This window comes from Streptomyces sp. NPDC060000 (assembly GCF_042737375.1).
Taxonomy (GTDB): Bacteria; Actinomycetota; Actinomycetes; order Streptomycetales; family Streptomycetaceae; genus Streptomyces.
Genome location: NZ_JBHWUU010000084.1, coordinates 1 through 43,236 on the forward strand (window position 1 = coordinate 1; position 43,236 = coordinate 43,236).

The 43,236-nt window shown below is 70.7% G+C and carries 36 protein-coding genes and 1 tRNA gene; 7 read left to right on the forward strand and 30 right to left on the reverse strand.

Annotated elements, in window-relative coordinates:
* The 4 genes from ACFWBB_RS34320 to ACFWBB_RS34335 all read right to left on the reverse strand — a co-directional run.
* Window positions 1–413: AAA family ATPase (locus ACFWBB_RS34320; protein ID WP_385280515.1), on the reverse strand; the 413-nt coding region annotated here is incomplete at its 3' end.
* 61 nt (window positions 414–474) lie between these two features.
* A complete protein-coding gene (locus ACFWBB_RS34325) occupies window positions 475–1,137 on the reverse strand; it encodes a vitamin K epoxide reductase family protein (protein ID WP_385280518.1) in 663 nt (220 codons plus the stop codon).
* Between the two features lie 290 nt (window positions 1,138–1,427).
* A complete protein-coding gene (gene hisS / locus ACFWBB_RS34330; RefSeq protein ID WP_385280521.1) occupies window positions 1,428–2,690 on the reverse strand; it encodes a histidine--tRNA ligase in 1,263 nt (420 codons plus the stop codon).
* A 13-nt stretch (window positions 2,691–2,703) separates the two neighbouring features.
* The gene (locus ACFWBB_RS34335) at window positions 2,704–3,420 is read right to left on the reverse strand and encodes an MBL fold metallo-hydrolase (protein ID WP_385280524.1); all 717 of its coding nucleotides are present in this window, start codon (window positions 3,418–3,420) and stop codon (window positions 2,704–2,706) included.
* Between the two features lie 180 nt (window positions 3,421–3,600).
* Here ACFWBB_RS34335 and ACFWBB_RS34340 point away from each other — a divergent pair, with 180 nt between their 5' ends.
* Both ACFWBB_RS34340 and ACFWBB_RS34345 read left to right on the forward strand, forming a co-directional pair.
* Window positions 3,601–4,422: a peptidylprolyl isomerase gene (locus ACFWBB_RS34340; RefSeq protein ID WP_385280527.1), complete on the forward strand. Its 822-nt coding sequence runs from the start codon at window positions 3,601–3,603 to the stop codon at window positions 4,420–4,422.
* A 157-nt stretch (window positions 4,423–4,579) separates the two neighbouring features.
* Window positions 4,580–5,809, forward strand: a complete 1,230-nt coding sequence (locus tag ACFWBB_RS34345; protein WP_385280530.1) for a DUF349 domain-containing protein — start codon at window positions 4,580–4,582, stop codon at window positions 5,807–5,809.
* A gap of 77 nt (window positions 5,810–5,886) precedes the next feature.
* Here ACFWBB_RS34345 and ACFWBB_RS34350 read toward each other — a convergent pair whose 3' ends face one another.
* The 15 genes from ACFWBB_RS34350 to pgsA all read right to left on the reverse strand — a co-directional run bounded on the left by ACFWBB_RS34350 (window position 5,887) and on the right by pgsA (window position 21,220).
* Window positions 5,887–8,409, reverse strand: a complete 2,523-nt coding sequence (locus ACFWBB_RS34350; protein ID WP_385280533.1) for a RelA/SpoT family protein — start codon at window positions 8,407–8,409, stop codon at window positions 5,887–5,889.
* Window positions 8,410–8,591: 182 nt separating this feature from the next.
* Window positions 8,592–9,140 (reverse strand): adenine phosphoribosyltransferase, encoded by a 549-nt coding sequence (locus ACFWBB_RS34355; RefSeq protein WP_385280535.1) that lies wholly within the window; start codon window positions 9,138–9,140, stop codon window positions 8,592–8,594.
* A complete protein-coding gene (gene secF, locus ACFWBB_RS34360) occupies window positions 9,137–10,246 on the reverse strand; it encodes a protein translocase subunit SecF (RefSeq protein WP_385280538.1) in 1,110 nt (369 codons plus the stop codon). Before secF ends, ACFWBB_RS34355 begins: the two co-directional genes overlap by 4 nt.
* Window positions 10,247–10,249: 3 nt before the next feature.
* A complete protein-coding gene (gene secD / locus ACFWBB_RS34365) occupies window positions 10,250–12,031 on the reverse strand; it encodes a protein translocase subunit SecD (RefSeq protein WP_385280541.1) in 1,782 nt (593 codons plus the stop codon).
* A gap of 134 nt (window positions 12,032–12,165) precedes the next feature.
* Entirely contained in the window at window positions 12,166–12,681 is a 516-nt protein-coding gene (gene yajC / locus ACFWBB_RS34370; RefSeq protein ID WP_385280544.1) for a preprotein translocase subunit YajC, read from the reverse strand.
* A 175-nt stretch (window positions 12,682–12,856) separates the two neighbouring features.
* Window positions 12,857–13,915 carry a Holliday junction branch migration DNA helicase RuvB gene (ruvB, locus tag ACFWBB_RS34375; RefSeq protein WP_385280546.1) on the reverse strand — a complete coding sequence of 353 codons (1,059 nt, stop codon included), beginning with the start codon at window positions 13,913–13,915 and terminating at the stop codon, window positions 12,857–12,859.
* A 9-nt stretch (window positions 13,916–13,924) separates the two neighbouring features.
* Window positions 13,925–14,530, reverse strand: coding sequence for a Holliday junction branch migration protein RuvA (gene ruvA, locus ACFWBB_RS34380; RefSeq protein ID WP_385280549.1), 606 nt, complete (start codon window positions 14,528–14,530; stop codon window positions 13,925–13,927).
* A complete protein-coding gene (gene ruvC, locus ACFWBB_RS34385; RefSeq protein ID WP_385280551.1) occupies window positions 14,527–15,075 on the reverse strand; it encodes a crossover junction endodeoxyribonuclease RuvC in 549 nt (182 codons plus the stop codon). Before ruvC ends, ruvA begins: the two co-directional genes overlap by 4 nt.
* Window positions 15,076–15,277: 202 nt before the next feature.
* Complete coding sequence (locus tag ACFWBB_RS34390) at window positions 15,278–16,030, reverse strand: YebC/PmpR family DNA-binding transcriptional regulator (RefSeq protein ID WP_385280554.1); 753 nt, start codon at window positions 16,028–16,030, stop codon at window positions 15,278–15,280.
* A 74-nt stretch (window positions 16,031–16,104) separates the two neighbouring features.
* Window positions 16,105–16,716, reverse strand: coding sequence for a pyridoxal 5'-phosphate synthase glutaminase subunit PdxT (gene pdxT / locus ACFWBB_RS34395; protein ID WP_385280557.1), 612 nt, complete (start codon window positions 16,714–16,716; stop codon window positions 16,105–16,107).
* A 7-nt stretch (window positions 16,717–16,723) separates the two neighbouring features.
* Entirely contained in the window at window positions 16,724–17,635 is a 912-nt protein-coding gene (gene pdxS, locus ACFWBB_RS34400) for a pyridoxal 5'-phosphate synthase lyase subunit PdxS (protein WP_385280560.1), read from the reverse strand.
* A 176-nt stretch (window positions 17,636–17,811) separates the two neighbouring features.
* Entirely contained in the window at window positions 17,812–18,354 is a 543-nt protein-coding gene (locus ACFWBB_RS34405; protein WP_385280563.1) for a hypothetical protein, read from the reverse strand.
* Between the two features lie 42 nt (window positions 18,355–18,396).
* Window positions 18,397–19,566 carry a glycosyltransferase family 4 protein gene (locus ACFWBB_RS34410; protein WP_385280566.1) on the reverse strand — a complete coding sequence of 390 codons (1,170 nt, stop codon included), beginning with the start codon at window positions 19,564–19,566 and terminating at the stop codon, window positions 18,397–18,399.
* The gene (locus tag ACFWBB_RS34415; RefSeq protein ID WP_385280569.1) at window positions 19,563–20,480 is read right to left on the reverse strand and encodes a phosphatidylinositol mannoside acyltransferase; all 918 of its coding nucleotides are present in this window, start codon (window positions 20,478–20,480) and stop codon (window positions 19,563–19,565) included. Before ACFWBB_RS34415 ends, ACFWBB_RS34410 begins: the two co-directional genes overlap by 4 nt.
* Window positions 20,477–21,220: a phosphatidylinositol phosphate synthase gene (pgsA, locus tag ACFWBB_RS34420; protein ID WP_385280614.1), complete on the reverse strand. Its 744-nt coding sequence runs from the start codon at window positions 21,218–21,220 to the stop codon at window positions 20,477–20,479. Before pgsA ends, ACFWBB_RS34415 begins: the two co-directional genes overlap by 4 nt.
* 219 nt (window positions 21,221–21,439) lie before the next feature.
* Here pgsA and ACFWBB_RS34425 point away from each other — a divergent pair, with 219 nt between their 5' ends.
* Together ACFWBB_RS34425 and ACFWBB_RS34430 are read left to right on the forward strand one after the other, a co-directional pair.
* Window positions 21,440–23,635, forward strand: a complete 2,196-nt coding sequence (locus tag ACFWBB_RS34425) for an elongation factor G-like protein EF-G2 (RefSeq protein ID WP_385280571.1) — start codon at window positions 21,440–21,442, stop codon at window positions 23,633–23,635.
* A gap of 199 nt (window positions 23,636–23,834) precedes the next feature.
* On the forward strand, window positions 23,835–25,496 hold the full coding sequence (locus ACFWBB_RS34430) for a hypothetical protein (protein ID WP_385280574.1): 1,662 nt from the start codon (window positions 23,835–23,837) through the stop codon (window positions 25,494–25,496).
* A gap of 165 nt (window positions 25,497–25,661) precedes the next feature.
* Here the strand turns inward: ACFWBB_RS34430 and ACFWBB_RS34435 are convergent, their stop codons facing one another.
* Window positions 25,662–26,225 (reverse strand): HIT family protein, encoded by a 564-nt coding sequence (locus ACFWBB_RS34435; protein ID WP_385280576.1) that lies wholly within the window; start codon window positions 26,223–26,225, stop codon window positions 25,662–25,664.
* Between the two features lie 67 nt (window positions 26,226–26,292).
* Here ACFWBB_RS34435 and ACFWBB_RS34440 point away from each other — a divergent pair, with 67 nt between their 5' ends.
* Window positions 26,293–27,015: a potassium channel family protein gene (locus tag ACFWBB_RS34440; RefSeq protein WP_385280579.1), complete on the forward strand. Its 723-nt coding sequence runs from the start codon at window positions 26,293–26,295 to the stop codon at window positions 27,013–27,015.
* A 27-nt stretch (window positions 27,016–27,042) separates the two neighbouring features.
* On the opposite strand, the gene thrS is transcribed toward ACFWBB_RS34440, so the two are convergent.
* The 3 genes from thrS to ACFWBB_RS34455 form a co-directional block, all read right to left on the reverse strand.
* Window positions 27,043–29,019, reverse strand: a complete 1,977-nt coding sequence (gene thrS, locus ACFWBB_RS34445; protein ID WP_385280582.1) for a threonine--tRNA ligase — start codon at window positions 29,017–29,019, stop codon at window positions 27,043–27,045.
* 89 nt (window positions 29,020–29,108) lie between these two features.
* Window positions 29,109–30,335 (reverse strand): hypothetical protein, encoded by a 1,227-nt coding sequence (locus ACFWBB_RS34450; RefSeq protein WP_385280584.1) that lies wholly within the window; start codon window positions 30,333–30,335, stop codon window positions 29,109–29,111.
* Window positions 30,332–30,898 (reverse strand): DUF4365 domain-containing protein, encoded by a 567-nt coding sequence (locus tag ACFWBB_RS34455; protein ID WP_385280587.1) that lies wholly within the window; start codon window positions 30,896–30,898, stop codon window positions 30,332–30,334. The genes ACFWBB_RS34450 and ACFWBB_RS34455 overlap by 4 nt, the downstream gene beginning before the upstream one ends.
* Window positions 30,899–31,066: 168 nt before the next feature.
* On the opposite strand from ACFWBB_RS34455, the gene ACFWBB_RS34460 reads away from it, so the two are divergent.
* Window positions 31,067–31,792, forward strand: coding sequence for a 3'-5' exonuclease (locus ACFWBB_RS34460; protein WP_385280590.1), 726 nt, complete (start codon window positions 31,067–31,069; stop codon window positions 31,790–31,792).
* A gap of 57 nt (window positions 31,793–31,849) precedes the next feature.
* Here the strand turns inward: ACFWBB_RS34460 and ACFWBB_RS34465 are convergent.
* A tRNA-Val gene (locus ACFWBB_RS34465) sits at window positions 31,850–31,921 on the reverse strand.
* A gap of 39 nt (window positions 31,922–31,960) precedes the next feature.
* The gene (locus ACFWBB_RS34470) at window positions 31,961–32,407 is read right to left on the reverse strand and encodes an SRPBCC family protein (RefSeq protein WP_385280593.1); all 447 of its coding nucleotides are present in this window, start codon (window positions 32,405–32,407) and stop codon (window positions 31,961–31,963) included.
* Between the two features lie 74 nt (window positions 32,408–32,481).
* Here ACFWBB_RS34470 and ACFWBB_RS34475 point away from each other — a divergent pair, with 74 nt between their 5' ends.
* Window positions 32,482–34,932: an SCO7613 C-terminal domain-containing membrane protein gene (locus ACFWBB_RS34475; protein ID WP_385280596.1), complete on the forward strand. Its 2,451-nt coding sequence runs from the start codon at window positions 32,482–32,484 to the stop codon at window positions 34,930–34,932.
* 7 nt (window positions 34,933–34,939) lie between these two features.
* On the opposite strand, the gene ACFWBB_RS34480 is transcribed toward ACFWBB_RS34475, so the two are convergent.
* The 5 genes from ACFWBB_RS34480 to ACFWBB_RS34500 form a co-directional block, all read right to left on the reverse strand.
* Window positions 34,940–37,675, reverse strand: a complete 2,736-nt coding sequence (locus ACFWBB_RS34480) for a Tat pathway signal sequence domain protein (protein WP_385280599.1) — start codon at window positions 37,673–37,675, stop codon at window positions 34,940–34,942.
* Window positions 37,676–37,852: 177 nt separating this feature from the next.
* Window positions 37,853–38,452 (reverse strand): hypothetical protein, encoded by a 600-nt coding sequence (locus ACFWBB_RS34485; protein ID WP_385280602.1) that lies wholly within the window; start codon window positions 38,450–38,452, stop codon window positions 37,853–37,855.
* A gap of 6 nt (window positions 38,453–38,458) precedes the next feature.
* A complete protein-coding gene (locus ACFWBB_RS34490; protein ID WP_385280604.1) occupies window positions 38,459–39,352 on the reverse strand; it encodes a carbohydrate ABC transporter permease in 894 nt (297 codons plus the stop codon).
* Window positions 39,349–40,350: a carbohydrate ABC transporter permease gene (locus ACFWBB_RS34495; protein WP_385280607.1), complete on the reverse strand. Its 1,002-nt coding sequence runs from the start codon at window positions 40,348–40,350 to the stop codon at window positions 39,349–39,351. The genes ACFWBB_RS34490 and ACFWBB_RS34495 overlap by 4 nt, the downstream gene beginning before the upstream one ends.
* Entirely contained in the window at window positions 40,350–41,639 is a 1,290-nt protein-coding gene (locus tag ACFWBB_RS34500) for an ABC transporter substrate-binding protein (protein WP_385280610.1), read from the reverse strand. The genes ACFWBB_RS34495 and ACFWBB_RS34500 overlap by 1 nt, the downstream gene beginning before the upstream one ends.
* Window positions 41,640–43,236 lie beyond the last annotated feature (1,597 nt).

The following is a 43,236-nucleotide window of genomic DNA, read 5'->3' on the forward strand; positions in this document are numbered from 1 at the left end:
GAGTCCTGCTGGGCCTTGCTGAAGCGGTGGATCTCGTCGAGGAAGAGGACGGTCTCCTTGCCGTAGCCACCGATGGCACGGCGGGCGCCGTCGATGACCGCGCGGACCTCCTTGACGCCCGCGGTGATCGCCGACAGTTCGACGAACCGCTTGTTGGTGGCCTTGGAGACGACGTACGCCAGGGTCGTCTTCCCGGTGCCGGGCGGCCCCCAGAGGATCACCGAGGAGGGCCCGGCCGGACCGGTGGCCCCCTCGCCGACCAGGCGGCGCAGGGGTGAGCCCGGCTTCAGCAGGTGCTGCTGGCCCACCACCTCGTCGAGGATGCGCGGGCGCATCCGGACCGCCAGGGGGCTCCCGGCGGGGTCCTTCTCCTGGCGTTCTTCTGCTGCGGCGGTGAACAGGTCGGGCTCCACACATCGGAGCCTACGTCAGAGGTCCGACACCGCTGTCCGGGGCGGGTCCGGTGTGCCGGGCTCAGGCCCAGAGGTCCGCGCCCCAGCGGGTCAGGACCAGCATGGCGATGATGCCGACATGGGTGACCGGCAGGACCCAGGTGAACTCGCCGAGGAACCGCTTCAGCCAGCCCGGGGCGGGCAGAAGGCCGTTGCGCACGTTGAACGAGGTGACGTACCAGAACATGGTGATCGTCGCGACCCAGGCCAGCGAGCACCACAGGCACAGGGCGTTGATCTTGTACAGCGACTGGTACTGGAGCCAGGTGCAGAAGGCCACACCGAAGAGCGTGCCGGCGTTGAAGGTCAGCCAGTACCAGCGCGGGAGGGCGACACGGGTCAGCAGGGTCACGCCGACGCAGATCACGATGCCGTAGGCGACGAGGCCGAGCATCGGGTTGGGGAAGCCGAAGACGGCGGCCTGCTTGCTCTCCATCACGCTGCCGCAGCTGATGATCGGGCTGATGCTGCAGCTGGGCGTGAAGGTTTTGCCCTCGACCTTGGCCTCGAGGATCTTGAACTTGTCGAGCGTGATGACCCAGGCGGCCAGCAGACCGGCCGCACCGGTGATCAGCAGCAGGATCGCGAACGCACGGCTGCCGCCCACGGTCCGGGGTCCGGTCGCGGCGACGCGCTCGGGCTCGGACTCCGTGGAGACGTCTTTGACTGTCGTCGTCTTGCTCATCACGCCGATCCGTCGCTTGAGAGTTGGACCATCTTCGGGCAGGGGCCATTGTGCCGCACAGGACCGGGTGCGCACCGTTCGGTGGACATAAGGAAGTACGTACGGCCGTCCCCGGTTGTTCGGTTCCGGCCAAGGCCGAGCAGCCCAACGGGCCCGGCGGCACACGCGCGTGGCACCTGGGAGACGCAGTCCTCCACAGGAGGAACGCGCGCCCGCGAGGTTGACGCTCCGGTGCATGACGAAGGCGCCGGGTCACCCGACCCGGCGCCTTCCTCGCCCCGCTGGGCCCGCTAGCCCAGCCTCGACTCCAGTTCCGCCACGATCTCGTTGACGCCGATCGCCGTCTGCTCGCCGGACTCCATGTCCTTCAGCTGGACGACGCCCTCGGCGAGGTCGCGTTCACCGGCGACGACCGTGTAGCGGGCACCGCTGCGGTTGGCGTTCTTCATGGCGCCCTTGAGCCCCTTGGCGCCGTAGGAGAAGTCGGCCGCGACACCGAGCTTGCGCAGTTCGGTGACCTTCGCGAAGAGGACCCGGCGGGCCTCCTCGCCGAGCGGTACGGCGAACACGGAGGTCACGGCGGGCAGTTCCAGCTCCACGCCCTCCGCCTCCAGCGCAAGCACCGTACGGTCGACGCCCAGCGCCCAGCCCACCGACGGCAGAGCGGGACCGCCGATCATCTCGGAGAGACCGTCGTACCGGCCGCCGCCGCCCACCGCGGACTGCGAGCCCAGCCCGTCGTGGACGAACTCGAAGGTCGTACGGGTGTAGTAGTCGAGGCCGCGGACCAGCTTCGGGTCGTCCTCGAAGGCCACTCCCGCCGCCGTGATCAGCTCACGGACCTCCTCGTGGTACGCCTTGCAGGCGTCGCAGAGGTAGTCGCGCAGGAGCGGCGCGTCCCCGAGCTGCTTCTGGACCGACTCGCGCTTGTCGTCCAGGACCCGCAGCGGGTTGATCTCCGCGCGGCGCAGCGTGTCCTCGTCGAGCTCCAGGCTCCGCAGGAAGCTCTGGAGTGCCTCCCGGTACACCGGGCGGCACTCCTTGTCGCCGAGGCTGTTGAGCAGGATGCGGAAGTTCCGCAGCCCCAGCGACCGGTACGCCTGGTCGGCCAGGATGATCAGCTCGGCGTCCAGCGCCGGGTCCTCCGCGCCGATCGCCTCGGCGCCGACCTGCGAGAAGTGCCTGTAACGGCCCTTCTGGGGGCGCTCGTAGCGGTAGTACGAGCCGGAGTACCAGAGCTTGACCGGCAGGTTGCCCGCCTTGTGCAGGTTGGCCTCGAGAGCGGCGCGCAGCACGGACGCCGTCCCCTCGGGGCGCAGCGCGAGCCGGTCGCCGCCCTTGGTCTCGAAGGCGTACATCTCCTTCGTCACGATGTCGGTCGACTCACCGACACCGCGCGCGAAGAGCTCCACGTTCTCGAAGCCGGGCGTCTCGATGTAGCCGTAGCCGGAGTTGCGCAGCGGCGCGGCGATGGCCTCGCGGACGGCGAGGTACCTGGCGCTGTCCGGCGGGATCAGGTCGTACGTGCCCTTGGGGGCCTGGAAGGTGCTCACGGAAGGTCTCTCGTCACATTCCTCGTCGGGGAGCGGGGTGCGAACCCGCTCCCTGGCCGTCGGCCGCCACCTGCCGCAGATACGGGTTGGTGGCGCGCTCCTGGCCGATGGTCGTCTGGGGGCCGTGGCCGGACAGCACCACGGTCGAGTCGTCGAGTGGCAGGCACACGCGGGCCAGCGAGTCGAGCATCTCGGCCATGTCACCGCCGGGCAGGTCGGTGCGTCCGATGGAGCCGGCGAACAGCAGATCCCCGGAGAAGAAGACCGACGGGACGTCGGTCGTCTCGGGCATCCGGAAGGCCACCGACCCCTTGGTATGGCCCGGCGCGTGGGCGACGGAGAACTCCAGACCCGCCAGGTCGAGGCCGACGCCGTCGGCCAGCTCACGGACGTCGTCCGGCTCCCCCACGGTCAGCTCGCCCATCAGCGGCATCCCGATGGACCGGCCGACCGCCTTCTCGGGGTCGCTCATCATGTAGCGGTCCGCGGGGTGGATCCAGGCCGGTACACCGTGCGCTCCGCACACCGGGACGACCGAGGCCACGTGGTCGATGTGGCCGTGGGTGAGGACGACGGCGACGGGCTTGAGCCGATGCTTCCTGACCGCTTCCTCGACTCCCGGGGCCGCCTGGTGGCCCGGGTCGATGATCACGCACTCCTCACCGGCCGCGGGGGCGACGAGATAACAGTTCGTCCCCCAGGCGCCGGCGGGGAACCCGGCAATGAGCACGATCGTCCTTCGTTTGTGTCGATACGCGTGGGCTTCTGGGCGGCTGCGCCAGTGGTCAGAGCCTACCGGCGCTGCCGATTCCTCAGCGAACCCATATACGGTACGGGGCACACGCAGGCGGTCGGCTCACAAGACGCACGCGTCCCAGTCGACGTACGAGACGCACGAGGAGAGAACCCGGTGGTCACCCAGGAACAGCGGAAGCGTCAGCTCGCCCGGGAGAAGTTCTTGCGGCAGCAGCAGCGGCGCACCTCCGCGCGACGCAAGGCGCGCGTGCGCAACTCTGTGATCGCGTCGGTGCTCGGCGTGATCATCATCGGCAGTGTGGCGCTGTACACGACGGGCGTCCTGAAGGACGACGGCAACGACAAGGCGAACGCGAGCTCGGAGACGACTCCGTCCGCGACGCCCAGCGCCGCCAAGGATCCGTGCGAGAAGGCGGCCGCGGGCTCGGTCAAGACGCAGAGCTGGAAGAAGGAGCCGGCGGTCACGATCGACACGTCGGCGAAGTACACGATGACGCTGGCGACGACCTGCGGCGACATCGACATAGCGCTCAAGGCGAAGGCCGCGCCGCACACGGTGAACTCGTTCAGCTTCCTCGCCGGCAAGGGCTACTTCGACCACACCAAGTGCCACCGCCTCACCACCAACGGCATCTACGTGCTCCAGTGCGGCGACCCGACGGGCAGCGGCAGCGGCGGCCCCGGCTACACCATTCCGGACGAGAACCTGAAGGACACCAGCCTCAAGAACAACACCTACCCGGCGGGCACCATCGCGATGGCCAACACCGGTCAGGCGCACACCGGCGGGAGCCAGTTCTTCCTCGTCTACCAGGCCAGTCAGCTGCCGCCCAGCTACACCCCCTTCGGGACGGTGTCGGCCGACGGCATGAAGGTTCTGAAGAAGATCGCCGCCGCGGGTGAGAACACGGGCGCCGGTGACGGCGCCCCGAACGCGACCGTCGTGATCAACAAGGCGACGGTCGCCAAATCCTGACGGCGATCAGACGACCAAGGGCCGGTCAACCGCGCAATCTCGGTCGCGCTGGATGCGGACAGGCGGCCCGCCGGTCGCCTATGTTGGCCGTGACGAAACTGTGGACGATGCCCGGGGGCGCCGAAGCCCCTCGGAGGCATCATGTGGAGGAGGCGCTGTGAGCAGCGACCCGTGGGGCCGCGTCGACGAGACGGGGACCGTGTACGTGCGTACGGCCGACGGCGAGCAGGTGGTCGGTTCCTGGCAGGCAGGCTCCCCCGAGGAGGCGCTGGCCTATTTCGAGCGCAAGTACGAGGGCCTGGTTGTCGAGATCGGCCTCCTCGAGAAGCGAGTGAAGACCACCGATCTGTCGACCAAGGACGCCCAGGTCGCGATCGACCACATCCGCGAACAGGTCGACGCGCACCACGCGGTCGGTGATCTCCAGACGCTTCGGGACCGGCTGGACAAGCTGGTGGCGACGGTCGAGTCGCGGCGCGAGGAGCGCAAGCAGCAGCGGGCCAAGCAGTCCGACGAGGCCCGCAAGGCCAAGGAGGACCTGGTCACCGAGGCGGAGCAGCTGGCGCAGTCCGACCAGTGGCGGGCCGCCGGTGAACGGCTGCGGTCACTGGTGGACATCTGGAAGGGTCTGCCGCGCCTCGACCGCAAGTCGGACGACGAGTTGTGGCACCGGTTCTCGCACGCGCGCTCGGCGTTCTCCAAGCGCCGCAAGGCGCACTTCGCCCAGCTGGACGCGCAGCGCGAGGAGGCCCGCCGGACCAAGGAGCGGCTGGTCTCCGAGGCCGAGGCGCTGTCCGCTTCGTCGGACTGGGGTCCGACGGCGGCCCGCTACCGCGAGCTGATGGCGGAGTGGAAGGCGGCGGGCCGCGCGCAGCGCGAGCACGAGGACGACCTGTGGAACCGCTTCCGCGGCGCCCAGGACGTCTTCTTCGCCGCCCGCAGTTCGGTGTTCGCCGAGCGGGACGCGGAGCAGACGGAGAACCTGAAGCTCAAGGAGGAGCTGGCCGAGGAGGCCGAGAGGCTCCTGCCGATCGGTGATCTGAAGACGGCGCGTGCCGCGTTCCGCTCGCTCAACGAGCGCTGGGAGGCCATCGGCCACGTGCCGCGCGACGCCCGGCCGAAGGTCGAGGGCCGGATGCACGCCGTGGAGCGGGCCATGCAGGAGTCCGAGGAGGCCGAGTGGCGCCGGACGAACCCGGAGGCACGCGCGCGTGCCGCGGGTCTGACCGGTCAGCTCCAGGCCGCCGTCGACAAGCTGCGGACGCAGATCGACCAGGCTCGCGCCCAGGGCAACTCCGCGAAGGCCGACAAGCTGGAGCGGGAGCTGGAGGGCCGCCAGGCGCTGCTGGACCAGGCACTGAAGGGCCTCCACGAGTTCGGCGGCTGACCGCGACCGGCATCCGACCGAACCGGTCGTCGAAGAGGCCCCCGTACATCGCGTACGGGGGCCTCTCGTGCGCTCGGCTACGGCCTGCGCGCCGATGTCATCCGGTACACGTCGTAGACGCCCTCCACCCCGCGTACGGCCTTCAGAACGTGCCCCAGGTGCTTGGGGTCGCCCATCTCGAAGGTGAAGCGGGAGGTGGCCACCCGGTCGCGGGAGGTCTGGACGGCCGCGGAGAGGATGTTGACGTGCTGGTCGGACAGGACCCGGGTGACGTCCGAGAGCAGGCGGGAACGGTCCAGTGCCTCGACCTGGATGGCGACCAGGAAGACCGAGGACTGGGTGGGCGCCCACTCGACCTCGAGGATGCGCTCCGGCTCACGGGACAGTGACTCCACGTTGACGCAGTCGCTGCGGTGAACCGATACGCCACTACCGCGCGTGACGAATCCGATGATCGGGTCGCCCGGCACGGGCGTACAGCACCGGGCCAGCTTGACCCACACGTCGTCGACGCCCTTGACGACGACACCCGGGTCCTGGTTGCTGCGCCGCTTGCGGCTGCGCGTCCGCGACGGGACCGCCTCGTCCATCTCCTCGGTGGCCGCCTCCTCGCCGCCGAGGGCCTGCACCAGCTTCTGCACGACGTTCTGCGCGGCCACGTGGCCCTCGCCGATCGCCGCGTACAGCGAGGAGATGTCCGGGTAGCGCATCTCGTGCGCGAGGGTGACGAGGGAGTCGCCGGTGAGGATGCGCTGGATCGGCAGGTTCTGCTTGCGCATCGCGCGCGCGATGGCGTCCTTGCCCTGCTCGATGGCCTCGTCGCGGCGCTCCTTGGAGAACCAGGCCCGGATCTTGTTGCGGGCGCGCGGGGACTTCACGAAGTTCAGCCAGTCCCGGGACGGCCCGGCCCCGGCCGCCTTGGAGGTGAAGACCTCCACCAGGTCGCCGTTGTCCAGGGTCGATTCCAGCGGGACGAGACGTCCGTTGACGCGGGCCCCTATGGTGCGGTGACCCACCTCGGTGTGCACCGCGTACGAGAAGTCCACGGGCGTGGCGCCGGCCGGCAGCGCTATCACGTCACCCTTCGGCGTGAAGACGAAGACCTCGTTGCGTGACAGGTCGAAGCGCAGCGACTCCAGGAACTCGCCGGGGTCCTCGGTCTCCTTCTGCCAGTCGAGGAGCTGCCGTAGCCACGCCATGTCGTTGAGGTGGTCGTCCTTGCCGGTGGTCCTCGGCTGGTCCGAGCGCACCTTTGAGGCGCCGGCGACGGCCTCCTGCTTGTACTTCCAGTGCGCGGCGATGCCGTACTCGGCACGGCGGTGCATGTCGAACGTACGGATCTGGAGTTCGACGGGCTTGCCGTTGGGGCCGATGACCGTCGTGTGCAGCGACTGGTACATGTTGAACTTCGGCATCGCGATGTAGTCCTTGAACCGGCCGGGGACCGGGTTCCATCGCGCGTGCACCGTGCCGAGAGCCGCGTAGCAGTCCCTGACCGTGTCCACCAGGACGCGGATGCCCACCAGGTCGTAGATCTCCGCGAAGTCGCGGCCGCGGACGATCATCTTCTGGTAGACGCTGTAGTAGTGCTTCGGGCGGCCGGTGACGGTCGCCTTGATGCGGGCGGCACGCAGGTCGGCCTGGACCTCGTCGGTCACTATGGCCAGGTACTCGTCACGTTTCGGTGCCCGCTCGGCCACCAGCCGTACGATCTCGTCGTACATCTTGGGGTAGAGGATCGCGAAGGCGAGGTCCTCCAGTTCCCACTTGATGGTGTTCATGCCGAGCCGGTGGGCGAGCGGCGCGTAGATCTCGAGGGTCTCGCGCGCCTTCTTCTCCTGCTTCTCGCGCTTGAGGTAGCGCATGGTGCGCATGTTGTGCAGCCGGTCGGCGAGCTTGATGACCAGGACGCGCGGGTCCTTGGCCATGGCGACGACCATCTTGCGCACGGTCTCGGCCTGCGCGGCCTCGCCGAACTTGACCTTGTCCAGCTTGGTGACGCCGTCCACCAGCAGAGCGACCTGGTCGCCGAAGTCGCGGCGCAGGTCCTCCAGGCCGTACTCGGTGTCCTCGACGGTGTCGTGCAGCAGGCCCGCCATGAGCGTCGCCGGGTCCATGCCCAGCTCGGCGAGGATCGTGGTCACCGCGAGCGGGTGCGTGATGTACGGGTCGCCGCTCTTGCGCTTCTGACCGCGGTGCCAGCGCTCGGCCACCTGGTAGGACTTCTCGATCTGGCGCAGTGTCGCCGTCTCGATCTTGGGGTCGTTGCTGCGCACTATCCGCAGCAGCGGTTCCAGGACCGGGTTGTACGGGTTCTGGCGCTGGCCGCCGAGCCTGGCGAGGCGGGCACGGACGCGGTTGGAAGAGCCGGAGCGGGCCGGCGGCTGCCCGGCGGCCGGGCGGTCGGCGGGCGCGGCCGAGGCGTTCTCGGGCTGGGCCGGCTTGGGCCGCGGCTCTTCGGCCGCCTTGTCCACGGGGGCGGAGCGGTCGTGCTCGACCGCCCCGCGGCCGTCGTCCTTCGCGTGCGACGCGGGCGTGGCCGCAGGCCCCGAGGCGGACTCGGGCTTGGCGGCGGTCAGGTGCTGGGCCTCGTCTGGCAAGAGGACTCCTCGTGCGCGATCCGGGTCCCCGGTCAGGCTCCGGAGCACCCATCGTAGCGATCCTGAGCTCCAGGATCGCCTTCAGGCCGGTGTGAGGGCCGTCCACCGGTACAAACACAAGGGGCGGGCGCCGGATTCCTCCGGGCCCGCCCACTTGGCGTACGGCGGTTTTCGGACCGTGCTCAGATCCTGAGCAGCGCCTCAAGGGGTGCTTCCCCGAGGGCCGCCTCCAGGCGGGGGCGGCCGTCGAGGAAGCCCAGTTCCATCAGGACGGCGACGCCCGCCACCTGGGCGCCGGCCCGGTGGATGAGCTGGATCGAGGCCTCGGCGGTGCCTCCGGTGGCGAGGACGTCGTCGACGATCAGCACCCGGTCGTCGGCGGTCAGGTCCTCGGCGTGCACCTCGATCTCGGCCGAGCCGTACTCCAGGTCGTAGGCCTGGCCGAGGGTGGCTCCGGGGAGCTTGCCCGCCTTGCGTACGGGAATGAAGCCGAGGCCCGCGCGGACGGCGACCGGGGCGCCCAGGATGAAGCCCCGGGCCTCCAGACCGACGATCTTGGTCGCGCCGGTGCGCTCCGCGACCTCGGCGAAGGCATCGGTGAGTGCGGTGAACGCCACCGGGTCCGCCAGGAGCGGGGTGATGTCCTTGAACATCACACCCGGCTCAGGGTAGTCGGCCACATCGCGGATGCGGCTGAGGAGCAGTGTCGTGATGTCGGTGAGCTCGGTCATCGGCGCTTCCCCGACGGACGGCCGTGGCCCCGGCCCCGGGACGCGGGCTGGTTGCGCGGCCCGACGACCGCGGCTTCGGCGTCCTCGGGCTCGTCGTCGTAGGCGGCGTCGCCGCGGTTCTGCGCGAACGCCTCCTCGGGGGCCTGGGCACGCTTGGCCAGGACACGCTTGCGCAGCGCCTTGACCTGCGGCTCGCGCTCCTTGAGGTCGGCCACGAGCGGCGTGGCGATGAAGATCGAGGAGTAGGCACCGGCCGCGAGGCCGACGAACAGCGACAGCGAGATGTCGTTGAGCGTGCCCGCGCCGAGGAAGCCACCGCCGATGAACAGCAGGCCGGCCACCGGCAGCAGCGCGACGACCGTGGTGTTGATGGAGCGGACCAGGGTGCCGTTGATCGAGCGGTTGGCGATCTCGCTGTAGGTGAAGCGGGTCTGCTTGGTGAGGTCCTTCGTCTGTTCCTTGAGGGAGTCGAAGACGACGACCGTGTCGTACAGCGAGTAACCGAGGATCGTCAGCAGACCGATCACCGTGCCGGGCGTGACCTCGAAGCCCACGAGGGCGTAGATGCCGACCGTGATGGTGATGTCGTGGATCAGGGCGACGAGGGCGGCGATGGCCATCCGCCACTCGAAGGCGATCGCCAGGTAGATCACGACCAGGATCATGAAGATCGCCAGGCCCTGCCAGGCCTTGTTGGCGATCTGGTCACCCCAGCTGGGACCGACCAGGTCGGTGGTGATCGTCTCCGGGTCGACCTTGAAGTCCGCGGCGAGGTCGTCCTTGATCTGGTTGGACTGCTTGATGTCCATACCGGCGATCTGGATGCGCAGCGTGCTGTTGCCCAGCTTCTGCACGACCGCGTCATGGCCGGACGCGGTCTTCGCGTAGTCCTCGGCCTGGGAGACGGAGACGCTGGTCTTCTCGGTGGTGAAGACGGCGCCGCCCTGGAAGTCGATGCCCATGTTCAGGCCGCGCACCGCCAGGCCCAGGATGGCCGTGATGGTGATCAGGATCGAGATGCCGTACCAGAGCTTGCGGTGGCCGATGAAGTCGTAGCTGATCTCGCCACGGTGCAGGCGGGCGCCGAGGTTACCGAGTTTCGACATCGCTCATGCCTCCTTCGTCTCGACGGGGCCGGCGGCGGGACCACCGGGACGGCGGGTGCGGCGCAGCGGCGGGTGGGCACCCAGGCTCTTCGGGTCGAGGCCGGACCACTTGTGGCCGCTCGCGAAGAACTTCCGCCGAGCGATGAGCGTCATCAGCGGCTTGGTGAAGAAGAAGACCACGACCACGTCCAGGACGGTGGTCAGGCCCAGCGTGAACGCGAAGCCCTGGACCTTGCCGACCGTGACGATGAACAGCACCGCGGCGGCGAGGAACGACACGAAGTCGGAGACCAGGATGGTGCGCCGGGCACGCGGCCAGGCCCGCTCGACGGCCGGTCGCAGGGTACGGCCCTCGCGGATCTCGTCCCGGACGCGTTCGAAGTACACGATGAACGAGTCCGCGGTGATACCGATGGCGACGATGGCGCCACAGACGGCGGGCAGGTTCAGCGCGAAGCCGATGGCCGGGCCGAGCAGGGACATCAGCACGTAGGTGAGGGCCGCGGAGACCAGCAGCGACGCGAGCGCGATGAGCGCCAGCCCGCGGTAGTAGGCCACCAGGTAGATCACGACGAGCGCGAGGCCGATGGCGCCGGCCAGCAGACCCGCGTGCAGCTGGTCACCGCCGAGCGCCGCCGTCACCGTGGTCACGCTCTGCTCCTCGAAGGAGAGCGGGAGCGCACCGTAGGACAGCATGTTGGCGAGGCCCTGGGCCTCCGTCTGCGTGAAGCTGCCGGAGATCTGGGCCTGGCCGCCGGTGATGGAGTTCTGCACGAACGGGCTGGAGACGACGTTGCCGTCGAGCACGATGCCGAACTCGTTCAGCGGCTGCTGGTTCTGCGCGAGCTTGCCGGTGATGTCGGCGAACTTCTTGCCGCCCTGCTTGGTGAAGGTCATGGTGACCTGCCAGCCGGCGGCGCCCTGCGTGTCGAAGACGGCCTGGGCCTTGTCGACCTCGGTGCCGTCGACGGCGGCCGGGCCGAGCAGGTACTTGTACCAGACCTTGTCGATCTCACCGCAGGCCACGGTCGCGTCCCCGGGCTTCACGCCGTCGCCGGCCGTGTTGCGGACCGACTCCTTGGAGCAGTCCAGGGCCGCGTACTTGGCCTGGAGCGCGGCGTCGCCGGCGGAGACGGCGGCGCCGCCGCTCGCGGAGGCCGACGGGCTGGCGGAGGAGCTCGCCTTGGTGCTCGCGGAGGCCGAAGGGGTGGAGTCGGCCTTCAGTGCGTCGGTGACCGCGCGACCCTGCGAGGTGGCGGAGGCCGACGGGGAGGACGAGGAGGTCGCCTTCTCACCGGTGCCGGAGGCGCTCGTCGAGGGGCTCGGAGAGGCGCTGGACGAGCCGCTCGCGGACGCGCTCGGGGAAGCGGTGACGGCGGAGCCGGTGGCCTCCTGGGCCAGGACCGGACGGAAGTACAGCTTGGCGGTGGTGCCGACCTGCTGCCGGGCCTTCTCGGAGTTGGTGCCCTTGGGGATGTTGACGATGATGTTGTCGTTGCCCTGGGTCTGCACCTCCGCCTCGGAGACGCCCAGCCCGTTGACACGGCGGTTCATGATGTCGACCGCGGTGTTCATGTTGGCCTTGTTGATCGCGGATCCCTGGTCCGACTTCGCCTTCAGCGTGATGCTGGTACCGCCGGCAAGGTCGATGCCGAGACGCGGAGTGGTGTGACCGGAGGCGAACATGCCTGCGGTGAGCCCCACGATGGCGATCAGGATCAGGGCCAGCGAGCGCCCTGGCTTGCTCTGGGCACTCGCGCTCCGGCCCTTCTTAGGTGCTGCCACCTTCTCGTACTCCCTCTCGGGCCGCCTCGCGCCGGGTCAGCGCGGCCGCGGCCATGACATGGTGTCGGGATCCCCTGGCGAGATGAGCGCGCCCCGGCACGGACGGGTGGGACCCGTGTACGCCGGGGACGGTGCTACTTCTTCGCGTCGGAGTCGCCGTCGGTCTTCTTCGGCTCTTCGTCGGCCTCGGCCTGCTCGGCCTCGGCGGCCTTCTCCTGCGCCTCGTCGGGCTCGTCCTTCTTGCCGAGGTCGACGGCCTTGTCGTCGGAGGCGGCAGCTTCGTCGACGGAGTCGTCGGTCCCGGCGGACCCGGTGAGGGAGGAGGCGTCGTCCGGGACGACGTCGGAGTCGGACTTCAGGTCGTGCTCGACGCCGTGGACGATGCGGTTGTACTCGTCGTCGGTCAGGACGGCACCGATGGAGTTCTTCGCGAAGAGCAGGTCGACGCCCGGACCGGCGTCGAGGAGGACCGTGTCCTCGTTGACCTCCTTCACCGTCGCGTACATGCCCCCGATGGTGCGGACACCGCTGCCGGGCTGCATGTCGTTGCGCATGCTGGCGGCCTGCTGCTGCTTCTTCTTGGCAGACCGGGTCATCAGGAACATGGCCCCGATGAGCACGATGAACGGGAGGAGGGTCACAGGACTCACGGGACGGACTTCCTTCAGACGACCGCGATGGTGGAGCGGCCTGATGGATAAAGGTTGTGTGCTGCCGACAACGGCGGCATCGGCGGAGTCTAAGCGAGTCCGCGCGCATGGAACAACGCTCAGCATGGCACCTGGGTTCCTGCCCCGGCCAATGCCTTCGCCGCGGCCCTGCGCGTCACGCCCCGAACAGGTCCTGTTGTCCGCTTCCCCGGGCCGGGGTGAGTCCGAGGTGCGCCCAGGCGGCCGGGGTCGCCACCCGCCCGCGCGGGGTACGGGCGAGCAGCCCCTCCCTCACCAGGAAGGGTTCGGCGACCTCCTCGACCGTCTCGCGTTCCTCGCCCACCGCCACGGCGAGGGTGGAGAGGCCGACCGGACCGCCGCCGAACAGCTTCAGCAAGGCCTCCAGGACCCCGCGGTCCAGGCGGTCGAGACCACGGCCGTCCACCTCGTAGACCTTCAGCGCGGCCTCCGCGATCGCGCGGGTGATCCTCCCGTCGGCCTTGACCTGCGCGTAGTCGCGTACGCGGCGCAGCAGCCGGTTGGCGATCCGGGGGGTACCGCGGGAGCGGCCGGCGATCTCGGCGGCGCCGTCGGTGTCGATCTCCACGTCGAGGAGGTCCGCGGAGCGGTGGATCACGCGCTGGAGTTCGGCGGGCTCGTAGAACTCCATGTGTGCCGTGAAGCCGAAGCGGTCGCGCAGCGGGGGCGGCAGCAGGCCCGCTCGCGTGGTGGCGCCGACCAGGGTGAAGGGGGGCAGTTCGAGCGGGATGGCGGTGGCGCCGGGGCCCTTGCCGACGATGACGTCGACGCGGAAGTCCTCCATCGCCATGTAGAGCATCTCCTCGGCGGGCCGCGACATGCGGTGGATCTCGTCGAGGAAGAGGACCTCGCCCTCCTGCAGGGAGGAGAGGATCGCCGCGAGGTCGCCCGCGTGCTGGATGGCCGGGCCGCTGGTGATGCGGATCGGGGCGCCCATCTCGGCGGCGATGATCATCGAGAGGGTGGTCTTGCCGAGGCCGGGGGCGCCGGAGAGCAGTACGTGGTCGGCCGTCGCCCCCCGCGCGCGTGCGGCGCGCAGGACGAGGTCGAGCTGTTCGCGGACCTTCTCCTGGCCGATGAACTCGCCCAGGTCCTTGGGACGCAGCGCGGCCTCGACGGCCTGGTCCTCCCGGTCGGCGACAGAGCCGACCAGCCGCTCGGGGGCGGTGTCTTCGGTCGTGTCGTCCCAGTTCACTGACGTCTCCTAGCGGGCGCGGTTCAGGGTCTGAAGGGCAGCCTTCAGGAGGTGGCCCACCTGGGGTGCGCCGTTCGCGGCCTCGGCCTGCGGGGTTACGGCGGCGACCGCCTCGTCGGCCTCACGGGTCGCGTAGCCGAGGCCGATGAGGGCGGCGTGCAGCTGGTCGCGCCAGCCGCTGGTGACCGGTGCGCCGACCGCGGGGGCGCCGAGCGGCTCGCCCAGGCGGTCCTTGAGGTCCAGCAGCAGCTTCTGGGCGCCCTTCTTGCCGATGCCCGGCACCGCGACGAGAGCCTTCTCGTCGCCGGTGGCGACCGCACGGCGCAGTGCGTCCGGCGTGTGCACCGCCAGCATGGCCTGGGCGAGCCGGGGGCCCACCCCGCTCGCCGTCTGCAGCAGTTCGAAGACCTGGCGCTCGTCGTCGTCCACGAAGCCGTACAGGGTCAGCGAGTCCTCCCGTACGACGAGGGAGGTGGCGAGCTTGGCCGGCCTGCCGAGCCGGAGCGTGGACAGCGTGTTCGGCGAGCACTGGACGGCCATGCCCACACCGCCCACCTCGACCACGGCCGCGTCGGGAGCGAGTGCGGCGACCGTGCCGCTGACGAAGGCGATCATGCCGTACGGCCTTTCGATGTCGTCGGTGCCGTCGCCGCGTGCTGGGCGACGGCCCGCTGGAGCCGGTTCTGCGCGGGGCCGCGCCAGATGTGGCAGATGGCGAGCGCGAGGGCGTCGGCGGCGTCGGCCGGCTTGGGGGGCGCGTCGAGTCGCAGCAGGCGCGTGACCATCGCGCCGATCTGGGCCTTGTCCGCGCGTCCGCTGCCGGTGACGGCGGCCTTGACCTCGCTCGGGGTGTGCAGGGCGACGGGGATCCCGCGGCGGGCGGCGCACAGCATGGCGACGGCGCTGGCCTGGGCGGTGCCCATGACCGTGCGGACGTTGTGCTGGCTGAACACCCGTTCCACGGCGACGTATTCGGGCCGGTACTCGTCGAGCCACCGTTCGATGCCCTGTTCGATGCCGACGAGGCGCTGCCCCAACGCGGCGTCCGCGGGCGTCCGCACGACACCCACGCCGAGCATGGTGAGCGGCCGGCCCGCGACCCCTTCGACGACACCGACACCGCATCGCGTCAGTCCGGGGTCCACCCCGAGTACCCGCACGCGCCCTCCCCTCTTCGCGGCTGAGCCGCCGCCGCTCCCGGGGCCGTGGCCGGACAGCGCCGGGGTTCCTCGATCGCAGCTCACGGTCCGTCGACGGTGATCTCTGACAGTCGCCAGGCTATCCGCTGCCACCGACAACGACGTCGGGCCGGCAGGACGCGTGTCCCACCGGCCCGACGCACTCGTTCGTTCCGCGGCGGCGCTACGCGTCGACCTTCTCCATGACCTCGTCGCTGACGTCGAAGTTGGCGAAGACGTTCTGCACGTCGTCGCTGTCCTCGAGCGTGTCGATCAGCTTGAAGATCTTCCTCGCGCCGTCCTCGTCCAGCTCGACCTGCATGGTCGGGACGAAGTTGGCCTCGGCGGAGTCGTAGTCGATGCCGGCTTCCTGGAGGGCGGTGCGGACCGCGACCAGGTCGGTGGCCTCGGAGAGGACCTCGAAGGACTCGCCGAGGTCGTTGACCTCCTCGGCGCCCGCGTCGAGGACCGCGCCGAGCACGTCGTCCTCGGCCAGCTCACCCTTGGGGACGATGACGACGCCCTTGCGGTGGAAGAGGTACGACACCGAGCCCGGGTCGGCCATGGAGCCGCCGTTGCGGGTCATGGCGACGCGGACGTCGGAGGCGGCGCGGTTGCGGTTGTCGGTGAGGCACTCGATGAGCACCGCGACACCGTTCGGGCCGTAGCCCTCGTACATGATCGTCTCGTAGTCGGCGCCGCCGGCCTCGAGGCCGCCGCCGCGCTTGACCGCGGAGTCGATGTTCTTGTTCGGAACCGACTGCTTCTTCGCCTTCTGGATGGCGTCGTAGAGCGTCGGGTTGCCCTCGATGTCGATGCCACCCATCCGGGCGGCCACCTCGATGTTCTTGATCAGCTTCGCGAAGAGCTTGCCGCGCTTGGCGTCGATCACGGCCTTCTTGTGCTTCGTCGTAGCCCATTTAGAGTGGCCGGACATCTGCCTGTCTCCTTCGCGTAACCCGATCTGAAACGAACTCCCCAGGCCTGAGAGCCTAGGGGAACCCCCAGATCCTACAAGGACTCCGCCGCCCGGTTCGCGCGCACCATGTCGACGAACAGGGCGTGCACACGGTGGTCTCCGGTCAGTTCCGGGTGGAACGACGTGGCGAGCGCGTTGCCCTGGCGGACGGCGACGATGTGACCCCCGTGCTCGGCGAGCACCTCGGTCCCGGCACCGACGGACTCGACCCAGGGGGCGCGGATGAAGACGCCCTCCACCGGGTCGCCCGGGATGCCGTTCACGTCGAGGGCGGCTTCGAAGGACTCGTTCTGGCGTCCGAAGGCGTTGCGGCGCACGATCATGTCGATGCCGCCGACGGTCTCCTGGCCCGAGCGCGGGTCCAGGATCTTGTCGGCGAGCATGATCATGCCCGCGCAGGTCCCGTAGACGGGCATTCCGTCCCGCACGCGCGCGCGGAGAGGCTCCATCACGCCGAAGAGGACGGCCAGCTTGGAGATGGTGGTGGACTCGCCGCCGGGGATGACGAGTCCGTCGACCTCGGCGAGTTCCTCGGGGCGCCGCACCGGCCTGGCCACGGCGTCGGCCGCGGCCAGGGCGACGAGGTGCTCCTGGACGTCGCCCTGGAGTGCCAGGACGCCGATGACAGGGACTTCGTGGCTCATGAGGTGGTTACCAGCCGCGGTTGGCGTAGCGCTCGGCCTCGGGGAGGGTGTCGCAGTTGATGCCGACCATGGCCTCGCCCAGGTTGCGGGACGCGTCCGCGATGATCTTCGGGTCGTCGTAGAAGGTGGTGGCCTTCACGATGGCTGCGGCGCGCTTGGCCGGGTCGCCGGACTTGAAGATGCCGGAGCCGACGAAGACGCCCTCGGCGCCGAGCTGGCGCATCAGCGCGGCGTCGGCGGGGGTGGCGACACCACCTGCGGAGAACAGCACGACGGGGAGCTTGCCGAGTTCGGCGACCTCCTTGACGAGTTCGTACGGGGCACGCAGGTCCTTGGCGGCGGCGTACAGCTCGTTGTTGTCGAAGCCGCGCAGACGGGCGATCTCGTTCTTGATCTGGCGCAGGTGACGGACGGCCTCGACGACGTTGCCGGTGCCGGCCTCGCCCTTGGAGCGGATCATCGCGGCGCCCTCGGCGATACGACGCAGGGCCTCACCGAGGTTGGTGGCGCCACAGACGAAGGGGGTGGTGAACGCCCACTTGTCGGAGTGGTTGACCTCGTCGGCCGGAGTGAGGACCTCGGACTCGTCGATGTAGTCGACGCCGAGCGACTGCAGGACCTGGGCCTCGACGAAGTGGCCGATACGGGACTTCGCCATGACCGGGATCGAGACGGCTTCGATGATGCCCTCGATCATGTCCGGGTCGGACATCCGGGCCACGCCGCCGTCCTTGCGGATGTCGGCCGGGACCCGCTCCAGCGCCATGACGGCCACGGCGCCGGCGTCCTCGGCGATCTTCGCCTGCTCGGCGTTGACCACGTCCATGATCACGCCACCCTTGAGCTGCTCGGCCATACCGCGCTTCACGCGCGCGGTGCCGGTCTCGGGGGTCTGGTTTTCGGAGATCGTGCTGGACACGGGTGACCTCACTCGTAGAAAAGAAGATTTGTGCAGCACTGAGGAAACGCGAATGGACCAGTCCACAGCAAGGGCCAATGGCAAGCCCGTGGATCCTTTTCGGGACGATCATGCGGCCCGCACCGGCCCGCACCGGCCCGCACCGGCCCCACCGGTGGGCCCCGTCGGTCGTCGGCTCAGGCCACGCGGTCCGCCAGGGAGGGCGGCGGTTCGTCGTCCATCTCGAACGCCATCGGGAACGGGGCGTGGCCGGCCAGCCGGAACCAGCGGACCTTGCGGTGCTGGCGCAGTCTGCGGACGGCGCCCACGGCGTCGTTGTGGAAGCGGCGGGCCATGGGGACCCGGCGGACGGCCTCCGCTAGCTCGCGGGCGGCCGCGTCTCCGCCGGGTGCCTCGCGCACGACGTCCAGTTGCCGGGCGTCCTCGAAGACGGCCCGCAGGGCCTGGCTGAGCTCGCTCTCGGCGACCTCCCGCTGCTCCTCCTCCGCCTGCCGCGCCGCGTGCGCGGCCTCGTACAGGACGATCGAGGCGGCGGGGTCGAGCACCTTGGAGGTGGCCAGCTCCTGCGCCACGGACGCCCGGCGCAGCAGCTGCGCGTCCAGCGCGGCGCGGGCGGCGTCGATGCGGGCGTGCAGCCGGTCCAGCCGTCCCGCCGTCCAGCTCAGGTACAGGCCGATCGCGAAGAGGACGACCAGGGTCCAGATCAGGGTTGCGGTCACGGGCGGCAAGGCTACCCGTGACCCCAGCGGCGGTGGGGCGGGTCAGTCCCGCGCCAGCCCGAGCCGGGCCCGCAGACCCGCCGATCCCCGGTCGTCGTCGGCCGCGACCGCCGCCGCGCCTGCCGTCACCGTCTCGTACACCGACAGGATGTCCGCGCCGACGGTGGACCAGTCGAAGCGCCGTACGTGCGCGCTGCCCCGCTCCCGCAGCTCGGCCCTGCGCTCCGGGTCGCCCAGGAGCCGTACCGCCGCCCGGGCCAGCGCGTCCGCGTCCTCGTTGGCGAACAGCTCGCCGGCCGCTCCCTGGTCGAGGACCTGGGCGAAGGCGTCCAGGTCGGAGGCGAGTACCGGGGCTCCCGCCGACATGGCCTCGACGAGAACGATGCCGAAGCTCTCGCCACCGGTGTTGGGCGCGATGTACAGGTCGACGCTGCGCAGGAAGCGCGCCTTGTCCTCGTCGCTGACCATGCCGAGGAACTCCACGCGCGCGTGCAGCTCCCTCGGCAGGTTCTCCACCGCCTCCTTCTCGTCGCCGCGCCCGGCGATCAGCAGCCGCGCGTCCGGCCGCTCGGCCAAGATCTTCGGCAGGGCCCGCATCAGGACCGGCAGGCCCTTGCGGGGCTCGTCGATGCGCCCGACGAAGCCGATCGTGCCGCCCTGCCACTCGGGGTTGGGCTCGGCCCCGGCGAAGAAGTCGACGTCGACCCCGTTGGGGATGACGACCGCGTCCCCGCCGAGGTGCTCCACCAGCGTCCGCCGGGCGTACTCGCTGACCGCGATCCGCGCGCTGATCTTCTCCAGGGCGGCCTGGAGGATGGAGTAGGCGGCGATCATGGCGCGCGAGCGCGGGTTGGACGTGTGGAAGGTGGCCACTATCGGGCCGGAGGCGGCCCAGCAGGCCAGCAGACCGAGCGACGGCGAGGTCGGCTCGTGGATGTGGACGACGTCGAACGCTCCGTCGTGCAGCCAGCGCCGCACGCGCGCGGCGGACAGGAAGCCGAAGTTGAGGCGCGCCACCGAGCCGTTGTACGGCACCGGTACCGCGCGGCCGGCCGAGACGACGTACGGCGGCAGCGGGGTGTCGTCGTCGGCGGGGGCCAGGACGGACACCTCGTGGCCGAGCCGGACGAAGTACTCGGCCAGGTCGCGGATGTGGAACTGGACGCCGCCGGGTACGTCCCAGGAGTAGGGGCAGACGATGCCGATTCTCACGCGGCGTCCCCGTCCGACGGGCGGGGTTCCAGGTCCGCGAGCCACAACCGCTGCAACATGTGCCAGTCCTCCGGGTGGTCGGCGATGCCGGTGGCGAAGGCGTCTGCCAGCGACTGTGTCATGACAGACGTCTTCTCGGCCCGCGTACCTGACTCGGGTACCTCGACCGGGGGATGCACCCGTCCCCGCATGACGGGCGAGTCGTCGTACCAGAGCGTGACGGGGAGCAGCAGCGCGCCGGTCTGCTGGGCGAGCAGGGCGGGTCCGGCGGGCATCGTGGCGACGTCCCCGAAGAAGTTCACCTCGACCCCGGAGGCGGACAGGTCGCGCTCGGCGACCAGGCAGACCACCCCGCCGTCGCGCAGCCGCCTCGCCAGGGTGCCGAAGGCGGTACCGCCGCTGTGCGGCAGCACCTCCATGCCGAGGCCCTCCCGGTAGGCGACGAACCGGTCGTACAGCGTCTCCGGCTTGAGGCGCTCGGCGACGGTGGTGAAGGGCGTCCGGAGCTCGGTGGTGAGCCAGGCTCCGGCCAGGTCCCAGTTGCCCATGTGCGGCAGGGCCACGATGACGCCCCTGCCGGACGCGATCCCGTCGGTCAGGTGGTGCACGTCCTTGGGGACGAACCCGTTGCTGACGCGCTCGGCGCTCCAGGCGGGCAACCGGAAGGACTCCATCCAGTAGCGCAGATAGGAGCGCATCCCCGCGCGCGAGAGCTCGGCCAGGCGCTCGGGGCTCGCGTCCGGCACCACACGCGCGTAGTTGCTCTCCAGCCGCCGCACGCCCTTGCCGCGCCGCTTCCACGCGAGGTCGGCGACGGTGCGGCCGAGGCGCACGGCGACGGGCTCGGGAAGCTTCTTGACGGTGCTCCAGCCGAGGCCGTACAGCGCGTCGGTCAGGCGCTCCTGGGCGCTCACTTCGCGGCCTCGCTCCCCCGCGCCTCGTGTCCCTGGACTTCCTCGGCCGCGGCGGCCTCCGCCTCGGCCGACTCCCGGCGGACCGTGACGACGCGCTGGATCAGCGTGACGAGGCTGCCGACGGCGACGATCCACAGCGCGATCGGCAGCAGCACCTGGATGCCGGGCACGCCGAACTTGTGCAGACCCGCAAGCCCGGCCGCGACCAGGGAGATCACCAGGCGCTCGGCGCGCTCCACCAGCCCGTTGACGGCGACAGGCAGGCCGATCGACTCGCCCCGGGCCTTCGTGTACGACACCACCTGGCCGCTGGTCAGGCAGAAGATCGAGACGGCGCACAGGACGTTGTCGTCGCCGTTGCCCGCGTACCAGAGGGCGAAGCCGCCGAAGATGGCGCCGTCGGCGACCCGGTCGAGCGTGGAGTCGAGGAAGGCACCCCAGCGGCTGGTGCGGCCGAGCTGGCGCGCCATGTTGCCGTCGACCAGGTCGGAGAAGACGAAGAGCGTGATCACGATCGTGCCCCAGAAGAGCTCGCCCCTGGGGTAGAAGACCAGCGCGCCCGCGATCACGCCGGCGGTGCCGAGGAGCGTGACCGTGTCGGGGCTCACGCCCCGGCGGATGAGAAACGCGGCGAACGGTGTGAGGACACGCGTGAAGAATGCACGCGCGTACTTGTTCAGCATGGCCTTCCCGAGGGTCGGTTTCGCCGCGCGGCCCCTGCTGGCCACCGGCTGGCCCATCGTAGCCACGCGCGCGTGTGTGCGACGGTCGGGCACCCGGACCCCGGTGTCACGGCCTGACGGAATCCGGGTCACGGGCGGGTCGCGTCCGCCGTATGGACGCGCCGTGACGGGAGTGGAAAGCTCGAAGGACCGCGGGCGTCGCCGGAGCCGCCATCGCACGCGGGGCCGTCGTGCCCGCGCCCCCAGTGACCTCACCGTGTACGGGAGGCAAGGAAAATGGGCGACAAGGCGAACGCACATCCCGGAGCCGCCGGCAGGGCTACAGCGGCCGACCACCCCGCGTCCGTACGGAATGTGGTGCTGGTCGGCCACTGCGGATCGGGCAAGACGACCTTGGTGGAAGCTCTCGCGCTGACGGCGCGAGCGGTGAACCGGGCGGGCCGCGTGGAGGACGGCGGCACCGTCTCCGACTACGACGAGATCGAACACCGGCAGCAGCGCTCGGTGCAGCTCTCCCTGGTGCCCGTCGAATGGGACGGCATCAAGGTCAACGTCCTCGACACCCCCGGATACGCCGACTTCGTCGGGGAACTCAGGGCCGGTCTGCGCGCCGCGGACGCGGCCCTCTTCGTCGTCTCGGCGTCGGACGGCGTGGACGGCTCGACCCGCATGGTGTGGGAGGAGTGCGCGGCCGTCGGCATGCCCCGCGCGATCGTGGTGACCCACCTGGAGGCCGCCCGCGCGGACTTCGAGGAGATGACACGGATCTGCGCGGAGGCCTTCGGCGGCGACGACCCGGACGCGGTCATCCCGCTGTACCTGCCGTTGCACGGGCCCGAGGGACCCGACGGGCACGCTCCCGTGACCGGCCTGATCGGGCTGCTGTCCCGGACACTGTTCGACTACTCCACCGGCGAACGCAAGGAGTCCGAACCGGGCGAGGACCAGCTGCCCGACATCGAGGAGGCCCGCAACCGGCTGATCGAGGGGATCATCGCCGAGAGCGAGGACGAGACCCTCATGGACCGCTATCTCGGCGGCGAGCAGATCGACGTCAAGACACTGATCGGGGACCTGGAGCGGGCCGTCGCGCGCGGCACGTTCTTCCCCGTTCTCGCGGCCGCCCCCGCCACCGAGGGCGCCCGGCAGGGTCTCGGCACGGTCGAGCTGCTGGAACTGGTCACGAGGGGCTTCCCGACGCCTCTGGAGCGCGCTGCGCCCCGGGTGACGACGGTCGACGGCGAGCCGCGCGAGCTGAGCCCGTGCGACCCGGACGGGCCGCTGGTCGCGGAGGTCGTGAAGACCTCCTCCGACCCCTACGTGGGCCGGGTCTCGCTGGTCCGCGTCTTCTCCGGCACGCTCCGCCCCGACGAGACCGTCCATGTCTCGGGGCACGGGCTGGCCGACCGCGGCCACGAGGACCACGACGTCGACGAACGAGTCGGCGCCCTGTCCGCGCCGTTCGGCAAGCAGCAGCGGAGTCTGACGCACTGCATCGCGGGCGACCTCGCGTGCGTGGCGAAGCTGGGCCGCGCGGAGACCGGCGACACCCTGTCCGCCAAGGACGACCCGCTGCTCATGGAGCCCTGGCAGATGCCCGACCCGCTGCTGCCGCTCGCCATCCAGGCGCACAGCAAGGCCGACGAGGACAAGCTCTCGCAGGGCCTGAACCGGCTGGTCGCCGAGGACCCGACGATGCGCCTGGAACAGAACCAGCACACCCACCAGGTGGTCCTGTGGTGCCTCGGCGAGGCCCACTCCGACGTGGCCCTGGAGCGGCTGCGCTCCCGCTACGGCGTCCAGGTGGACGTCGTCCCGCACAGGGTCCCCCTGCGGGAGACGTTCGCGGCGAAGTCCAGCGGGCGTGGACGGCACGTCAAGCAGTCCGGCGGGCACGGCCAGTACGCCGTCTGCGAGATCGAGGTGGAGCCGCTGCCGGGCGGCGCGGGCATCGAGTTCGTGGACAAGGTCGTCGGCGGCGCGGTGCCCCGGCAGTTCATCCCCTCCGTCGAGAAGGGCGTCCGGGCGCAGGCGGGCAGGGGGGTGGCGGCCGGGCATCCGCTGGTCGACGTGCGGATCACCCTGCTCGACGGCAAGGCGCACTCGGTGGACTCCTCCGACGCCGCGTTCCAGACGGCCGGCGCGCTCGCGCTGCGGGAGGCGGCGGCCGAGGCCAGGATCCATCTGCTGGAACCGGTGGCCGAGGTGACCGTCCTGGTCGGTGACGCCTACGTGGGCGCCGTGATGAGCGACCTGTCGGGGCGGCGCGGGCGGGTGCTGGGCACCGAGCAGACCAGCGGCGGGCGCACCCTGATCAGGGCCGAGGTACCCGAGATCGAGATCGGCCGGTACGCGGTCGACCTGCGCTCGCTCTCCCACGGCACGGCCCGCTTCGAGCGCACCTACGCCCGGCACGAGCCGATGCCGGCGCAGGTCGCCGAGAAGGTCCGCCAACAGACGCAGGGCGGCTGACGGTTGGTGCCCGGCGGCCCTGAAGTGGCCGGTGGGGCAACGGGGTGGAACGTTTCCCTCCGATTCGGCGGGCGGCTTCGGCCGTCCGCCGACGGATGCCAGGTGCCTGCGGATACGCTGATGACCTGATCAACAGGTGTGCGAAGTACGGAAGTCGGGAAAGCCGCAGAAGCGGGAGCAGCGGCGATCGGGGGCGGGAATGACCGTTGGCAGCGGTTACGCGGACATCTTCGGACCACAGGTGCCGCAGACGGGCGACGGCGGGCAGACGCCGACCTTCGCCCTTGCCTCGGCGGCCTACCGGGACAACCCGGTCGAGGACATCAAGAAGGCCGACAACGAGTGGCACCAGACGGCGGTCAGTCCCGGCCGCAGCTGGGCCAGGATCTTCCGGCCCAACCTCGGCGAGGCGTTCTCCCAGGCGGTGATCGACCGCATGCTGGGCGTCGGCCGCAAGCCGCTCATCCAGTCCTTCGGCAGCGAGCCGCAGGCGGTGGTCGAGCACTGCCTCGCGGCCAACCGCATCCGCCGGGAGCGCGACCAGAAGCTGACCGGCGTGATGCTGCTGTGCGGGGTGCTCTTCCTGCCCGGGCTGCTGGTGTGGCTGCTGGTCTTCCAGCTGCGGGCGACCATGGGGAAGCTGGACAGCAGGCGGGTCTCCGGCATCGGCACCGGCCTGCTCGTCGCGATGGGCGCCCTGGCCGTGCTCTTCCTGGTCAAGATGCCGTTCAGCGGTGTCGTCGGCTGGTACGCGCGCGGGTGCGTCGTGGCGCCCGTGGCCGGCTGGTTCCTGGCCAAGCGGATCTGCGAGGGCACCGCGAAGGACCTGCGCGGGCGCTGGGACAGTCTGCTGTCCGGCAGCAGCGTCGGCGCCAAGGTCCCCGAGGCGGTGCCGACCAGCCCGAACCAGACAGCGGCCGAGCAGCTGCGCCAGTCGCTGGCCCGGCTCAGCGCCGAGCAGCAGTCGAACTCGGTCTTCTACGCCGGCCCCAAGGGCATACTCGGCATGGGCACGCGCTGGGGCGCCTGGCAACTCGCCGAGGAGCTGACGCCGCTCGACCCCGTGAAGGGCGTGCACGAGTTCCGCAGCTGGACGGTCGTCCGGGCCATCCACGACCAGCTGAACCTGCTGCCCCGGCAGAGCCTGAAGACCGGTGGGTTCCCGCCGCCCACGGTCCGGCACTGGATCGTCACCCCGGTCGGCGAGAACGCCAAGGCGGTCGCCCGGCCCGAGGGCACCGACGTCGAGGCGTACCAGGTCAAGCCGCGGGCCATAGAGGACATCTGCAACAACCAGCAGTTCGGCGGCGGCGACCGGCACTACCTGGGCGTCCAGTGGCCGCTCTGGGACGGCCAGTTGATCATCACCATGCTGATCACGGTGACGGTGCTGCACGAGACGCTCCGCATCGAGGTCACCGGGCACGCGCTGGGCCCGGTCAACGGTCTGTTCACCACGAAGTCCGAGGCCCCCGTCAAGGAGGTCGCCAAGAGCGTCCGGTTCTGGGAGACCCGGACCGTCAAGCTTCCGCTGGTCACCGCCGACGAGGTGGTCCGGCTGGCCGCGCGGGCCACGATCAGCTGGTACCCGCCGCTGCTGAAGTGGCTCGGCGGCTCGATCGGACTGCCCGAGCCCTTCGGTCTGCGGCACGCCTGGGCCGACCAGCCCTGGCGGCACCGCTTCATGGCCGACGACGCGCTGCGTGCGGCCACGCCGGTGCTGCGGGTGGTGCACACGGCGGCGATCAAGGTGCTCAAGGAGCACGACGTCGACATCGAGAAGTTCAGCTCGCGCTCGTCGGCCCTCAGCGGGGCCGTCCAGGACGTGTCGCCGCGGAAGGCCGACACGTACGACGCGTAGGCCTCCGGCGGTTGGGCGGGTCTTGTGCGGGTGGGCTGGGGTGACCGTCCCTGGGGGCTGCGCCCCCCGGCCCCCCGCTTCGGCCCTGAAGGGGCCTCGTCCTCAAACGCCGGACGGGCTGGTGTGCCGGGGCCTGGGCTGAAAGTGGCCGCCGTTGAGCCGCTGCTAGGCCGTCGTCGGCCAGGCCTCCGCCAGCATCTTCCTCGTGTCTGCCAGGAGTTGCGGCAGTACGCGTGTGTGGCCCACCACCGGCATGAAGTTCGTGTCTCCGCCCCAGCGGGGCACGATGTGCTGGTGCAGGTGGGCGGCGATGCCGGCGCCGGCGACCGACCCCTGGTTCATGCCGATGTTGAAGCCCTGGGCGCCGGACGCGGTGCGCAGGGCCGTCATCGCCTGCTTCGTCAGCTCGGCGAGCTCGGCGGTCTCCGGCACCGTCAGGTCGGTGTAGTCGGCCACGTGCCGGTAGGGGACGGTCATCAGGTGGCCGCCGTTGTACGGGTACAGGTTCAGCACCGCGTACACGTGCTCACCGCGCCGTACCACCAGCCCGTCCTCGTCGGACTTGGCCGGGATCGAGCAGAAGGGACAGCCGTCGTCGGCGCCCGGACCGGTCGGCTTGTTCTCACCCTGGATGTAGGCCATCCGGTGGGGCGTCCACAGACGCTGGAACGCGTCCTGCGTGCCCACTCCGATCTGCTGTTCCGGCTCACTCGTCATGCAAGGCAGCATATTGCTTCGCCCATTCGCGGCGTGTCGGCGGGGCTGCGGGAAAAGCCGCGCGGGCCAAGCTGGGCCGATGGACGAAGACAGCCGGACGGCCCGCTGGGAGCAGCGCGCCGAGGTCCCCCTCTTCCTGGCCTCCCTCGCCTTCCTCGCCGGGTACGCCTTCCACGTCCTGGCCCACAGCATCGCGGGCGGCTGGCGGGACCTCTGCTTCGCCGTGATGCTGACGGCATGGGTGATGTTCGCCGTGGACTACGCCGTGCGCTGGCGGCTCAGCGGACAGCGGATGCGTTTCGTACGGACCCACTGGCTGGACGGACTGGTCGTCGTGCTTCCCCTGCTGCGCCCGCTGCGGATCGTCAAGGTCTACGAGACCGTGCAGCGCCGCCACGGAGAGCCCCGGCTCTCCCTGCACGCGCGCGTGATCACCTACGCCGGGCTGTCCACGGGGCTGCTCGGCTTCGCCGGCGCGCTCGCCGTGTACGACAAGGAACGCGGGGCTCCGGGCGCGAACATGAAGACCTTCGGCGACGCCCTGTGGTGGACCTGCGAGACGCTCACCACGGTCGGCTACGGCGACATCACCCCCGTCACCTCCTCGGGCCGGCTCATCGCGGTCGGCATGATGGCGTGCGGGCTGGCGCTGCTGGGCGCGGTCACCGGGTCGTTCTCGTCATGGCTGATCCAGGTGTTCTCCCGGGAGGGCGACCCCCGGAGCACGCGGAGCACTCCGGGCGCCCCGGGCGATCGGCGCGATCAGGGCGCCCGGAACGGCGAAGGGCCCCCGGAGAGGTGAACTCCCCGAGGGCCCGTGCACGACGGATCAGATCTGCGTCCGCTCCTCGACGACCTTCGCGATCTTCGCGATGGCCTCGTCGAACGGGATGCCGTTCTCCTGCGAGCCGTCGCGGTAGCGGAAGGAGACCGAGCCGTTCGCCATGTCCTCGTCGCCCGCGATGACCATGAAGGGCACCTTCTGCTTCTGGGCGTTGCGGATCTTCTTCTGCATGCGGTCGGAGGAGGAGTCCACCTCCACCCGCAGGCCCTTCTTCTTCGCCGCCGCGGCGAACTTCTCCAGGTACTCCACGTGCGCGTCGCCGATCGGGATGCCGACCGCCTGGACGGGGGCCAGCCACGCCGGGAAGGCGCCCGCGTAGTGCTCCAGGAGCACCGCGAAGAACCGCTCGATCGAGCCGAAGAGGGCACGGTGGATCATCACCGGGCGCTGCTTCGAGCCGTCCGGTCCCGTGTACTCCAGGTCGAAGCGCTCCGGCAGGTTGAAGTCGAGCTGGATGGTCGACATCTGCCAGGTGCGGCCGATGGCGTCCTTCGTCTGGACGGAGATCTTGGGGCCGTAGAACGCGGCGCCACCCGGGTCGGGAACGAGCGGCAGGCCCTGCTTCTCGGCGACCTGGCGCAGCGTCTCGGTCGCCTCTTCCCAGACCTCGTCCGAGCCGACGAACTTCTCCGGGTCCTTGGTGGACAGCTCCAGGTAGAAGTCGTTCAGGCCGTAGTCGCGCAGCAGGCCGAGGACGAAGGTGAGCGTCTTGTCGAGCTCCTCCGACATCTGCTCGCGGGTGCAGTAGATGTGCGCGTCGTCCTGGGTGAAGCCGCGCGCACGGGTCAGACCGTGCACGACGCCCGACTTCTCGTACCGGTACACGGTCCCGAACTCGAAGAGGCGCAGCGGCAGTTCCCGGTAGGAGCGGCCACGCGCGTCGAAGATCAGGTTGTGCATCGGACAGTTCATGGGCTTGAGGTAGTAGTCCACGCCCTCGTCGAGCTGCATGGGCGGGTACATGCCGTCGGCGTACCAGTCCAGGTGGCCCGAGGTCTCGAAGAGCTTCCCCTTCGTCGCGTGCGGGGTGTAGACGAACTCGTAGCCCTCCTCCTCGTGACGGCGGCGCGAGTAGTCCTCCATGACCCGGCGGATGATGCCGCCCTTGGGGTGGAAGACGGCGAGGCCGGAACCGATCTGCTCGGGGATGGAGAACAGGTCGAGCTCGGAGCCCAGCTTGCGGTGGTCGCGCTTCTCCGCCTCGGCGAGGAAGTCGAGGTGCGCCTTCAGCTCGTCCTTGGAGGGCCAGGCGGTGCCGTAGATGCGCTGGAGCATGGGGTTCTTCTCGCTGCCGCGCCAGTAGGCGGCCGCGTTGCGCATCAGCTTGAACGCCGGGATGTTGCGGGTGGTGGGCAGGTGGGGACCGCGGCAGAGGTCCTTCCAGCACAGGTCACCGGACCTGGCGTCCAGGTTGTCGTAGATCGTCAGCTCGCCGCCGCCGACCTCGACGTCCGCGCCGTCGTCGGTGGAGGCGGAGCCCTTGATACCGATGAGCTCCAGCTTGTAGGGCTCGTCGGCGAGCTCCTCGCGGGCGGCCTCGTCGGTGACCACCCGGCGGGCGAACCTCTGCCCCCGCTTCTGGATCTCCTGCATCTTCTTCTCGATGGCCTTGAGGTCCTCGGGCGTGAAGGGCTTCTCGACGTCGAAGTCGTAGTAGAAGCCGTCCTTGACCGGCGGGCCGATGCCCAGCTTGGCCTCGGGGAAGAGCTCCTGCACGGCCTGGGCCATGACGTGCGCGGTGGAGTGGCGCAGGATGTTCAGGCCGTCCTGGGAGGAGATCTCGACGCCCTCGACCTCTTCGCCGTCCGCGAGCACGTACGACAGGTCCCGGAGCTCGCCGGCCACGCGCGCGGCGATGACGGAGCGCTCGCCGGCGAAGAGGTCGGCGGCCGTGGTGCCCGTCGTCACCGTGCGCTCTTCCCGCTCGGAATCGCGTTGGATGATCACACGGACGTCTGACACCGGTCTCTCCTGACTGAAGGGGGTGCGGCGCCATACCGTGAGCGCGCGCAAGAGGCGATCGTACCGACCCGCACCCGCCGACCGCGAAATCAGTCCCCCAGTTGTTCCCCGCCGCAGGCCTCCTCGAAGTAGTCGAGATTCTCCTGCAGTGACTTCATCAGCCGGTCCCGCTCGGCCTCGTCGACCTGCACGGGTACGACTCCGCAGGCGCCGGTGAGCCTGCGGAAGCCGCCCCTGCTCTCCAGCCGGCCCTGCACCCTCACCGGCAGCCCGACCAGATGGGCCTGCCCGGCGATGCGGTAGTCCTCCTCGTCGAGGGTGAGCCGGACGTGCGGGATGTCGGCGCCGGCCAGCACCCGCAGCCGTACGCTGCCCGCGCCGCGCGGCCCCGACCTGCGCATCCGGACGACCGTGCCGGTGACCCGCACGGGCACGGCGGGCTCCTCGCGGAGATAGCGGGCGCCGGCCTCGCGCAGCACGGACAGGTCGCCGGGCGAGAACTCGACCGGTTCGCCGCTCGCGGCGCACGCCTCGGGGACCCCGGCGGCCGGCGCCCACTCGACGGCGACGCGGGCACCCTCGGTGCCCCGGACGAGGGCGATCAGCGCCTCGGTGAGCTCGCGGCTGACGCCGGCCTCCACGGCGCCGTCGAAGGCGTCCATCCCGCCGGTGGCCCGCTGGTAGTCGATGGCCTCACGGACCGCGTACAGCGCCTGGTGGAGACGTACGGCGAGGGGGCGGGCGCCCGCGACGGGCGCGAAGGCCGTCAGACGGCGCCCGCCGGCCGCGGAGCCGACGAGGACGCTCTCCAGCGTCGCGAGGGCCGCGCGCCGGTGCCGGGCGCCGTAGTAGCCGGCACGCGCGCGCGTGGCGAGCGCCCCGGCCAGCAGCATCTGACGGGCGGCACCGCGCAGCTGTTCCTCGACGGCCCAGGAGGCGGCCCCCGCGGGCCCGGACGGCGCGTCCCGCCACCAGCGGATCTCGTCGCTCGGTACGGCGAGCCCGACGAGCACCTCGCGCGCGGAGGGTGTGCCGCTGCGGGTCAGCGCGAGGAGCGCCTCGCCGAGCAGGTCGTCGCTGTCGGGGAAGGCCCGGCTCTCCGGCACGAGGAGGCTGGTCCCGCCGCCGCCCGGTCCGGGCGGGGTCCAGCGGCCGTAGCGCCCCGCCGCCCCGCCGCGCCGCTGCCAGCCGTGCCGGCGCAGCAGGGCGCCGAGGACGGCCGGGTCGACCTCGCCGGGCTCGGGAGGCTGGTTCCAGTGGGCCTCGGGGTGCGGCCGTACCGGCCGCAGTGGCTCGTCGAGGGGGCGGTGGGTCATGGTCTGCCTCCCGTCCCGGCCCGCGTCATGATCTCGCACAGCGCCCGGTCGTCGAAGATGCGTGTGGTCGGTATCCGCACGGTGGTCCGGGTCCGGCCGGTGATCGGATGGCCGGCGAGATTGACCCAGTAGCAGCAGTGCCGCAGGTCGAGGCGGTCGTGGCCGGCCCGCAGCCACTGGTCCTGGGACCTCGGGACGAGCATCACGACCAGGATCTTGTGCACCGACACCGGGGTGCGGGCGAGCTTGCGCAGGTGGTCGTTGTCGAGCGTGAAGGAGAAGAAGCGGCCCGGCGGGTTGGGCCGGATCTGGTAGGTGGCCTTGAGCTGCACCTTGATGGTGACCTCGTCGTCGACGGTGTGCTGGGGTGCGCTGTGGCTGACGTGCCAGTCGATCCCGTTGTCCGGGAACGGCTGGGACAGCGAGCACCCCGCTGCCGCCGCGACGGCGTGCAGATAACCCACCTGGAGTGTCTCCATGCAGGCGGTGGTGGCGAGCGTGCCGCGGTGAAGCCCCTCACGTTCGGGCAGCAGCCCGCTCCGCTCGGGCTGCGCTATCGCCATGACCAACAGCCTTCCACGCAAAGCCAGTCCCCGTGACGGGCCGCTGAACTGCGATGACCCGTACTCGTGTTGTGTCCTTCCGGCGTACGGCGCAAACAGCCCGGGTATCACCAAACAGGCAGAAGACGGGGCGTCAGCTGCTCTGGGTGAACGAGGGGTTGTGTGGGTATGACGTACTGGTACGAGGGGCCTCTGGCCGCCTTTGACACGGAGACGACGGGCGTCGACGTGGAGACCGACCGGATCGTGTCGGCCGCCCTCGTCGTCCAGGACGCGCCCGGGGCGCGGCCGCGGGTGAGCCGCTGGCTGGTCAACCCGGGCGTGCCGGTGCCCGCCGGGGCGACGGAGGTGCACGGGCTGACGGACGACCATCTCCAGCGCAACGGCCGCTGGCCGTCCCCGGTGATGTTCGAGATAGCCGAGCTGCTCGCCGAACAAGCCGCCGCGGGACGCCCGTTGGTGGTGATGAACGCGCCGTTCGACCTGACGCTGCTCGACCGTGAGCTGCGCAGGCACCGCGCCTCGGCGCTGGGCGACTGGCTGGACGCGACACCGCTGCGGGTGCTGGACCCGCGGGTCCTCGACAAGCATCTGGACCGCTACCGCAAGGGCCGGCGCACGCTCACCGCCCTGTGCGCGCACTACGACGTGACGCTGGCCGACGCGCACGACGCGGCGGCGGACGCGCTGGCCGCACTGGAGGTCGTCCGGGCGTTGGGCCGGCGGTTCGCGGCCCGGCTGGAACGGCTGTCCCCCGCCGAGCTGCACACGCTCCAGACGACCTGGCACGCGGCTCAGGCCCGAGGGCTCCAGGCGTGGTTCGCGCGCAGCGGCACCCCGGAGACGGTGGACACCTCCTGGCCGGTGCGCCCGGAGCTGCCGGCGGCGGCGTAGGCCGGGCCGGCGCACACGAAAAAGCCGGTCCGCGTGATGCGGACCGGCCCTTCCCGGTGGGCGATACTGGGTTCGAACCAGTGACCTCTTCGGTGTGAACGAAGCGCTCTCCCACTGAGCTAATCGCCCGGGAACGCACCGAACAATACAGGGCTTCGCGGGCTTCCTTCAAACCGCTTCCAGGTATGCGGTCAGGCCACTCCGTCCGGCCCGCATCATCAGCCGGTGGTTGAGGCGGAACAGCGGCCGCCCGGGGACGGCGAGCACTCTCAGCAGCGGCTTGCCGACCTGGACCACCTGGTCGTAGCGGGCGAGGGTGCCCGAGCCGTCGGCGGTGACCGTCCAGCGCGCCCAGCCGTCGATGTCGCCCGACAACGCGCTCTGCAGGATTCCGGCCGCCGCGTCGCGCCGCACCTCACGCGCGGTGAAGGTCATGTCGTACGGCAGGAGGGAGCGGATGCGGATGACGCCGGTCTCGCTGTCGATCCGTTGGACCTCGCGCACCTGGTGCCACCAGCGCGGGTAGTCCTCGACCCGCTCCAGCGCCTCGTACACGCGGGCGGGCGGTGCGGGCAGGGCCCACAGGCTGCGGAAGCGGTAACGGGTCCAGTCCATGGGCCGAGTGTGCCCGCGCGGAGAGCCGGCAAGCCGGCCGACGGCACTTGAGTACGTTCTGAGTACGTGCGCCCATGCCGTCGGGCATGACACGGACCACACTCCGGCACATGACGTATTTTCCGCCCCCGGCCGAGGAGCTGCGGTTCCTCGACAGCGAGCTCCGGCAACTGGACGCCCGACGGGCCCAGTTGCTGGCCCGCCGCGCCTGGCTGATCACGACGCTTCAGCAGGCGGTACAGCCGGTCCCGCCGGTCTGGCCGAACGGGCCGACGCCGCCGGGACCGCCCTCGCGCCCCGAGGCGACCGCCCCGGGCGTGCAGAACGTCCTCCTCGTGCTGGGCGGCGTTCTGCTCACCATCGCGGCGATGGTGTTCACGCTGGTCAGCTGGGGGCATCTGGGGATCGCCGGCCGTTCTCTGGTGCTCGGCGCGGTCACGCTGGCGGTGCTCGGCGCGCCCGTGGCGCTGCTGCGGCGGGGGCTGCGTTCGACCGCCGAGTCGGTCGCGGGCCTCGGCCTGGCGCTGACGGTGCTGGACGCGTACGCCCTGTACGAGGTCGTGTTCACGGCGGCGGACGGCACGACGTACGCGGCCGCCGCGTCGACGGCGCTGGCGGCGGTGTGGGCGGCGTACGGCACGGCGCTCGCCGCGCTGCCGGGCCCGGCGGCACTGCGACTGCCCCACCCCGCCGCTCTGGCGGTCGCGCAACTCCCCCTTGTGCTCTGGACGATCGCCCTCGGTGGCGGCCCGCTCACGGTCACGGCCGCGGCGCTGCTGACGGCGGCGTTCGACGCGGTTCTCGCGCTGCGGGTCACCGAACGGCCGGTGCGTCTCGTCGCCGTGGTGTGCGGGTTCGGCACGGGCGGCTGGGGCGTCCTGGCGGCCGGTCTGCTCTCCCTGGGGGCGGCCGGTCCGAGCGCCGCCGCCCGTGCGGCGGCGCTCCTCCTCCTCGCTGCGGCGATCGCCCTGGGCGTGGCCCGGTTCGCGCCCCGGCCGGAACTCGTGACGGGTACGGCGGCGACCGGCGCGCTCTGCCTGGTGGCCGGTCTGGGCGGCGTCCTGCGGGTGTCGGTACCCGGTGACTGGGCGGTGCCGGGCTATCTGGCCTGCGGGATCGCGCTGTTGGCCGCCGTGCGGGGCCCGGAGGCGGTGCGCCGGGGTGTCGCCCTGGCCTCCGGCGCCGTGCAGGCGGGCGCGGTGCTGTGGGCGGCGCCGGCCGTGGGCGTCACCCTGCTGGGACCGGCGGCCTGGCTCCGGCACACCTGGTCCGGGGTTCCGGCCGACGCCCGTGCCGCGGTGACGGGCGATGCCCACTGGCCGCCGTACGCCGTCACGGTGCCGCTGATCCTCGCCGCGGTGGCCGTGGTCCTGGTGACGGCGGTCCGGAGCGAGCAGTGGCGCCCGCGGGCGCTGACCGCCGCGCTGACACTGACGTGGGCCGCCGTACTCGTCGCTCCCACAGCCCTGCAACTGCCCTACACCGCCGCCCTGTTGATCCAAGGGCTCATGGTGTCGGCACTACTGGCACTGACACTGACACTGAAACCGGTGCCGGTTCCGGTGCCGGCGGGACGGGTGGCCTGGCCGGCCGCCGGGCTCGCCCTGCTCACCTCCCTCAGCCTCGCCCTCCTCTCCCTGGCCGCCGAGCCCGCGACTCTCGCCGTTCTCGCGTCGCTGACCGCCGTGTTCGCGGTGGCCGCGTGGCGTGGCCGGACCGCGCCGGTGGCCGCGGCCGCCTCCCTCGCCCACGCCACGGCCCTGGCCTGCGCCGTGGGGGCGTCCGCCGGTTGGCGGCCGGAGCACATCGCGCTGTTGGTGCTCGTCGTCCCGGTGGCCGCGGCCCTGGTCGCGGCACGGCTCGACGACTCCGTGACGACGGTGGCGGTCGAGGTGACGGGGGCCGTCGCCGCGCTCGTGGCCATCGGCCTCGCGGTGGTCGACCCGCCCCTGCTGGCCCTGGTGCTGTCCCTGTGCGCGGTGATCGCGGCGGGCACGGCCGTACGCTCGGAGCGCCGCTCCGTCGGATACGCGGCCGTCGTCCTCTTCGTGCTGGCCACGTGGGTCCGGCTGGCGGCCTGGCGGGTGGGCCTGCCGGAGGCGTACACGCTGCCGGTCACGGTCCCGGCGCTGCTCGTGGGGGCCCTGCGCCGGCGCCGGGACCCGGTGGCGTCGTCCTGGACGGCGTACGGTCCCGGTCTGACCGTCACGCTCCTGCCGAGCCTCGCCACGGCCTGGGGAGACACCGAGTGGACCCGCCCGCTGCTGCTGGGCGCGGCCGCGTTGCTGCTCACGCTGCTGGGCGCCCGGCACCGGCTCCGGGCGCCGCTCGTGCTGGGCGGCTCGGTGCTCGCCCTGGACGCGCTGCACGAGCTCGGCCCGTATCTGGTCCAGGTGACCGACGCGCTCCCCCGCTGGGTGCCTCCCGCCCTCGCCGGGCTGCTGCTGCTCGCACTCGGGGCGACGTACGAGCAGCGGCTGCGCGATGTCCGGCGGGTGCGGGAGGTCCTGGGGAGGATGAACTAGCCCTTCCCTACGGCATCTTGTCGCCGAGCAGTGCCAGGTTCTCGATGGCGGCGAGGCCGTAGAGGGCGGTGTCGTTGGTGGCCACCCAGGCGGCCTCGCTGCCCGCGACCAGGGTGGCGGGGCCGCTCAGCGGCTCCGTCTTCCAGGGCGAGGACTCCGTGTAGCCGTCGGAGCCGTAGAACTTCGTCCAGGCCCGCTTGGCGAGCGCCGCGTCGCCGGTCTGGACGGCGGCGTACGCGTCGAGACGCGAATGGCCCTGGAAGAGCAGCAGGGTCCCGAAGTTGCTGCCGTAGCGCGCCGCCTGTTCCGCCTTGGTGGCGTTGAAGTAGCGGCAGTAGTCCAGGTAGGCCTCCTTGAACTTCGGGATGTCGACCAGGTGGATGAGTTCGGCGCACAGTTCGTTGAGGCCGAAGACCGCGGACAGGTGCGAGACGCCGACGACCGGGGCCGCTGCCACCGCGAACTTTCCGGTGTCGAGGTCGTACAGGCCACTGCCCTGGACGAAGCCGTTGGGCTGGGCGCCGATGGTCTCCATGGTGGACAGGACGCGGGCCTTGGCCTTCTCCCACTTCGGGCCCTTGCGCTCCCACTCGGTCAGCCACGCCGACACCAGGCCGCTCCAGTCGGTGCCGAAGCTGATCGACAGGGCGTGCCGGTCGGGGGTGTACGGCTCGGTGCGGATCTTGCGCAGCGGGTCCAGGGCGAGGAACGTCTCGTCGGAGTCGACGTTGGCGTGCATGAGGTCGCCGACGCGTTCGTCGGCGGTGAGGAAGTAGTAGTAGCGGCGGTAGGTGGTGTTGGCGATGCGCTGCTGCTTGGCGCTGTCGGCGTAGTGCTGCACGCCGTGCCGGGTGCCCAGGCCCGCCCACTGGCCGAGGTGGTAGACGTCGACCTCACCGGTGTGCCGGGTCATCGCCTCGGCGAAGCGGAAGATGTCCGCGCGGCCGCTGCGCAGGTAGGCGAACCAGAGCCAGAGGTCCGGCGACAGCTCGGAGTTGTCCCAGGCGTAGCCGCCGATGTCGTACCGCCATGTGTGCCTGACGGTGTCGTAGGTGTGCATGATGTCGCCGTAGTCCCAGAAGCCGTACCAGCGGCGCTGCTCCACCTGCCCCTTGTAGTAGGTGAAGAGGAAGTCGAGGTGATCCTCGATCTTCGCCTTGGCGGGAGTGGAGCGGTCCGGCTCGGCGTACAGGCCCGGGCCGAACACCTTGGCCTTGATGAGCTGCTTGGGCGGGGCGGCGAGCTGGGGCAGCACCCGCACGGCCTCGACCTGCTCGGCGAGCTTCTCGGGGGCGGGCGTCGACTCGTTGGCCCAGAAGAGGAGTTCGGAGGTCCGGGCGATGCCGTAGGGGGTGCCGAAGCCGGGCTCGTAGTCCTCGTAGGTGATGTTGAGGCCCTCGAGCTGTTCGGGGAAGGTGTCCTGCCCCATGCCGTCGTGGTAGAAGCGCAGATCCATGGGCTGCGCCTCGGGCGACCAGAGCCAGAGGGTGACCTCGGCCTCGTCGGTGTGCGCGTCGCGGATGTCCAGCTGGGCGGGATGCTTCTCCCAGAAGTCCCTGAGGCCGAAGGAGAACCCGCCGCTCGCCCCGCCGACGTACCCGAACCCGGAGGCCCGCTTGCCGCCGCCGGCGCCGATCCAGCCGTAGCCCTTCCTGGTGCGCTTGCGGAGCGTGAAGCCGTCGGCGGAGAGCTGGGAGAGGGTGTAGTCGCCCCACTCGGGGATGTACTGGAGGCGGGTGGTGACCCGCTGGTCCCAGGTGGCGGGGTCGGGCAGCTTCTGGCCGGCGTACTGGGCCGCCTGCACCGCCGCGCCGGGGTCACGGCGCAGACCGGTGATGCCCTTGACCGCCTCGCGCAGCAGACCGGTGCCCTCGCCGCCGATGCGGATGTGCCGGTCGTAGGACTCGTCGCGCATCGGGACGGTGAAGCGGACGCCCAGCCCGCGGATGAAGTCGCCGCTCGCCTTGCCGGGCTCCTGCTTCCCGTCGTACGTGATCGTGTGGACCATGCGGAAGGAGTCGGCGCCCGCGTAGAAGTAGAGGCGGATGGAGAACGGCAGCCAGCTGCGGCTGCCCTTGCGGTGCTTGCCGTCGATGCGCACGACCGCGCGGACCGGGCCGGACTGCTCGACGGTGACACCGTCGATGGCACCCTCGAAACGCTCGGTCCTGACGGTGCCCTGGTCCTCGTCCTCGATCTCGGGCTGCCGGATCAGGACCAGCCGGCCGTTCCTGGCGATCTCGGTGGAGCCGCGGGTGACGGACTTGATGAGGGTCGAACCGGACTTGCCGATCCTCGCGGTGATGACACCCGTCGACACGTCGATGGTGCCGCCGCTCCTGTCGACGGTGACCTTCTTGGCGGGAGCGGCGGGGGTGCCGGCGGCGAGGGTGAGCCTGCCGGAGCCCGAACCGACCGCGTGGGCAGTCCACTTCAGCGATCCGTCCGGCCAGTACGCGAGCGGCCAGGACTGTACGGGGACGTCCTTGCCGTCGGCGTCCGTCAGCGCGAAGGTCTGGTCCTCCTGGTACGTGCCCATGGGCCAGGGCACGCCGAGTGTGGACCCGGGGGCGGCGCCGAGGCCGCCGTCCTCCAGCCAGTCCAGGGGCACCGGGTCCGCGTCCGCCGCCGCGGCTCGGGGCGCGGCCTCGGCGTCCTTCGCCCCCAGCGCCCAGCTGAACTGTGCGGCGGCACCGGCGACGGCGGCCGCCCTGAGGAGGGACCTGCGGGGAATGGGAGACATAGAGATACAGCCTTTCCTTTCCGTTCCGTGCGGGAGGCAGCGCGGGAGGCGTTGCGAAAAGCAGGGCGGGGAAGAGTGCGGGAGCAGTGCGGGGAGCGGTTCCTTGCGAATGGTCAGGGGCATGACAGACGAAGATGCGGCGCCGGAGCGCCGATCCGGGTCGAGGGGCACCGCCCGTCAGCGGCGCCGGCGGCGCTCCTCCACCGCGACGGCCGCCGCCGCGACGGCCCCGAGCACGGGAGCCGCCAGCGGCGCGACGAACCAGGCGGAGACGGCCACCACGGCCAGTCCGCCGACGATCAGGAAGGAGCCGACGGGGTCGAGCACGGTCCGGCGGCCCGCTTCGGCGAGCAGCGCCCGCCAGGTCGCGCCCGGCGTCCACACGGCCGCCGCGCGCAGGCCGGCAACCGCGAGCCCGATCAGCGCCAGGACGCCGACCGCGCCGGCCGGCGGCCCGCCGGGGATCCCGGCCCGCACCGCCCGGACGTCCACCCAGACCACGGCCACCGCCGCCCACCCGGCGAGTCCGGCGAGCCATCCGCCGCGCACCGCCACCCGGAAGTCCGCGACGAACTCCCGCAGGCCGCCCGTCTCATGGGCGATCCGCCGACGCAGGTGGCGCGACCCCGCGGCGAAGGCGGCCGGGTAGGTGACCACGGCCAGCGAGGCCACCGCGATCCACACCCCGGTGAGGAGACACTCGGCGAACACGGCGAACCGCTCCGCGAAGACGGACTCCCCGCGCGGGGACCTGGCCCTGACGCGTGCCTCGGCCATGCCGGGTCAGCCCTTCAGTCCGGACGTCGCCATACCGTCGATCAGATAGCGCTGGAAGGCGACGAAGAAGGCGAGCACCGGCAGCAGCGCGACCAGCGACATCGCGATCATGCCGCCGTAGTTGGCCAGGCCCTCCTGGTCCACGAACATCTTCAGTCCGAGGGAGACCGTGTACTTGTCGGGTTCGTTGAGGTAGATCAGCGGGCCCATGAAGTCGTTCCAGGAGTTGATGAAGGTGAAGATCGCGCTGGTGATCAGGGCCGGGCGGCAGAGCGGGAGCACGATCGACCAGTAGATGCGCAGATGTCCACAGCCGTCGAGGCGGGCCGCCTCGTCGAGCTCCCTGGGCAGGTTGCGCATGAACTGCACCATCAGGAAGACGAAGAACGCCTCCGTGGCCAGGTACTTCCCCAGCAGGAGCGGGGTGTAGGTGTTGATCATGTTCATGTTGCGGAACAGCACGTACTGCGGGATCAGCAGCACGTGGTACGGCAACAGCAGCGTGCCGATCATCAGCGTGAACAGCAGATTGCGCCCCGCGAACCTGATCTTCGCGAAGGCGTACGCGGTCAGCGAGCAGGACACCACGATCCCGACCACGGAGCCGACCGCGAGCAGCAGCGAGTTGACGAAGAAGGTGGAGATCGGGATGTCCGCGATGCCGTCGGCGAGTCCCGTGTAGTTCGAGACGATCGGGTCGCCCGGGAAGAGGTCGAGGCTCCCGACGATGTCCTCGCTCTTCTTGAAGGAACCGCCGATGACCCAGATCACGGGATAGAGGATCACCGCGAGGATCGCGAGGGACCCGATGTGCCAGGCGAGGGAGCCGGGCAGCCTGCGACGGAGGTCGCCCGCCTTCGTTGGCCGGGCCGGCGTGCTGTCGGTGGCCTGCGCGCTCATCGGGCGCCCTCCTCGTAGTGCACCCAGCGCTTCTGGGACCAGAACAGCACCGCCGTCACCAGGGCGACCGCGACGAGCAGCATCCAGGCCATGGCGGAGGCCAGGCCCATCCGGCTGTTCTCGAAGCCCTGGACGTAGAGGTAGCAGGTATAGACCATCGACCCGTCGGCGGGACCGCAGGCGTTGCCGCCGGCGCCGCCGCCGACGATGTACGCCGAGCTGAAGATCTGGAAGGAGTGGATCGTCTCCAGCAGGACGTTGAAGAAGAGCACCGGGGAGATCATCGGCAGGGTGATGTTCCAGAACCGCCGCAGCCTGCCCGCGCCATCGACCTCGGCGGCCTCGTGCAGCTCGCGCGGCACCTGTTTGAGGCCGGCCAGGAAGATGACCATGGGGGCGCCGAACTGCCAGACCGTGAGCGCCACCAGGCTGTAGATGATCATTTGCGGGTCGCCGGTCCAGCCCCCGACATCGATCCCGAAGACCTTCTGCGTGCGGTCCACGATCGCGTCGTCCGTGAAGATCGCCTTCCAGACGATCGCCACGGAGACGCTCGCCCCGATCAGTGAGGGCGCGTAGAAGGCGGCCCGGTAGAAGGCCTGGCCGCGCCGCTTCTGCGCGAGCAGCAGCGCCACTCCGAGGGCGAGCAGCAGCTTGAGCGGCGTACCGACGACGACGTACCAGAGCGTCACCCGCACCGAGTGGCGCCAGCGCGGGTCGCCGAACATCTCGGAGAAGTTGTCGAACCCGATCCACTTCGGCGCGTCGAACAGGTTGTAGTCGGTGAACGCGAAGTAGAGCGAGGCGACCATCGGTCCCGCTGTCAGCAGCAGGAATCCGGCGATCCACGGGGACATGAAGAGATAGCCGGCCAGGTTCTCCCGGCGGCCCCGCCGCTTGAGGGCGGCGGGGCGCGAGGAGTCGACCGGACCGTGCCGCGGCTCGGAGTCCTTGACCAGGTCCTCCATCGCAGGGGCGTGTGTCACGGTGGTTCCCATCAGCTGCCGAGAGCCGTCTTCGACTCGGTGAAGAACTGCTTGACGGCCTCGCTCACCGAGCGGGTTCCCAGGGCCAGTTCCTCGGCGATACGCAGGAAGGCCGCCTCACAGATGTCGGCGCCGTTCGGGTGCGGGGTGATCTGCTCCAGGACCCCCGCCTTCACGAGGGACTCCTCGTAGGCCGCGATCGCCTTGTTGACCTCGTCGGTCGGCTGGAACGCGTCGTACTGCGCCTGCGTCGCCGGCACACCGCGGTCGTAGCCCATGATCTTCGCGACCTCGGGCTCGTGCACCATGAAGTCGATGAACCGGGCGACCTCCTTGGGGTGCTGGGTCCGCTTGGACGCGCTGAGCATCAGGGACCCGAGGTACTGACCGGTCTTCTTGCCGTCCGTGGTCGGAATGGGCGCCAGACCGTACTCGCTCTTGCCCTCGGAGGTGTAGCGCACGGTGAAGTTGTCCCAGGTGAACTCGCTGGCGGCGAGTTCACCCGAGACCGCCGACTTGGGCTTGATCTGGGCGACCTTCTTGGGATCTGCGTAGAGCCCCTCCTCGACGCCCTTCTTGGCCTTCGTCCACCAGTCCGTCAGATCCGCCTCGGTGAAGCCGAGACCGTCCTGGGTGAAGAACGCCTTGCCGTTCTGCCGCAGATAGAGGTCGTACAGGTACATCACGCCGTACATGCCGCTGTCGCCGGCGCGGCCCGTCCTGTCGCGGATCTTCTTCATCGCCGCGTCGAAGTCGTCCCAGGTCCAGCCCTGTACGGGCTTCACGCCGGCCTTGGTGTAGACGGGCTTGTCGATCACCAGGGACATCGAGTTGGAACCGACCGGGACGCCGAGGAGCTTGCCGTCGACCTCGCCGAACTTGTCGAGACCGGCCCGGAAGCCGTCCATGGAGAGATTGCCCGCCTTGACCTGCCCGCCGAGATCCAGCAGCACATTCTTCGCGTCGTATTTGCGCAGGAATCCAATGGCATTCTGGAAGACATCCGGCGGATTGCCACCGGAGGCCTGGGTGTTGAACTTCTTCCAGAAGTCGCCATAGGGCTGGAAGTCCGTCTTCACCTTGATCTTCGGATACTTCTTCTCGAAGAGCGCGATGGTCTTGTTGATCCGCTGGGCACGGTCCTCGGAACCCCACCACGCGTAACGGATCGTGACGGTCCCGTCCGCCGACGTACCACTGTCTCCCCCGCACCCCGTGGTCGCGGCCAGGCCCAGTGTGGCCGCCGTCGCCCCCGCGGCCTTCAGGATCGTTCGCCTCTCAACATTCCTGCTGGTTCCCACAGTCGGGCCCTCCCCGCAGCGTCGTTGCCGCTTGCATGAATCGTTTCAAGAAAGCGCTTGCTGGCACAAGGTACGAGGGGGTTGAGGGAGCGTCAATGATTCGGACAGGAATTTCTTGTGCGCGGGCCCTGCGGCGAACTGCGCGTGCACGGGCGGCACGTGGTCATCTGACGGGTGAACTCGCAGGTGAGGGGCGCCTGTTCGAGGCGCCGAACCGCCGATCGGTCGGAGTGGCCGGGCCCGGGAGGTCGAAATCCGCCCGGGTGGAGAGGAGTTGTTCGGAAGGCGCGTGCCTGCCGCGACGGATGAACGGAGTTGTGGCGTGCGGCGGCGTGACCGCTCGGGTGGGCGGCGCGAGGTGTTCGGGAGTGGCGCGGGTGCGGCGAGCGGGGCTTGTGGCTTGTGGCTTGTGGCTTGTGGCTTGTGGTGGCGCTGGAAGGTTGCGCTCGTCGAGAGGGCGCGCGAGGGTGGCGTCGCTGCGTGCGGGGAGCTAGGGGTGGGGCGCGTGGGGTGGGTGCGCGAGGTGGGGCGCGTGTTGGTGGCGGTGATCTGGGGGGCGACCCGGCTGGACTGGGACGGGTGCGCGTTTGTAGTGGGGGTGCAGGGGGCGGTGCGGCAGGCGGGAGGGGCGCGCGTATGTGGTGGCGGCCGTTGAAGCAGCGCCGACGAGCAGAGTGGTGCGAGTCGACCTTGAGGAGGCCGTACGCCTGGGCGGGAGGGGTACTGGTCGGCGATGACGGCCCGGAGGGCGGTGCGGCCGGGGGTGCGCGCATCTGCGGTGACACCCCCGGAGGCGGTGCGGCCGGGCAGGAAGGGTGCGCGTCGGCGGCGGTGGCCGAGGAGGCAGCGCTGTCGGGCGGGCGCGACACACCGGCGGGCGCCGGGTCCCAGAGACGGTGCGCATGTGCCCCGGAGGCGGTGCGGGCAGGACGCACACGTCGGCAGTGGCGGTCGAGGAGGCGGTGCGGTCGGGTAGGAGCGAGGCGCTTCGGCTGCGACCGAGGAGGAGGTGCGGTCGGATGGGGACGGACGCCCTGGCCGGGGTGGCCCGTGGGGGCGGCGCGGCGGGGTCTCAACCCGGCCGGACCGCCGGGGACGGATGCCCTGGAGGCGGCGCGGACAGGCCGCACAGGCTGGGACGGATGCCCTGAGTTCGGCGCCCGCGGAAGCGCCGCGGGCAGGCCGCACGGACTGACGGGGACGGAGCCCTGGCCGCGGTGGCCCGTGGGAGCGGCACGGCGGGGTCTCAACCCGGCCGGACCGCCGGGGACGGATGCCCTGAGCGGGGTGGCCGCGGAGGCGGCGCGGACAGGCCGCACAGGCTGGGACGGATGCCCTGAGTTCGGCGCCCGTGGAAGCGCCGCGGGCAGGCCGCACGGGCTGGCTGGCTGGAACGGGTGTGGGGGCGTGGTGAGTGGGGAGGCGGTGGGGCTTGGTGCGGCGGGTGGGAGCGGGAGGGCGTTGGGTGGGCCGGGGTGTCTGGTGGGCCGGGGAGTCGGCTGCCGTACGAACGACGTCGGCCCCGCAGCGGGGTTAGCAAAACGGCCCCCCTTACCGGGGGGGGATACAGGGTTAGTAAACAATTACACGAACGTTT

Coding starts and splice junctions, on each gene's coding strand:
- ACFWBB_RS34440 (WP_385280579.1), top strand. CDS start 26,293: ATGGACGAAGACAGCCGGACGGCCCGCTGGGAGCAGCGCGCCGAGGTC.
- pdxT (WP_385280557.1), bottom strand. CDS start 16,716: ATGAGCCACGAAGTCCCTGTCATCGGCGTCCTGGCACTCCAGGGCGAC.
- ACFWBB_RS34495 (WP_385280607.1), bottom strand. CDS start 40,350: ATGGGAACCACCGTGACACACGCCCCTGCGATGGAGGACCTGGTCAAG.
- ACFWBB_RS34355 (WP_385280535.1), bottom strand. CDS start 9,140: ATGACCGAGCTCACCGACATCACGACACTGCTCCTCAGCCGCATCCGC.
- ACFWBB_RS34455 (WP_385280587.1), bottom strand. CDS start 30,898: ATGGCGATAGCGCAGCCCGAGCGGAGCGGGCTGCTGCCCGAACGTGAG.
- pgsA (WP_385280614.1), bottom strand. CDS start 21,220: ATGGGCCAGCCGGTGGCCAGCAGGGGCCGCGCGGCGAAACCGACCCTC.
- ACFWBB_RS34490 (WP_385280604.1), bottom strand. CDS start 39,352: ATGAGCGCGCAGGCCACCGACAGCACGCCGGCCCGGCCAACGAAGGCG.
- ACFWBB_RS34470 (WP_385280593.1), bottom strand. CDS start 32,407: ATGGACTGGACCCGTTACCGCTTCCGCAGCCTGTGGGCCCTGCCCGCA.
- ACFWBB_RS34390 (WP_385280554.1), bottom strand. CDS start 16,030: ATGTCCGGCCACTCTAAATGGGCTACGACGAAGCACAAGAAGGCCGTG.
- ACFWBB_RS34435 (WP_385280576.1), bottom strand. CDS start 26,225: ATGCTGCCTTGCATGACGAGTGAGCCGGAACAGCAGATCGGAGTGGGC.
- secF (WP_385280538.1), bottom strand. CDS start 10,246: ATGTCGAAACTCGGTAACCTCGGCGCCCGCCTGCACCGTGGCGAGATC.
- ACFWBB_RS34460 (WP_385280590.1), top strand. CDS start 31,067: ATGACGTACTGGTACGAGGGGCCTCTGGCCGCCTTTGACACGGAGACG.
- ACFWBB_RS34485 (WP_385280602.1), bottom strand. CDS start 38,452: ATGGCCGAGGCACGCGTCAGGGCCAGGTCCCCGCGCGGGGAGTCCGTC.
- ACFWBB_RS34450 (WP_385280584.1), bottom strand. CDS start 30,335: ATGACCCACCGCCCCCTCGACGAGCCACTGCGGCCGGTACGGCCGCAC.
- ACFWBB_RS34475 (WP_385280596.1), top strand. CDS start 32,482: ATGCCGTCGGGCATGACACGGACCACACTCCGGCACATGACGTATTTT.
- ACFWBB_RS34425 (WP_385280571.1), top strand. CDS start 21,440: ATGGGCGACAAGGCGAACGCACATCCCGGAGCCGCCGGCAGGGCTACA.
- ACFWBB_RS34325 (WP_385280518.1), bottom strand. CDS start 1,137: ATGAGCAAGACGACGACAGTCAAAGACGTCTCCACGGAGTCCGAGCCC.
- ACFWBB_RS34480 (WP_385280599.1), bottom strand. CDS start 37,675: ATGTCTCCCATTCCCCGCAGGTCCCTCCTCAGGGCGGCCGCCGTCGCC.
- ruvA (WP_385280549.1), bottom strand. CDS start 14,530: ATGATCGCCTTCGTCAGCGGCACGGTCGCCGCACTCGCTCCCGACGCG.
- ACFWBB_RS34430 (WP_385280574.1), top strand. CDS start 23,835: ATGACCGTTGGCAGCGGTTACGCGGACATCTTCGGACCACAGGTGCCG.